This is a genomic window from Demequina lutea (genome assembly GCF_013409005.1).
GTDB lineage: Bacteria > Actinomycetota > Actinomycetes > Actinomycetales > Demequinaceae > Demequina > Demequina lutea.
Genome location: NZ_JACBZO010000001.1, coordinates 2,912,733 through 2,969,575, shown reverse-complemented (window position 1 = coordinate 2,969,575; position 56,843 = coordinate 2,912,733). Strand labels below are relative to the sequence as shown.

Here is a 56,843-nt window from a genome sequence, read left to right as displayed (position 1 = left end):
TGAAAAGGGCCGATTTGGGCTTGCGCCCGCATTGCAGAGGGAGTACTCCTTAGGTATCCGAAACGTACATCGGGGATAGCGGGGGTCGGGGCAACCTGGCCGCCAAGTCGCCGAAGTCGGTGCGGAGTCATCCATGGGATGTCGTTTTCTTCGAGGCCTCTTCGGAGGTTCGAGGGTCGCCGGTGACGCGGTGGTTGCGACGGAGTTGCGGATGGCAGGGTGAGAATGGCTCCGCTTGCGGGGTCGGGGTCGGGATCGTCATCCGGCTCCTCGCGAGGCGCTTGCGCCGGACGGTGTTGTCGAGGTAGCGGCTGTTGTGTAAAAGCAGCGGTTGTGAAGACTGCAACGTTCTCACACAAGCAAGGCCCCCCGGACGCTTACTCCGGGGGGCCTTTGCTGTGTGAGCAAGCGGCCGCCCGCCGCCGCATGATTCGAGGTGAGGCGCTGCTGGAGTCCGCACCGAACTCGGGACGTCAAGCGCCGTCGATGGTCCCGATGAGCGACTTCAACGTGGCGATCTCGTCACGCAGCGCCTGCTTGCCGTCTCGTGTGAGCTGAACCCACGTGCGCGCTCGCTTGCCCTCGTAACCCTTCTCGACCGTAATCAGGCCGGCATCCTCCAACACCGTGAGGTGCTGGCTCAGATTGCCCGCCGTGAGGCCGAGTGCGTCCCGAAGGTACGTGAAGTCCGCGCGGCGCGCCTGGTGGGTGACCGTGAGAATTCCCAGTCGGGCCCTCTGGTGAACGACCTCATTGAGTTCCGTCGTCGGGTGATCGGGTGATCGGGTGATCGGGTGTCGGGTGATCGGTCATGAGGCGCGCCCCTTTGCCAGTCGCCACAGGGCGATCACGGCTGCGCCCACGAGTAGCACTGCGGCCTCGGTAAGCAGGTGCGGCAAGAACACCCAGGGTGATGCCGCGATCGGCAGGGTCGGCGCCTCTCCTGGCGGAAACGAACTGTGGTGCACGGGGCCCCAGATCACTACGCCCATGTAGACCACGGCGACGAGCGCGAGGAGCGCGTCGCGCTCCTTCCATGCGAGAAGGACGAGCGCCAGCCCGATTGCCGCGGCTGGCCCCGCGAGCCTCAAGAGCGGGTATCCCGTGCCCAGGGCAGTCACGTTCAGGGTGTGTGCGATGAATTCGGGGTGCGTGTAGGACTACGCAGCCCATGCGGTGCCGAGCAGGCCGACAAGCACGCCCGCCGCGACATACCCGGCGATGCGGGTGCTTACGCCGATGGCGCGTGAGCGACGTAGGGCGTAGAGGCTGATCGCGGCATACCCGGCGACGAGCGCCACCGGCCAGTACCACAGCGCAAGCGTCGGGTAGACGACGCACAGCGACGTGCTTGCCGTGGGGTTCGCGCAATGTGCTGTGTGAGCGCCGTAGCGCATGAACGGCGTCGCCAACAGGGTGACCACCCCAAACACGACGAGCGTGAACCGGCCCACTCCCTGCGAGCGTGGACGTTGGCGACCAAGTGCCGAGTCTCTGCGAGCAAGGCGCGAGGGTCGGTCGCGTCCGCGTCGGTATCTGAATTCATGCAAATAGGTTTGCATGACAAACCACTCTTGTTAACAGAGTTGGTTGGTCTGTGGTTTGGGTACGTCCGGGGGCGCCGTGGGGACCGCGACTGCTTGTGCCCAACCGTCAGCTCGGGCCGTCGGGCCGATGTCCTCCACAGATTTTGTCCACACCCCCGTGGATAAACTGGTTCTCGAGCGTGAAAACAGGTGGATAACCCTGTACATAAATTGTGTACACAAAAAGGTCGCAATTTCGGCTTGCGCGGCCAATCCAATGCGAGTATTCATGGGATATCGGAATCGCATTCCGGTGATCGAGGAAGTCGGGGCAACCCGACGGACGCGTCGCCAGGGTCGATTCGGAGTCATCCAAAGGATGTCGTTTCCTCAAGGCCTCTTCGGAGGTTCGAGGCGCTACCGGTGACGCGGTGGTTGCGGCGGAGTTGAGGATGGCAGGGTGAGAATGGCCCCGCTTGCGGGGTTGGGGTTCGGGTCGTCGCCTGGCTCCTCGCGAGGCGCTTGCGCCGAACGGTGTTGTAACCGAAGCGACCGTTGTGTCAAAGCAACGGTGGTGAAGGGAGCAACGTTCTCACACAAGCAAGGCCCCCCGGACGCTTACTCCGGGGGGCCTTTGCTGTGTGAGGCAAGCGGACGGGACCGCTCCCTCACCAACAGTTGGCGGCCGTGCCCCACTTTCGCGGAAACGCCACGCCTCGCCAGGTGGCTTGGGCTTCATGTCACTCTCGAGACCACGCGGGGTGCCCCGCTTCGAGGTCTAGTTGGCCCGGCAGTCCTACTTGTCAGACGTTGGCGAGTCTGCGCGGCCGTGAACCGCGAGACAGCTGCTTGAGAACCCCTGACTTCACGATGAGCGATATCCAGGCGAGCCTCGGGCATTGGTGAGGCGCTGCGCGTGCCAGCGACCGACGATCTGTTTGGCCATCCGGACCTCGAGTACGGCAACCGGCTGCGCCCCTTCGCCTTCTAGCCGAAGGACGGTGAGCAGGCCCGCGCGGCCCGGGCTTCGATCGATAGTCGACAGTCGATAGTTGACAGTCCGCAGCGAGCCAACCGCTGGGCGATTCACGTTCGCGCATACGTGCCATTCGCGGGGGCACGGGCCGCACTTCTGGGCCAGCGACGCTGCCGCCTGCGAGTATGCGCGGCGGGGTCGTTGGAGATTGGACCGCCCTCAGACGCCGCCGAAGTTCGAGCGACTAGGGCGTGTGATGCGACTTGGAAGAGAAACGGAATTTGGTGCGCCCGGAGTTGACTCGGGGGCGAAGCGCGAGTTAGGATCCCACTTGTATCCCAGATGCACCTCGTGACCAAAGGTGCGGCAGGGGGTCGTGTAGACCGAAAGGAACTGAGGGCTCACTGAAGCGTCCGTAGCCCCATCGCTCGTCGACGAACCAAACCCGACTCACCGCATGCGGTGATCTAGAAACTTGTAGTGCCGCCGACTATCGCTCGTAGCGTTCACCCCAAAATTAGGAGAATAGCAATGTCGCTTCTCAATAAGCCATTCAAAGAGTCGAGTGTCAAGGGTCGCGCCCTCCGACGCGCGGCCATTGCGGGAGGCATCTCAGCAGTGCTCCTCGCCACGGCTGCGTGTTCGAGCACTACCAGCCCGGCCGCGTCCAGTGCGTCGACAGCAAGTGCCACCACTGGGACCGCAGAAGCCACCATCTGGGGAAGGACGGGTTCGATGCAGACGATCCTCGACCCTTCTCTTGTGGACTGGAACAAGGCGAACCCTAACGAAAAGGTAGTCTCCACCTACTTTGCCAACGATGCGTACAAGACCAAGATCCGTACTGCAATCGGCGCGGGATCGGCGCCAACGATCATCTTCAACTGGACTGGCAGCACGCTCAATTCGTACATCGGCGCGGGCAAAGTGGTTGACCTGACGAGTGCCGCATCCGGCCTCGCGGACAAGTACGTGCCCTCGGTCTGGAGTCAGGGCGTTGTCGACGGCAAGGTCTACGCCGTCCCGATGGACGCGATTAGCCCGATCATTCTGTACTTCAACCAGGATGTTCTCGACAAGGCGGGCGTTTCTGCTCCGAAGACCTGGGACGACGTTCTCGCCGCCGTTCCAGTGCTGAAGGCTGCCGGCGTTGCCCCGTTCTCGGTCGCTGGTGGCAGCAAGTGGCCCCTGATGCTCTGGGAGGAGTACCTTGTCGACCGTGTAGCCGGTCCCGAAGCGTTCGCCGCGATCATGGCGGGCAAGCCCGATGCCTGGTCGAATCCGGGCATCATCAAGGCGAACACCATGATTCAGCAGCTTGTCGATGCAGGTGGCTTTGTTGATGGATTCTCGTCTGTCACCTCTGACAGTGCTGCGGACGTCGCGCTTCTCTACACCGGCAAGGCGGCGATGCTGCTCCAGGGTGCGTGGGTTTACAACACGTTGAGGACGCAGGCTCCTGACTTCGTGAAGAGCGGTCTCGGCTTCACGACGTTCCCGACGGTAAGCGGTGGAGCGGGCGATCCGACGGACCTCGTCGGAATGCCTTCTGGAGGTTTCTACTCGGTGTCCGCTGACGCGACGCCGGAGGAGCAGAAGACGGCGATCGACTACGTCACGAAGGGCGTATTCGACGACGCTTACACCAAGCGCATGATCGAGGCGGGATTGGTCCCGCCGCTCCAGGGCCTCGAAAACACGATTGCAACATCCGGTTCAGCGCACGCCAAGGCGGTATACGCCATGACGACGAAATCGGCCAACTTCCAGTTGCAGTGGGACCAGGCTCTCCCGGCGGCGCAGGCGACAGCCCTTCTGTCCAACCTCGCCGATCTGTTCAACAAGCAGATCACGCCGCAAGAGTTCTCCGACAACATGAACAAGACGATCGGCCAGTAAGAAAGTGAGCAAAACGCACACTGCTAGCGCTGCTAGTACTCACCGTGCGGCCGGCGTGACGGGAAACCGTCACGCCGGCGTGAGCGGGTGGATGGTTGTTCCCGCCGTGGCCTTCTTTTTTGTTTTTGCCATCTTGCCACTCGGAGTCGCCCTCTACCTGAGTTTCACCAAGTGGGATGCGATCAGCAACCCGGTCTGGGTTGGGTTTGCGAACTGGCCGAAGGTCCTCACCGATCCGGGAACAATTAGCGCGCTCGTACTGAGCTTCAAGGTCATTGTCATCACGTGGCTTGTGCAGACGCCACTCAGCCTTCTCCTGGGTGTCTTTACTGCAGGTAAGCAGAAGTACCGTGCGGTGCTGGCGGCGATCTTCTTCCTGCCTCTCATCTTGTCGTCGGCGGCCATAGCCATCGCCTTCAAGGCGATCCTCGATCCGAACTTTGGGTTGGCGCCCTCAACCGGGATCGGCTTCCTTAAGCAGGACTGGCTCGGCAACCCGGACCTCGTGTTACCAGTTGTCATCTTCATCATCGCTTGGCAGTTCGTTCCGTTCCACACCCTGTTGTATCAAGGTGGAGTTCGCCAGATTCCGGTCTCTTTGTACGAGGCGGCCAAGGTGGATGGTGCGACACGCACGCAGCAGTTCTTCTGGATCACGCTTCCACAACTCAAGTACACGATCGCAACGTCTTCGACACTCATGGTGGTGGGCTCACTCACTTACTTTGACGTGATCTTCGTGCTCTCCGGAGGGGTCCCCAGCACCGGCATCGACATTCTGCCGATCCACATGTACGTCACCGGCTTCTCGGCGAATCAGATGGGCGAAGCGAGCGTCATGGCAATGATTCTCGTCGTTGTGGGGTTGCTCCTCGCAGTCGGCCTGACGCGGTTGAGTGGCTTCTCCAAGATGGAAAGCCAGCAGGAGGGTCTGTGATGTCAACGGCTGTAGGTACACCTGAGGACGAGCGCGACGCTCTTGCTCTCTCCCGTCGAAAGACTCCGCGCAGCATGATGAAGGACCCACGGCGTGCGCGCCGACGTAAGAAGGGCTCGGAACGACCGAACGTTCTTGCCGGCCTCGGCGGATTCGTGTGGCTCGCGATCATCATCGTGCCCATCTACTACATTGTCATCACGAGCGTCCGGCCGGAAGCGGGATTCTTCTCGAGCAATCAGCTGGTGCCACCGGTCAATGCGACTCTCTCGCAATATGGACTGGTTCTGCAAAGTAACTTCTTTCTCTACCTGGCCAACAGCGTTATTGTCACGGTTGCCACCGTCGTCGTGACGGTCTTCATCTCGACGATGGCCGGATTCGCCATCGTTCGTTCTAAGACGAGGTTCGTGCGTGCGTCATTCACGCTCTTTCTCCTAGGGTTGGCGATACCTATTCAAGCGACGATCGTTCCCCTCTTTTACATGATCAGCAAGACGGGGCTCTACGATAGTCTCCTTGCTCTGATCATGCCTTCAATCGGATTTGCCATCCCCATTACCGTCCTCATTCTGACGAACTTTATCCGCGATATCCCGATATCGCTCTTTGAGTCCATGCGACTCGATGGCGCGACCAACTGGCGGATGCTGTTTTCGCTCGTCATTCCGCTCGCAAGGCCCGCGATTGTCACCGTCGCGCTCTACGACGCACTCCATGTGTGGAACGGGTTCCTCTTCCCTCTCATCTTGACGCAGAGTCCGGACAAGAGAGTGCTGCCGTTATCGCTATGGACTTTCCAAAACGAATTCAACGTGAACATTCCGGCCACTCTCGCCGCGGTTGTGCTTTCAACGCTTCCGATCTTTGTGCTTTATGTATTCGGACGCAGGCAGCTCATTGCGGGTCTGACCGCAGGATTCACCAAGTGACGTCTTGCACGGACGACGACTGATGTCGAGGAGGTCCGCGTCGAGTGCGAAGTGCGGTTCGATCGACTGCGGCGTGGGCTGGACCGTGAAGAACCGCTCCGAGGAAAGGGCACAGTGAAATGAAGCGCACCATCGGGTTGAGTGACTCCTGGAGGGTGAGGAGCATCGCACCCAACGCGACGCTCGATACGGCTCACCGGGAGGGTGATTTGACCCTGCAGGGGATGGATGGCGCCGACTGGATCGAGACGAGCATGCCTCGCGAGGTGCACGAGATCTTGCTCGAACACGGCGTGATCAAGGACCCGACGCTGCTCGGTGAGGCGGAGGCTTGCCTTTGGGTTGCTGAGAAGGATTGGATTTACACCTGCCAGTTCGCGCTCCCGGTCGAGGATCGCGGTACGGCGGTCTACTTGCACCTCAAGGGTCTCGACACGCTCGTCGACGTTTACCTCAACGGTCAGCACCTTGCCTACCACAACGACATGTACCTGCCGCTGCGATTGGAGGTGACCGGGAGGTTGCGGGACGAGAACGTGCTCGTTTTGCACTTCCACTCGCCTCACGAGTACATCAAAAACTATGAGTTTCCACAGGAGTGGCAAGGAAAAATCAGGCCTCACAGGGTCATCAGGAAGAACGAGACCGACTTCAGCGACTACCTTGGCCCCAAGCCGTACCTGACGCCGATCGGCGTCTACGACGACATCGTCCTCGAAGTCATTGACGACATCGAATTGCTCGATACCAAGATCGACTCGGTCCTCCATGACGGCTATGACGTAGCGGATGTGACCATCGGCGTCAGCGGCATTGGATCGATCCCTGGCGGCGAGTTGAGTTACGTGCTCATAGGCCCGGACAACACCGTTGTCAGCGAAGGCTCAGGCGCGATAGGTCAGACTGCTGGCACATGGTCAGTTACCTTCCTTGCGACAGTGAAGGACCCAGCGCTCTGGTGGCCTCGAGGCTATGGGAAGCAGCCTCTCTATCGTGTGGTGGTGACGGCAAGTGTCGGCGATGACAAGAAGGATGTCATATCCAAGTCCATTGGGCTCCGACGTATAGAGATGGCGGGCCCCTTCGAGTTCACGGTCAACAGCAAGCCCATCACGCTTTGGGGTGCGCAGCCGGTTCAACTGGAAGGCATCACGCACCGATGGAACAACGAGAAGTCCAACCGGATCCTGGATCTCGTCGAGAACAGCAACATGAATGCGCAGCGGATCTGGGGCGCCTGCGATCGATATGACGATGCGTACTATGAGGAGACGGACCGCCGCGGAATTCTTGTGTGGCAGGAGTTCTTCCACGACTACGGCATGTACCCGGATACCGCCGAGTACCGCGACCTCTGCCGACGTGAGGCCGAGTTCCAGGTCACTCGTCTGCGCCACCACCCCTCGCTTCTCATGTGGTGCGGTGGCAATGAGAGCGTGATGGGTGCCGAATACGACCATCCTGGCGCCGAGGTCATCGGAGCTGCGATATTCGAGGAGGACTACCGAGCGGTCTGTGCCGAATTGGATCCTGGCCGCTACTATCATGTGAACTCACCGTCGGGCGGGGCCTTTGCCAACGATCCATTAGCCGGGGACACTCACAGCTACACAAATACCTGGTACGTGCCTGGGGCAGACTATCCGGTGATGATCGCCGAGGAAATTCGGGCATCTCCGCCGTCTGCCAAGAGCATGGTGCGCTATTTCGCAGGAACGGATCCTTACCCACCGGATTACTCGGGCAAGATCACGGCTACCGATGAGTACCCTTGGCCGAGCGTCTGGAACAAACGTGCCTCGACCGAAGCCTGGAAGAAAATTCCTCCGATCGAGCTGTTCTACGACTCGACTGATCTAGCCTCGCACGTCCATAAGTTTGGCGCGGCTCATGGTCAATACTTCAGGGAGATTCTCGAGAACAACAGGCGCGGACGGCCGAGCTCCGATCCCGATGGACGCCGCACGTGCATGGGCCACTTTGTCTGCAGAGGCAATGACATCTGGCCCACCATTTACGGAAGCATTCTTGACTACTACCTCGAGCCCTATATTCCGTACTACGAGGTCGCTCGGGCGTACCGGCCGATTCTCTTGTCTTTCGATGTCGGCAACTTCATCAACCTGTGGATCATCAACGACACCCTCGAACCGGTGAAGGGTACGGTCGTGGTGAAGCTGTTCGATCCGCGCGCGAACGCCTTCGTGCGGCAGTTGCAGCGCGAGGTGAGCGTCGAACCATTCGAGTCCTTGCTCGTCACCGACCTCAATGAGTTCGGACAGTTCTCGCGGACGTACGTGCTCTTTGCCGAACTAGTCGACGCACAGGGCGTGATTCGCGCCCGCAGCAATGACCTCGTGGACATCGAGAAGCATCAGCGCTTTCCCGACGCGAAGCTGGACGTGTCGGTCGCTGGCGACGTGCTCACGATCTCGACCGATAGGTTCGCGCGATACGTCGAGATCTCGGGCAATGCCGCTGGCGATGAGTTCGGCTGGTACTACGACGACAACTTCTTTGACTTGCTACCTGGAGAGGTCAAGAAGGTCCGGATACTCGGCGAGCACCAAAAAGGCCAGATATCGGTCAAGTCCGTCTACTCGAGCTCGGCGACCGTTGTCGACTTCTTGCGGACATGAACGGCGAGGCCGTGATTCGTGCGGCACGGGGTCGGATGATTCGAGTTCGCTGGGTCGTCCACACCATCACAACTTTGTACACCGACTAGAGGAGGTAGCACGTGGCAAGCGAAGAAGACGTTGGAACGGCTGACAGCGTGGTGCTGGCGGATGGCGTGCGGATGCCGTTGGTCGGTTTAGGTATGCTGCATGTCTCGTCTGAGGAGGCGATTGAGCCGGTCAGGTTCGCACTGGAGGCGGGCTATCGCGCCATCGATACTGCAGCGGTGTACGGCAACGAGGCCGGTGTGGGTCAAGCGATTCGCGAGTCGGCGCTGGAGCGTGACGACGTATTCGTGACGACGAAGGTGTGGAACACGGACCATGGCTACGACGAGACCATGCGCGCGTTCGACAAGAGCCTCGGCCGGTTGGGTTTGGACTATGTCGATCTCTATCTCATCCATTGGCCGATGGTCAGCGTGGGGAAGATCGCGGAGACCTGGCGGGCGCTCGAGGAGATCAAGCGCCAGGGACGTACCCGTTCGATTGGAGTCTCCAATTTCATGGTCAAGCACCTTGAACAGTTGGCTCGCGACTCGGACGAGGTGCCAAGCGTGAACCAGATCGAATTACACCCGTGGTTGCAGCAGCGTGAACTCGAGGGGTATCACGCAGCGCACGGTATCCGTACGGAGGCGTGGAGCCCGCTGGGCCAGGGCAAGGTTCTCCAGAACCCCACCGTGATGGCGATTGGGGCGCGCCACAAGAAGTCGGCAGCGCAAGTTATTCTGCGTTGGCACATCGACTGCGGTCGCGTGGTGATTCCGAAGTCGGTCAACGGGGCGAGAATTCGCGAGAACATCGATGTCTTCGACTTTGTTCTTGACTCGGACGAGATGGCGGCCATGGCATCGCTGAACACGGATCGCCGAATAGGGTCGCACCCCGATAGTCCTCCCACCGTCGGCCTGCCCTTCGACGACTAGATCGACCGTTCCACACCGAGGCCATCTACCGCGGCCGTCTTGCGCGGTTGGCCAGAGGACCACATCTGAGTAGTAGCAGAGGATCTTTCATCATGACTCGACTGATCAACGATCATGCCGAATTCGCCGCGCAAGCACTTGCCGGGTTTGCGGCGTCTCAGGTTGACCGCGTGACCGCGGTTCACGGCGGCATCGTGCGTTCGACGACGTGTCCCGACGGGCAGGTGGCGGTGATCATGGGTGGTGGTTCGGGCCATTTCCCCGCGTTCGCGGGATGGGTCGGGCCTGGCTTCGGAAACGGGGCTGCCTGCGGCAACGTTTTCGCGTCGCCGTCAGAGTCTCAGATCGTGTCGGTCGCGCGGGCTTGCGACAACGCAGGAGGGCTGATTTTCGTCCCGATCAACTACTCGGGGGACATCCTCAGCTTCGGCGCTGCGGCCGAGACACTCCGTCGCGAAGGTATCGATGTGCGGATCGTTCCCGTGACGGACGACATTGCTTCCGCCCCAGCGAGTGCATGGTCGACCCGTCGGGGTATAGCAGGCTGCTTCGTCGTTCTCAAGATCGTGGGTGCTGCCGCCGAGCAGGGTCGTTCGCTCGATGAGGTCGAGGGCGTGGCGAGAGCGGCCAACGAAGCCACGCGGTCTTTCGGGGTGGCATTCTCTGGATGCACGCTTCCCGGTGCCGCCGCGCCCCTCTTCGTCGTCCCGCCTGGACGAATGGCCCTGGGCCTTGGAATTCACGGTGAGCCCGGTATCGCTGAGACAGACATGGGAACCGCAGACGATGTCGCCCGACTTCTGGTTGAAGGCCTATTCGACGAGCGTCCCCCGGAGCCGGGACGGCGCGTTGCGGTATTCGTGAACGGTCTTGGCGCGACGAAGTACGACGAATTGTTCCTGGTCTTCGCGCGGGTGCGGGAACTCATCGAGACCAGCGGAATGCGAGTCGTCGCTCCCGTGGTGGGCGAGCAGGTAACCAGTTTCGACATGGCGGGCCTCTCGGTGTCGCTCACATACCTCGACGCCGATCTCGAAGAACTGTGGCTCGCGCCCACCGATACCTCATCATTTGCGCTTGGGGCCGTGGCGCGAGGCGCCCGGCGTGAGTTTGCCGAGCCTGCTGACGGTGACGAGCCCCCCATCCCCGAAGCCTCGCCAGTCTCGCAGTCGGCGGCTCTGTATTTGGCACACGCGTTCGTTTCGGTGCACGGCGCGATTGCGGAAAACGAAGAGCACTTGGGGATGATCGATGCGGTAGCAGGTGATGGCGATCACGGAATGGGAATGATGCGGGGAGTGACCGCCGCCAAGTTGGCTGCGGAGCAAGCCGCCGCGCACGGCGCGGGGGTGGGAACGCTCCTGGCGCGGGCGGGTGCGGCGTGGTCTGAGCAAGGGGGCGGCACGTCGGGGGCGTTGTGGGGTGTAGGTCTGAGCGCTGCGGGGGCTTCCATCGGAGATACCCAGGCTCTGCCGGACGACGCTGGCGCACCCGACCAGCGGCTCCGCCCGGTGGTGGAGGCAACGCGCGCCTTTAGTGACGCCATCCTGGCTACGGGCGGCGCAGAACTGGGCGACAAGACGATGGTCGACGCGATTGTTCCGTTCGTCGACATGCTTGAGCGAGCCATCGAGGCGGGGAGCACTCTCGCCGATGCGTGGGCGAAGGCAGCGACTGCGTCTACTGAGGCAGCAGACCGGACGGCGGATGTCGTATCGCGGCGGGGTCGCTCGCGAATCCATGGCGCGCGATCGCTTGGTGTGCCTGATGCCGGGGCTGTTTCGTTCGCCCTGATCGTCTCAGCAGTTCTCGGCCAAGAGGCGAGATGACCCACGCGGAGGAGCCCTCGCCAACGACGGTCGCAGTGGACCGCAGCGGTTGGCCCCTGAGTAACGGCGCCTCGGTCTGTCGGACCCGCGGGAACCGGTCTAGAAGACATGGCACCGGTATGTTCTTAGTGGTGACGAGTCAGATGGATCATCCCGGCCCGCTTGCTGGCCGGGACGCTATCGACGCCGACGCCCTTGAGGCGTCGGGTAGGGGCACCATGAAATCGCTCGGACAAATGGCCCCAGGTGACTCAATTGCGCTAGGATACAAGTGGGATACAAGGACTTGACGCGCGACAACTGCGGCCTTCGGGCCGCTTGATATGCGTCCGGCGTCCACGAGTGACACGAATGAAGGGACGGTTGGTGGTGGTTGGAAACGGATCGGTGTCGAGTGTGCGGGAGAACTCGCAGGAGAGCGCGGCGCAACATGCCTATCGGTACCTACGGGCCGGGATCATGTCGGGAGAGTTGCCTGTCAACTCCATGCTCAGCGAGAGCGATCTGGCGCACCGCGTCGGGGCGAGTAGGACGCCGGTGCGCGCTGCGCTACTCCGTCTCCAGGACGAGGGATGGATAACGGTGTACCCGCGTCGCGGCGCTCTTGTCCGTGACATGGGGGCGCAGGAGGCGGCCGACATCTCGGGCGCCAGGCTGGTGCTGGAAGTGTCCGGTGTGCGGGGACTCGGCCCGCAGGGGAGGTCTGCGTTTGCCGTAGAGTTCGCCGGCATTCTCGCTGAGCAGGAGGAGGCTGCGAACCGGGGGGACACGTCGGCCTTCGTTGACCTCGATGTCCGTCTACACAGGGGCTTCGTCGAGGGCGCAAGGAATGCGCTCTTGGTCGACCTCTATGACCGGATCCGGGACAGACAGTCGCTCATGGTCGCGAGGAGCCTGGCGGTATCCGACCGTATCGGGGCAATCATTTCGGAGCACCGTGAGCTCGTTGGTCTTGTTGCAGAGGGTGACGTCGCAGGGTTCGAACACCTGCTCAGTGTGCATATTCGCCGAACCCACGAGGGCGTCGTGCGTGAGGCAGGGAACGCGGACACGAGAGTCTGACGGAAGGCCGTGCACGATCTTGGGATCGGTCGCCGCTGAGGCTTGAGACCGCTAGGGCGCTCGTGTTCGCACGGGAACTCTTGCGCGGCGGTGCCATCGGTTGGAACTGGTCGGTCCCCCTGCGGCTCCTCGCGAGGCGCTTGCGCCGAACGGCGTTGTAACCGAAGCGACCGTTGTGTCAAAGCAATGGTGGCGAAGGAAGCAACGTTCTCACACAAGCAAGGCCCCCCGGACGCTTACTCCGGGGGGCCTTTGCTGTGTGAGGCAAGCGGACGGGACCGCTCCTTCACCAAAGACATTACGGTGGCGTCTGGCGATTTGGCCGCAGCGACACGCAATGTTCACGCGGGCATGGCGCGCGTGGGGGCCTACTCTCGAGTGGTGGCCCAGACCGCCGAGCCACGATGAGGGGGGATTTTCGCATGAGCCAAACGCAGCCAGAGCCGCCAGCAGACTCCCCCTTTCCGGCATCGGCCGGGTTCGGCCGCGCCCAACGCGCGTCGCCGCCGCCGCCCTGGGAGACGCTGCCTCCCGCATCGGCGCAGCCAAGCCTCGGGAACCGTCCCACGTATGCCCAATCCGGCAACGCGCAGCCTATTTTGCCGCCGCCGCCCTCGCCGTCTCTGTACGGCCAGAGGGGCTGGTCTGTCGAACTGGCTCCGTTCCTCGAGCGGTTTGTGAACGTTCCGCCTCCTGTGTACAACCAGCCGCCGATGCAGGTCTCGCCGCTCGGCGGCACAGTGGTTCCGCTTCCAATTCAGCAAGTCAGCACGTCCGATTCGCGGAACTTTCTGGGGTGGCTGTCACTCATTGCGCCGTTCGTCGGATTCTCCGCCATAGGCGTCGTGTGTGGTCATCTCGCCCTCAAGGCGGTCAAGAGGGGCGAGGCAAGCAACAGCGGGATTGCGCTTGCCGGGACGATCATCTCGTGGGTGTTCACGGGCTTTGTCACCCTGGCGGTGCTGGGCTTCGTTGCGATCATTGCCTTCGCTCCCCGGCAGGACCCGGCGCAGGATGCCGTGATGAAGTCAAACCTCAAGGCGCTCCAGATGGCGGCCGCTCGTGAGATCGACGACGGGCAGACTCCCACCCTCACCTTGGCCAACCACATGTACTACGTGGGAAACTCGATCGTTGCGGCTGACTCCACCGTGACGGATGCGCGCCTGTACACACGAGGCAACGACTCCTTCTGCATCGAGATCGACTACGGCGACTCCCTTGTGAGATCCATCGACGACGGCGGCTCCTTCGGTTACGGCTGCTAACTGACGTTCGCGGCCGTTGCGCCACGCGAACCGGTGATCACCGACGCGACGCCGCCGCCCGCAGCGGGCTCGCTGTCACGGTGTTCATCATCGCGTCACGTGCCCTTGAGTTCGTCCAGGACACGTCGCGCAGCGCTGGCTGTGGTCTGATGGCTACTGCGAGCGCGCTGCCCGAGCCCCGCCCGCGCGCCGTCGAGCGTGGCGCCTCCCTCCACGAGGACCCCTAGCGCCTGGTTGATCGTGGACTCGTCTTGAAGATATGTGGCAGGAGTCGGATCGGTCGGCACGGGCAGGTGAGCATCAAGTTGCACCTCGCCGGCCATGCCCAGCCAGAGCGCGTCGGCGGCGATGTCGACAAAAGCCCCCGGCGTACGGGCGTAAAGGACGACGCCGATCGTGGCGAATTCATGGGCGCCTGGGTCGGCCTCATAGAGACCAAGGAACAGGGATGCCCGAGCGAGGTCAGGGTCTGCACCAGCAGCAAAAACCCGAAACCCCGTGCCGGGTGCGGAAGGCACGAGCAATGACAACCCGAGGAAGGACTCGACCGCCGAGCGCGCACTTGTTGTAAGCCGGGAAAGCGACTGACTGAGGTCAGCGTTTGGGCGATCAAGCGCGCTCGTGAGCGCGCGCATGTCCTTCTGGAGTGCGCTGGCGATGTGCACGAGAAGCCAACTCCTGTGCGACGTCCCCGGACGCCCATCCTTGGATCCCGGTACCGTGCACCGCGGATCGCGGTGGCGGTGGTGGCGCCGGGTTGGGGTCAGGGTCCCACAACCCGTATGCGCTCATTGCTGGCTGCTCGCATGTCCTTTCTCGAAGTCCAAGAAGGTCACGGTCGTCAATGCGCTTGGCTGACGCGATCAGAGTTTGGTCGCATGGGCCCGTGCGCGACGGACCGCTTCGTCGACCATCCGCTGAGCGACGGTGGTGAGCCGGGTGTTCTCGTGTTGACTCAATATGCGCAGTTTGGCGAATGCCTCGTCGGCGCTACACCCCGACCGGCTGCGGAGAATCCCAATGGCCTGGTCGATAACGGGTCGACTCGACAATGCTGCCTGCAACTGAGTCGTCAGTGCCATTGCCTGCGCGAGGACCTGTGCATTGTGCACCGCGACCGCGGCGGGCGCGGCAAAGAGTTCACCCACGTGCGCGGCATGGTCGTCGAACGCGTCCTTGGCGTGGCCATAAACGTTGATCGCCCCGACCACGCGATCGGGAAGCAGCAACGGGAGGGACAAGACGCTGTGCACACCCAGCCGACCGACCCGGGGTCCGAAGTGCGGCCACCGCTTTTCACCGCCCAGCGACCCTGAACGGACGGTCTGTCCTTCGAGCGCGGCACTGATGCACGGACCTTCGTTCACGACCCGGTACTGGAGCTCGTCGATCTCCGCCACGAAGGGCGCCGATGAGGCGAGGGCTTCGACGTCGTGACCATCACCGTGCGCCCGCAGGAGGGTGACCCCCGCGCCGTCCGCGCCAGGGATCGCGTGGCTGGCATAGGTCGCCACTCGCGACAGCAACTCGCCAAGTCCCATGGTTCCTGTGACGAGTCCCGCCAAGTCCGCGAGGCTCGCGCTCAGGTCGTGCGCTTCAATTTCGGCCACGTCTACACTCTGGCGCACTAACAGGCTGCCGTCGCGGCCAGCCGACCCGCCCGTCAACTCGGTGTCTGCACGGTCCCGCTCACCAGGGGCATCGCCGGGCACGACGGGTCTGGTCTCGGTCATGTGGAAGGCCCGGTTGTCGTGGGCTTGTTTGCAGAACTGGAGGCCGGTTTGGTCTCGGCGATTCGCTGCGAAGCGGCGGTCTCGCGTGCGAGGAATGCACCCAGTTCGGCGATGGTGCTCATGAGCGGTGCGGGGAAGACGACGGTCGTATTCTTGTCCACGCCAATCTCGACGAGGCTCTGAAGATTCCTCAACTGCAGCGCGAGCGGGTGGGCCATCATGGTGTCTGATGCCTCGCCCAGGGCGGCCGCCGCGAGGGCTTCCCCCTCGGCGTTGATGATCTTGGCGCGCTTCTCGCGCTCGGCCTCCGCCTGGCGGGCCATCGCACGCTTCATGCTGTCGGGTAGCTGAATGTCCTTGAGCTCGACGAGGGTCACCTCGACCCCCCAATCGACCGTCGTGACATCGAGGATCGCGCGGATGTCGAGGTTGATCTTGTCCGTCTCCGACAACGTGTCGTCCAGGCTGTGCTGTCCGACGACCTTACGCAGCGTGGTCTGCGCGATTTGGTTGATGGCGGCGGCTACGTTCTCGATAGCGACCACCGACTTGACCGCGTCGACCACCTTGAAGTAGGCCACGGCAGAGACATCGACGCTCACGTTGTCGCGGGTGATAATCCCCTGCGATTGGATCGGCATCGTGACAATCCGCAGAGACACCTTTCGCATGATGTCAATGAAGGGGATGATCATGTGGAATCCCGGCTCGCGTTCGCCGATGACCCGCCCCAGACGGAACACCACGCCGTCCTCGTACTGCAGGACGATTCGAGCCGATGCAAAAAAGAGCAGCAAGGCGATAACAATGATGACGGCGTACACGAGCATCGTGACAGAGCTCCACGCGGCGTGAGCCGCAGTTGAACATTCGTTGGTGGCGACGGACTGAACCTGTTCGCGGGGCTGGCTTCGTCTGTGTCGTTTTAGGCGACGAGAGGTGTTCGGCGGGGAGCCACAAGGGCTCGAGGATTCGGCAGCGGACGGCCGATTCTTTCCGGACTGGCTGAGGTGCCCAGCCATTTCGACATTACACCCGTGTGGTCCCGGATTTATTTCCCGAACTGACCGGTGATCATTCCTAGGCTGGCCGGTCCGCTATGGGCCGAGGCGGCGGACAACGTGTTTGGGATTTGCGGGTTTGACAATCGCATCGCGGCGGCGTTGACTCGGATGTGCCAGGACCCTAGCCGGTCTGGGACCGCCCTCGCCGCGAACATGCCGCGAGTCCGTGAGCAATCTGCTCGCCGCCCAGAGTTTTCCGCAGCCTCGCGAACCCGACCCCGTCGCACTTGCGCCGTCGGCTCTTCAACCCCTCACCAGTGACACGTTGACTCCTGCTCACTCCGCATGGGAGGCGAGCCACTCGTTCACGTCGGTGTGCGCTGGCTGTCTACTTCTACAGCGATTTCACCGCCACAACATCATCGCGATTCCCCTTCGGTAAGGAGCGGCACCATGTCCGACACCATCAGCACCACAGGGACCGCTCCCCCCGCACCCGGCGCGCAACTCGAGGCTCATCGCTCGACCCTCACTCCCGAGCTGCTGCGCTCAATCGATGCGTACTGGCGGGCAGCGAACTACCTGTCTGTCGGGCAGATCTATCTCTATGACAACCCGCTGCTCAAGCGACCGTTGGCGCTGACCGACGTGAAGCCGCTCGTAGTCGGGCACTGGGGAACGACCCCTGGCCAGAACTTCATCTACGTCCACCTCAACCGCGCGATCGTCAAGTACAACCTCGACATGTTCTACATCGCAGGGCCGGGACACGGCGGGCCCGCCTTGGTCGCCAACACCTACCTCGAGGGCACGTACTCCGAGATCTACGCGGCCGTGAGCCAGGATGAGGTGGGCCTCAAGAAACTCTTCACCCAGTTCTCGTTCCCCGGCGGGATCTCCAGTCACGTCGCGCCCACGACGCCCGGCTCGATTCACGAGGGCGGCGAGCTCGGCTATTCGCTCAGCCACGCCTTCGGCGCCGCGTTCAACAACCCCAACCTCATCGTCGCTTGTGTCATCGGCGACGGCGAGGCAGAGACGGGCCCATTGGCCACCGCGTGGCACTCCACGAAGTTCCTGAGCCCCATCTCCGACGGTGCGGTGCTGCCGATATTGCACCTCAACGGCTACAAGATCAGCAATCCCACCGTCCTGGCCCGGATCGAGCCGGAGGAGCTTGACCAGTTCCTGCGTGGATGCGGGTGGGACCCCCACTACGTTCAGGGCGACGACCCCGACACGATGCACGAACTCATGGCCACCGTCGTCGACGAGGCGGTCGAGGCCATTCAGGCCATCCAGGCGATGGCCCGTGGCACTGGCAATGAGACCAGACCAAAGTGGCCCATGATCGTGTTGCGCTCACCCAAGGGATGGACCGGTCCCAAGGTCGTCGACGGCCTGCAAATTGAGGGCACATTCCGCGCCCACCAGGTTCCCCTGCTCGTGGACGAACAGCACCCCGGTCACGTCGAACAACTCGACAGTTGGATGCGTTCCTACCGACCCGAAGAACTCTTCGACGAGACCGGTCGTCTGCTGCCCGAGTTGGCAGCTCTCGCACCGCGAGGACAGCGGCGCATGGGAGCCAATCCGCACACCAACGGGGGGCTGCTCCTACGTGACCTGCGCATGCCCGACTTCCGGGACCACGCGGTCGCCGTGCCCTCACCGGGCTCGGTGAACGCCCAAGACACGCGCGTGCTTGGCGAGTTCCTGCGCGACGTGGTCACGCTTAACGATGACCAACACAACTTCCGCCTCTTCGGGCCCGACGAGACGCTTTCCAACCTTCTCGGCGCGGTCTTTGAGGTCACAGACAGGCAATGGGACGTCGCCACCGTCCCAGGCGACGAGTTCCTCGCTCCACGGGGCAGGGTGCTCGACTCGATGCTCAGCGAGCACCAGTGCGAAGGCTGGCTCGAGGGCTACCTACTCACCGGGCGCCACGGGCTATTCAACTGCTACGAGGCGTTCGTGCACATCGTCGACTCAATGTTTAACCAGCACGCCAAATGGCTGAAAGTCACCAAGGAACTGCCTTGGCGACGCGACATCGCCTCACTGAACTACCTCCTCGCCTCTCACGTGTGGCAGCAGGACCATAACGGCTTCACCCACCAGGACCCCGGCTTCCTTGACCATGTCGTGAACAAGAAGGCCGACATCGTTCGCGTCTACCTCCCCCCGGACGCCAACTGTCTGCTGTCGGTCACGGATCACTGCCTGCGCAGCCGCAACTATGTGAACGTGATCGTGGCAGGCAAGCACCCGATGCCGCAGTGGCTCACGATGGCCGACGCGGAGGTGCACTGCACCGAAGGCGCCGGGATCTGGGACTGGGCGAGCAACGACAGTGGCGAAGAGCCGGACATCGTCATGGCGTGTTGCGGCGATACCCCCACGCTCGAGGTGTTGGGGGCGGTATCGATCCTGCGGGAGCATCTGCCGCACGTGAAAGTGCGTGTCGTCAACGTCGTCGACCTCATGAAGCTGCAATCGGCAAGCGAGCATCCGCACGGACTATCGGAGAGCGACTTCGACGCGTTGTTCACCACCGACAAGCCCATCATCTTCGCATTCCACGGCTACCCGACCCTCATTCACCGCCTCACCTACAGGCGCACCAACCGCAACATTCACGTGCGCGGCTACATCGAGGAAGGCACCATCACGACGGCCTTCGACATGCGGGTTCAGAACCGGCTGGACCGCTTTCACCTCGTGCAGGACGTCATCGACCGGCTCCCACAGCTCGGCACCACAGCCGACTACTTGAGGCAGTCCATGGCCGACGAGCTCGTGCAACACCACCTCTACATCAACAAGCACGGCCAAGACCTGCCCGAGATCCGCAACTGGACCTGGGGCGCACCTCAACCGGACGCGCGATGAGCACGGCGTCGGGAAGGCCCGGTTCGGGCCAGCACCAACTTCGAGTAGGCGGACCACTTCATGAGCACTGACAACACCAAGACGCCCAAGTCCACTCCCACCGAGCCCACGCCGGGCGGCTCCCAGACGTCGCCATCCGACCCGAAGAACGACCTGAAGTCGCTGCCGATGGCTGAGGTTCAAAAGCAGCTCGAGTCTTCTCCGGAGGGGCTGACGCAGGCCGAGGCGACCCAGCGTCTGGCGCAGTACGGACCCAACGAGATCGTCGAGCACAAGACCAATCCGCTGCTGAAGTTCCTGAGCTATTTCTGGGGTCCGATCCCGTGGATGATCGAAGTCGCGGTCATCCTGTCCGGCGCGGTCGGGCACTGGGCGGACTTCTTCATCATCCTGCTGCTGCTGGTCGCGAACGGAGTGGTCGGTTACACCGAAGAACGCCAAGCCGGTAATGCCATCGACGCGCTGAAAGACAAGCTCGCCACCAAGGCCCGCGTCAAGCGCGACGGTCAATGGGTCACTCCAGCGTCGCGCGAACTGGTGCCGGGGGATGTGATCCGGTTGCGGTTGGGTGACATCGTCCCGGCCGATGCCCGGCTGCTGGACGGCGACGAGATCGAGGTCGACCAGTCCGCACTGACCGGGGAGTCGCTTCCGGCCACCATGCAGTCGGGGGATGCGGTGTTCTCGGGTTCGATTATCCGCCGGGGCGAGATCGGCGCCCTGGTGTATGCGACGGGCACCGACACGTACTTTGGCAAGACCGCCGAGCTGGTTCAGGACGCGCATACCGTCAGCCACTTCCAGAAGGCCGTCCTGAAGATCGGCAACTACCTCATCATCCTCGCGGTCGCATTGGTCGCCGTCATCGTGGCCGTCTCCATCCTGCGCGGTGACCCGCTCCTGACGACGTTGCAGTTCGCTCTCGTGCTGACGGTCGCGGCGATTCCCGTGGCGATGCCAACGGTGCTGTCGGTCACGATGGCGGTCGGTGCGCGGTTGCTCGCCAAGAAGCAGGCCATCGTCAGCAAGTTGGTCGCGATCGAGGAGCTCGCGGGCGTCGACGTGTTGTGCGCCGACAAGACGGGCACGTTGACCCAAAACGCCCTGACGCTTGGCGACGTGTTCAGTCTTGAGGGCGTCGCCGCAGAAGACGTCATCCTCGCAGGCGCGCTCGCGTCGCGCGCCGAGAACGATGACCCGATCGACCTCGCGGTGCTGGACGGACTGAGTGACCCGAAGGATCTGCGGGGCTACACCGTGACGCACTTCGAGCCGTTCGACCCGGTGCACAAACGCACCGAGGCAACCGTCACGGACGCGGACGGAACGACATTCAAGGTCAGCAAGGGCGCCCCACAGGTCATGTTGGAACTCGTCAGCAACGGGAAGAAGGTGAACACCGCCGTCGACAAGGCGGTCAACGACTTCGCCGCCCGCGGCTTCCGATCTCTGGGCGTCGCCCGGGCCGAGGGGAAAAACGGCGGGTGGAGATTCCTGGGCGTGCTGCCGCTGTTCGACCCACCCCGCACGGACGCGAAGACGACCATCGCGACCGCGCTAGCAATGGGCGTGACCGTCAAAATGGTCACCGGCGACGCCATCGCGATCGCAAAGGAGACCGCACTCAAAGTCGGGTTGGGCACGAACATCCTCGACGCTGCGGGCCTTGGTGACTCGAAGAAGAAGGAGACGGCGAAGACGGGCGAGGCCATCGAAACAGCCGACGGGTTCGCTCAGGTCTTTCCCGAGCACAAGTACCACATCGTCGACGTGCTGCAGCAGCGCGGACACATCGTCGGAATGACGGGTGACGGTGTCAACGACGCGCCGGCCCTGAAGAAGGCGGACTGCGGCATAGCGGTCTCGGGCGCCACCGATGCCGCGCGCGCGGCGGCAGCGATCGTCCTGCTCACCCCAGGGTTATCGGTGATCATCGATGCGATCAAAGAGAGCCGCAGGATCTTCCAACGGATGAACTCCTACGCGATGTACCGCATCGCCGAGACGCTACGCGTTCTGCTGTTCATGACCGTCGCGATCCTGCTCTTCAACTTCTACCCCGTCACCGCCATCATGATCGTGATGCTCGCGTTGCTCAATGACGGTGCGATCCTGTCGATCGCCTACGACAAGGTCCACTACAGGAACGAGCCCGAGGCCTGGAACATGCGCCTGGTGCTCGGCATCGCGACCGTGCTTGGTGTCGTCGGGCCCATCGCCGCTTTCGGCCTTTTCTACCTCGGCGAGAGGGTCTTCAACCTCGGCCACCCGCAGCTGCAGACGCTGATGTATCTGATGCTTTCCGTCGCCGGGCACCTGACGATCTTCCTGACACGAACTCGCGGGCCGTTCTGGTCGATCAAGCCGGCGCGCATCCTGTGGATGGCCGTTCTGGGCACCCAGGCGGTCGCGACCCTCATCGCCGTGTACGGCCTGTTCATGACTCCCCTCGGGTGGGGTTGGGCCGGATTCGTGTGGGTCTACGCCATCATCTGGGCGCTGCTCAGCGACCGCATCAAACTTCTCGCCTACCGCATCCTCGACCCCGCCAGCAAGCGCAGCCGTAAGCAGTCGACCGCGCATGACTCCACCGCCTTCTACAGCGGCACCGATCCACGTGACCCCGTGTTTCATGACAACACCGAATGCCCCTACGGTCTCGAGATCAAGAACCACCACAACGACCGCCCCGGCACTGGTCACCGCCGCCGATGCGACTGGTGCGCTCAGCACGATCAGCCGTTGGTGGGGTCCAACGCTGACGCTTCGTGAAGATCACCACCATCGTGTGCCGTGCCGACCAGAGGCGCCCTGCGAGGGGCCGTGCGCTCCAGCACGCCTCCCCGCGCAGGCGCGCCGTGCGGACAGTCGCGAGGCAAACATGAGGCTGATCGTCGTCCGCCACGGTGAAACAGACTGGACCCTGGTCGGGCGCTATACCGGCGCCACTGACGTGCCCTTGACGGCGAACGGTCGACGACAAGCCACCTCACTGCCGCAGTTGCTCGACCATGTTCTGGACGGTCAGAGCCCGGTGGTGGTGTCCAGCCCCCGCCGGCGCGCGAGCCAAGAGCTGACCTCGTTCCAGGCCCTGGTCGACGCCAGAACTTCCACCCGCCCGTCCGCGGCCAGGCGCCGGGCACTGATCGACCCACCCATCACGCGGTGCAACAGGACAAAGGCATTGCGGCATCACGAAAGGACAGCCCCCATGGCAACAGAATCGACATCGTTTCGGGTCGAATCCGGAGGCCACGTCGACCTGACCGATCGACCCACCACCACGGAACCGCTGTACAGCTCTCACAAGAACTACAAGAAACAACTGAAGAAGCACGTCAAGAAGTTGAGCTCACTGCAACGGTTGCATTATGCCTCCGACCACTGGTCGTTGCTCTTGATCTTTCAAGGCATGGATGCCGCAGGCAAGGACGGCGCCATCCGCCACGTGATGTCTGGGGTCAACCCGCAAGGCTGCCAGGTGTTCAGCTTCAAACAACCCACCGACCAAGAACTCGAGCACGACTTCCTCTGGCGCACCAGCCGATGCTTACCCGAACGCGGCCGGATCGGCATCTTCAACCGCTCCTACTACGAGGACGTGCTCATCGCTCGCGTCCACCCTGAAATCCTGCACGGACATGGGCTGCCCGATGAGCTGATCGACGAACAGGCGATCTGGGAACAGCGCTACCGCTCCATCAACGACCTCGAGAGGCACCTGCACCGCAACGGCACCCAGATCGTCAAGATCTTCCTGCACATGTCCAAGGACGAGCAGGCCAAGCGCTTCCGGGCCCGCATCGACGCACCGGACAAGAACTGGAAGTCCAGCCTCGCCGACATCCACGAACGGTCCTACTGGGACACCTACATGACCGTCTACGGCGACTGCCTGAGCGCCACCAGCTCCGAACACGCCCCGTGGTACGTCGTGCCCGCCGACGACAAGCACAACGCCCGACTCATCATCTCCCAGATCGTCCTCGACACGCTGTCCGACCTGAAGATGGCCTACCCCGAGACAACAGACAAACGCCATCAGGAACTGGAGTCATTCCGCAGCCAGCTCTAGCCGGAACGCCCTCGGCGTCGTCGACAGCCGCGACCGTCCCGCCGTTCGGGTCTGGCTCAGCGAGCGGTCGCAGGCGTGGCGGGAGCAGATCCTTAATCTCGCCACACGAGACGTGCGAACGACACTCGGGCAGTTCTCACACGCGACCCGAGTTGAGCTGTCACTTCAGCTCGCCCTGCGCGGCCAACGCGCCGGCTTCGGTCGGTTTGCCTTTGAGGATCCATTCGAACCCGACCGCGATCATGCCCCCTAGCAAAGGACCTACGACATAGATCCACGTGGTCGTCAGGTCACCGCGAAGCAGGTCGGGCGCGAACGAACGCACTGGGTTCATCGATGCGCCGCTAATCGGCGCCGCCCAGAGGCCGGCCAACGCGATATAGCCGCCAACCGCAAGAGCAGCATTGGAGCCGATATTGCGGGCACCCGAGGCGGTGCCAAGAATCGTGCTGACCAAACCGGTGGTCAATAGCACTTCCATGACGAGAGCCCTGAGATCGCCTACCCCTGCGCCTGGCGTCGTGGCGCCGAGTAGTCCCAGTGTTCCGAACATCGCTCGGAGAAAGGAGGCCGCGGCTATGCCTCCGACGGTCTGCGCCACGAGATAGCCCGGAACCCGAGACCAAGGAAAATTGCGCCGCGCCGCGAACGCCAAAGTAACCGCCGGATTCAGATGGGCGCCGCTGACAGTGCCCATGAAATAGATGACAGCCATGACCATCATGCCTGGCGCGACTACCTTCATCCCCAGAGAGATGGCTCCGCCACTCTGGGCTCCCACGACATCGGCACCGGCCGCGACGACGACGAGAAGGAACGTGCCCCAGGCTTCCGCGAACATGCGCCGCCATGCCTGAGCCGATTTCAAAAAGCCAAAAGTGGCTGATCCATCCGGCACACGTTGGTGCACTGTCGGGTCGGGTCGTTGAACGTGTGGGAACTCCATGATGTCCTCGCGTAAGAGTTGGATGATCTCAATCCGGTCCGGCGATCTTGCAGGAAATCATGGCCCCGTTTCCCTGAAACGCGAGAGTGGCGACAGCTCTCCGCCCTAGATATTCCTGCGCGATCGCCTTCAACGTGGCTTTCACTCACCCCGAGCAGCGATAACGCAGATGCTACATCTGACCCCCGCTCTGGTAGGTCTGACAGCCGCTTGCTGACCGCCTCTCGCAGATCGCCCTCGGGGGTCAGGAGCCGACGCGTTCGAAGGCGAACATCCACATCATGCTGACTTGAGGATGCCGTGCGACCGAGCTGGTTCGGGGATGTCCAGGTGCTCGCTGACCAGGTCTTTCACAGCGGGACGTCACCCACCAGTTTGCTTTCCGCTGCCGCGCTGCGGCGCTGCCGCTTGTTCGGTCATACGGTCGGTGGGTGGTCAGTCGCGGCGCCGCAGGATGATCGCGGCGAAGAGGAGGAGGATCACGCCGGTTTCGATCAGCGCGAACAGCACGTCCAGTCCGTTAGGACGCATCGGTCACACCTTTCTGGGGTGGGGCAGTTCGGTCAGCGCTGGTCGCAGAGTGAGTGCTGCAGTTGTGGCTGGGATATCGAGTTGGTCCCAGCGGGCGAAGCGCAGGTGGCGGCCGAGCGCGCGCATCACGACGGCCAGCGGCAGCGGGCCGTCGACGTTGCCGTAGGCGTAGCCGGCCCGCGCGAGCGCCCAGCGGTGTCCGATGACGATGCCGTCGATGTTCCAGGCGCCGGGGCGGGGGGTTCCGGGGGTGCGGGTGATGCGGATGTCGAGGACGCGCCCGAGGTAGGTGCCGTCGGGGTCGCGGACCGATCGGCCCAGCAGTTCAGCTGCGCGCATGTCCGCTGCCGGGCAGGGGGCCGATGACGTTGTCGCGCAACCACACTTCGAGGGCGGGTTCGAGGTTCAATTCGGCGATGCCAGCGCGCAGTTGTATCACGTAGCTGAGTTCGGCGACGTCCGACCAGGGCACCGCGCGGGCACCATCGCGAGGCTCGGTGAGCATGCGACGAGCGGTGCCGGCCATCATCCGACCGAGGAGTCCGCCCAGGCGCTCGCCGAGCGCCTGGGCACCGGAGAGCAACGCCGATAGTCGCGGCGCCCCGGGGCCATCGGCGACGAAGTCGACGTCGTCGACTTTGCCGACCGGGTGCAGCTCGTCGTCGATGATCTGACGGTCCAGCAGGTCCAGCATGACCCACAGGCTCTCGTACTGCACGGCGCGCTTGTGCTGGCGATCGTGTTCCCTGTCGTGGGTCTTGTCGTATCGGCTCATCCCATTCCTGCTTTCGTTGCGACCAGAAGGGGTAACGCGAGCAGCGCGGCCGGGATGACGACGAGCATCGACAGTGATCCGACGGTATTGGCGAGCTTGCCGTTGACCAGCGTCGAGCCCATGACGCGCCTGTCGTTGCCGACGATGAGCAGCGGCAGGAAGGTGACGGGCAGGGTGACCGAGGACAGCACCACGGCGTAGATCGTGACCTTGATCGGATCGATGGTGGTCAGCGCGAACAGGACCGCGCCGACGAGCACGGCGATGATCAGCGCGTAGAACCGCGACGAGCGGAACTGGCGACCGATGACGCCCCAGGACCAGCCGAAGAAGTGCGCGGTGATGAAGGCGGTGCTCATCAGCGTCTCCATGGTGGCGCCGAAGGTGACGGCGAAGACGGCAAGGATCGCGACCGCGAGCCCGAGCTTGCCCAAGGAGTACGCGATCGGTGACACAGAGTCGGAAAGGTGCTGCACGCTGATCCCTCGCGGGGCCAGCACGAGCATCGATGCTGTCTGGATGGCGATCGCCAGCAGGCCGCCGAGCGGGAATCCCATGAGCACGTTCGCGCGCATGTCCGGCAGGCTCTTCTTCGACGTCCAGCCCTGCTCGACGGCGCCGGAGGAGAAGAAGAACGTCTCATACGGGGTGGCCTGTGCCCCGAGCAGGCTGATCGCGAAAAACAGCATCGTCGGCAGCCCTTCGCCATGCGGCAGGGACGGATGGGTGGCGCCATGCAGAAGCGACCCCCAGTCCGGTGCCAGGTGGGTGATGGCCACCAGCCACACCAGCGTCGCGAGCCCCAGCACCCCGAACAAAATCTCGAGCGGCTCGAACGGCAGCTTCCAGACGATCAGGAAGGCGACAACTGCAAGCACGGGGATGAACAGCAGATGGTTGACGCTGGTCGCCAGTTCCAGGGCGAGCGCGACGCCGGATAGCTCGGCCATCACCAGCATCGCGGTCACGGTGAACGAGGCGGCCAGACCGGCCAGCCCGGCCTTCGGGCCGAGGCGCTCGCGCACGACGTCGAACGCGGCGCGGCGGGTGGCTATCGCGATGCGGGCCGACATCTCCGCGAAGCACATGATGATGACCACGGCCACTACGGTCACGAAGGCCAGCGAGAGTCCGAAGCGGGCACCGACCTGGGCATCGGCGACCAGATCGCCGATGTCTATGAAGCCGCCGAAGGCGGTCACGATGCCGAGGAACAGGCCGAAGACGCGTTTCATGCCAGCGGCTCGAACAGTTTCAGCCGAACGCTCATCGCGCGTAGTTGCGGGATCAGCGGCACCAACTCGGCCTCGCGACCCTGGCCTGCGCGGACCCGCATCTCCAGCAGCAGCGTCACGGCCGCAGACAGGGCCGAATCGAGGCGTTGCTGCAGGGCCACGTCGGACCGATGGGGTGGCAGTACCGCGTCGAAGCCGGACAGCGTGCTGCTGGCATCGGAATAGGCCTGCTGCAGTGAAACCTGCAGGTCGGTGGTGAGTGTCTTGTGGTCGCGGACAAGTTCGGCGTCGAGCTCAGCGATGTTGACTGTGGAATCGGCGGCGCGCGCAGCGTTGGCGACCTTGGAGGCGTAGTCGCCGCTGGAGCCGGAGGCTCCGGTGCAGCCGGCCGTCAGTGCACACAGCACTGCGGCAACCAGGATCCCGGCCGCTCGCGTCCTCGCTCGGCCCCACCACCAGCCCGGCCCCACGGGGACGCCGGGGTTTGCGGTTCTCCGCGCATTGGTGTTCCTTAACCGCGGCTGATGCGCAGCGTGGGGCCCCTGGACCAGGTGGTGAGCCGCAGGGGGCCACGAGTCGGGGCTCACAGCTTCACGATCTTGACGGGGATGTCGGTGTTTTCATCTGTGTAATGGGACGCGCAGACACGGTGCTCGCCGTCTGCGATAGGGGCTTCGCGCCCTTTGCGTGCGTTGCCGCGGATCATCAGGCACGGTGAGAGGGGATTGCCCGCACGGATCTGGGCGAGGTCTTTGGCGACGTGGATGTCGTCTGCTGGGAGCAAAGCCAGACCCGCCGCCCGCAGGATGTCTTTGGCCTTGTAGTGCACGACCGGTGCGTCCTCGAGCGCGGGCCAGGGGTCGAGCCGCGGGCGTCGTGGCCGTGCCGGCCGGCCCTGTGTGCTGGTTGCCGGGATCGGCCCCGCCTGTGTGAGCGTGGACGTGGCCGCGGCGCGTGTAGTCACAGCTTGTCCGTTCCGCGGTGTACGCGGACCGTCGAGGCATCTTGTGCGGCTCGACCGGTCGCGGTCGGCGCGAATTCTGTGACTTCCGTCGGGGGATCGTGAGTCCTGGGCGGCCGCGACCACGGTCAGGGCGGCGTCCAAGACCGTTGCGTCTTGGTCCCAGGAGATCTGCAGCAGTGCGCGCGAGGCTTGTGTCGCGTCGCAACCGAGGCTGGCCATGAGTAGTCCCGTTGCTTGCTCGATCATCATCCGGTTGCCGATCGCGGCACCGGGGCCGGGTTGCACAACTGCAACCAGCCTCCGAGCTTGGCGTGAGCCCCTGGCGACGGGGCCAGGCCCGAGCAGTCCATGAAGGTGACCGCAGTAAACTCCACGACGAACTCGTGCACGGGGTCGGCGCCAGCACTTCTCAAGGCGGTCCGAGGCGGCGGGGCTGTGGCGAGGTCCCGCTCTCCGGTGAGTCGCACGATCGAATGGTGTGGGGAAGGGTGAAAACGACTGATTGTGCTCGCCATGGAGGCCGCCTTCCGCGCATATCGTTAATCGACGTGCTGTACCGGGTCTGGGGTAGCCACTGAGCGGTCGCGCCCGAAGAGCGAGATCATGCCTGCTTCGCAGGCTACGCCCGCACGTCGCCCGAAGGCAATGGGTGACCATCCCTGCCCGGGAGAACTCGCCGACCTCATCCTCGCCGACGTCATCGCTGCGAGGCCGCGTTGTAGCGGGACCCCATGATGTGTCAGTGCGGGTTCAGCGGACCTGCCATTGGGAGCATGGCCAGGCCGGACGGATACATGTATCCCCCGCCCCAGTACGGTGCGTATCCGTAATGGTTGTAGATGCTCGTGTGATGCGGCCGGTCATCGACGAGATCTGGGGTGTAGCCCGGCGCCGCTGCAACCCGCTCGCGTGACTGATCAACGGCCACGTCGTCCTCGGTGATCTTGGTGATGGCGTCGACAGGTATCAACGACTTCGTTTCGCCGAAGCCCAGAAATCCGCCGTGTTCGACCAGCAGAAAGCGAACCTTCTCCTCTCGGTCATCGACAAGGAGGTCAGCGACCTTACCGATGCCGTCGCCGTTCTTGTCCTTGACCTCCCGCCCACGGACATCGTTGGCTGATCCATCGACCGTCTGACCGTGATCGCCCAGGGTGTAAAGAGCGGCGTTATCGTTCTGTGTCATCGGAAATCGTCTCCTTGGGGTAGTGGGCGCCGGCATCTTCGTCGAATCGTCGGTCGCGGCCCATTGGCGACCGGTATGAGTTCTCAGGCTGTCGCCTGCCGTGGAGGTTGCGAGGAGTTCAAGCACGCCGTACTTGGTGGCGACCGATTGAACCTGTTCGCAAGGCTGGCCTCGTCTGTGTCGTTTTAGGCGACGAGAGGTGTTCGGCGGGGAGCCACAAGGGCTCGAGGATTCGGCAGCGGACGGCCGATTCTTTCCGGACTGGCTGAGGTGCCCAGCAATTTCAACATTACACCCGCGTGGCCCCGGATTTAATTCCCGAACTGACCGGTGATCATTCCTAGGGTGGCCGGTCCGCTATGGGCCGAGGCGGCGGACAACGTGCTTGGGATTTGCGGGTTTGACAATCGCATCGCGGCGGCGTTGACTCAGATCTGCCAGGACCGTAGCCGGTCTGGGATCGCCCTCGCCGCGAATGTGCCGCGAGTCCGTGAGCAATCTGCTCGCCGCCCAGAGTTTTCCGCAGCCTCGCGAACCCGATCCCGTCGCACTTGCGCCGTCGGCTCGTCGACGCCTCACCAGCCACGCGTTTACGTCGGCGTGCACTAACCGTCTGCGTCCACAGCGCTTTCACTGCCACAACACCATCGAGATTTCTCATCTGCAAGGAGCGGCACCATGTCTGGCACCATCAGCACCAACGGAACCGCTCCCCCCGCACCCGGTGCACCACTCGAGGCCCATAGCCCGACCTGGGGCGCCTCGAAATGACCGCGATCACCAGACCCGCCATGTCCGCCGAACTTGTGGTCGTCAAGGTCGCGTGCGTCGCGCTCGTGGTCTTCAAGAAGCTGTCCGCAGAGCCCTCGCCTGATCGACGCTTCCTGGCAACTGGCGCGAGTGCCAGCACTCCCTTACCCACCGCAATAGCCGAAAGTGAAGGCGCGCCTCATGGCGATCTCTGAGTCCAATCCCGCCGCCAATCCCGCCGCCAAACCCGCGACATCGGGCGACAAGCCGATGTCTCCGCGCAACGCCAGCAAGGCCAACCTCCTGGGGCTGACCTCGGCGACGGGCCTGGTCATCGGCAGCATCGTGGGCACGGGAGTGTTTACGATGCCCGCAGTCCTGGCGGGAGCGGGCACGATGTCGATTCTCGTCCTGGCCGTCATCGCCTGCGGCGCCTTGCTTCTGGCAGTGCTGTTCGGTCAGCTCTCCAAGCGAGTCCCGAACAGCGACGGCGGTCTCTACGCGTACGCCCGCCACGAGTTCGGGGATTTCGCCGGCTACCTCGTGGGCTGGTGCTACTGGATTCAGACGTGGGCGGGTAACGCCGCGATCGTCGCTTCCTGGGTGTTTTACGTCGACTCCCTCCTCGGTCTCAAAAACCCAAGTGGAATGACGAACTGGGGCATCGCGCTGGTCGGCCTGTGGGTGCCCGCCGCGATCAACCTCGCGGGTGTTCGCCAGATGTCGTGGTTTCAGAATGTCACCGTCGTCCTGAAGTTCGTACCGCTGCTCTTCGTTGGCGTCGTCGGCTGGTTCTTCGTGAAGGCCGCGAACTTCGGCGCGTTCAACGCATCGGGCGGGAGCCTCCACACCGCCATCGGCATCGCCGCTGGAGTGGCCCTATTCTCCTTCATCGGCGTGGAGGCCGCCGCGATGACCGCCAAGCGGGTGGAGGACCCCGTCAAGAACGTGGGGCGCGCCTCGCTCATCGGCACCGCGCTCAGCGCCGTTCTCTACGTGCTGGTGACGGCGGCGGTCATGGGCCTCGTGGCCCACCCCGCCCTGGTCAAGACGGGCGCACCGTTCGTCGACGCCTTCCAGACGATGTTCCCCGGACAGGCGTGGGCTCCCAAGTTCATCGCGGCCGTTGCCGTCGTGTCGGGCATCGGGGCACTCAACGGTTGGACCCTGATAGTCACCGAGACGTCGCGCGCGATCGCCCAGGATGACCTCTTCCCCAAACCCTTCGCTTGGGTCAACCGCAACGGCACGGCCTGGTTCGGCATCGTGGTGGGAACGATCCTGCCTTCCCTGCTGATGCTGTGGCGTTACACGTCCAGCTCGGGCCTGACCATCTTCACATACCTGGTCGACCTCACTGTGGTGACGGTGGCCATCCCGTACTTCATGTCGGCGATCGCCCAGCTCTCATTCCTGGTTTCACGCCGCCGTCGCGTCAACGGCTGGGCCCTGGCTCGGGACCTGGCGGTGGCTGGCACGAGCGTGCTGTTCTCGATGTGGGTGACCTTCGCCTCGGGCTATCAGGTGGTCTACCAGGCACTGGTGGTGATCCTGGCAGGTCTCGTCTTGTACGCCTTCCTGAAGGCACGCCGCGAGCGCCTTGGCGAAGTGGCCGAGCCAGTCGACAATCCGGAGCCAGCCGACAAGCCGGTGCCCGTGAGGGCCGACGCGTCATGACCGGCCACAAGTCTTCCATTGTCACCACTCCCCAGAAAGGAACGACCATGACATTCAACGTGGGATCGGAGGTCGGCCAGCTTCGCCAGGCGATCATTCACCGCCCCGGCCTGGAGTTATCGCGGCTCACCCCCGACAACATCGAGTCGCTCCTCTTCGACGACGTGGTGTGGGCGTCAAGGGCGAAGGAAGAGCACGACGCCTTCGCCCAGGCGCTGCGCGACAAGGGAGTGGCCGTCCACTACTACGAGCAACTTCTGGCCGAAACGCTCGACCTCCCCGAGGGACGCTCGTTCGTGCTCGACAGGTTGTGCACCCCGCAAATTCTCGGTCCGTCGCTCGTGGGCACCGTGCGCCAACTGTTTGACGACAAGGACGGCGCCTCCCTGGCCTCGCTCCTCATCGGGGGGATTCTCAAGGCCGACCTGCACCCCGTGAACGCCCACAGCCTGAAGTGGAACATGCTCAAGGCCGACGACTTCATCCTGTCGCCGCTGCCCAATCACCTCTTCCAGCGCGACAACTCGTGTTGGATCTACGGCGGCGTCACGATCAACCCGATGGCCATGCCCGCCCGGCAACGCGAATCGCTGCACACCAGGGCCATCTACCAGTTCCACCCCATGTTTGCCGACGGTGACTTTGTCACCTATTACGGCGGCGAGGACAAGACCTACCAGCCGGCGACGATCGAGGGCGGCGACGTCCACGTCATCGGCCACGACGCCGTGCTCATTGGGATGGGTGAACGCACCACGCCGATGGCCATCGAGTCCGTTGCACTCGCGCTGTTCGCGGCGGGCCAGGCCACCACGGTCGTGGCCATCGAGCTGCCGCATAGCCACGCGTTCATGCACCTCGACACCGTCATGTCGATGGTCGACGTGGCGACGTTCATTCTCTACCCGTACTTCGACCGCAACCTGCGGAGCTGGACCATCACCGCAGGCGAGGAGCCCGGCAAGCTCGCGATCTCCCGCAACAAGAGTCTGTGGGAAACCCTCGCCGAGATCCTCGAGGTGCCCGAGATCACGGTGCTCAGCACCGACGAGGATGAACGGGCCGCGGAGCGCGAGCAGTGGGACGACGGCACCAACTTCCTCGCGGTCGCGCCCGGTGTGGTCATGGGCTACGAGCGAAACGTCGCGACCAACACCATGCTGCGCAAGCACGGCATCGAGGTGGTCGGCATCGGCGGCAGCGAACTTGGACGTGGGCGAGGCGGCCCGCGATGCATGACCTGTCCGATCGAAAGGGATCCCGCATGACTACCGAACGGAGCGTCAACTGATGGCCGTCAATCTGCACGGACGCAGCTTTGTCAAGGAACTCGACTTCACGCGCGATGAGATGCGCCTGCTGCTCGACATTTCCCACGACCTCAAGCGGGCGAAATATGCCGGCACCGAACGCCCGCGACTTTCGGGCAAGAACATCGCGTTGATCTTCGAGAAGCCATCGACGCGCACACGGTCCAGCTTCGAAGTTGCCGCGCATGATCAGGGAGCGCACGTCACGTATCTCGGACCCGAGGGATCTCACATGGGCAAGACGGAGTCGATGAAGGACACCGCGCGCGTTCTTGGGAGGCTCTTCGATGGCATCGAGTACCGCGGGTTCGCGCAGTCGACCGTGGAGACTCTCGCTGCCCAGGCGGGCGTGCCGGTGTGGAACGGCCTCACCGACAAGTTCCATCCCACCCAAACGCTTTGCGACGTGTTCACCATGGAGGAGCTCAGCCGCAAGCCTGCCGAACAGATCACGCTCGCCTACGTCGGGGACGCCCACCAAAACATGGGTAACTCGCTCATGGTGATGGGTGCTCTGATGGGCCTCGACCTCCGACTTGGCGCGCCCCGCCAACTGTGGCCGGAGGATGACCTCATCAAGACGGCGCGCGGCCTCGCCGAGGCCAGCGGCGGCAGCGTCACCATCACCGAGGACCCTGCCGCCGCGGTCAAGGGTGCCGACTTCGTCTACACCGATGTGTGGCTGTCGATGGGTGAGGAGGAGTCCGCATGGCAGGAGCGCATCGAGCAACTGCAGCCCTATCAAGTCAACGCCAAACTAATGAAGGCCACCGGCAACGACCACGCGCGGTTCCTCCACTGCCTTCCTTCGTTTCACAACCGCGACACCACCGTCGGAGAGCACCTCCATGAGAAATTCAGCGTTGACGCGCTCGAGGTGACCGACGAGGTCTTCGAATCCGCGGCGTCGGCCGTCTTCATTCAGGCCGAGAACCGCATGCACACGATCAAGGCGGTTCTCGTCGCCACGCTAGGGAGCTGATTCGGATGCGCTTGGTAATTGCGCTCGGCGGCAATGCGTTGCTCCAGCGCGGAGAGAAGCCCGACGCCCCCATCCAGTTGGGGCACGTCCAGGCCGCGGCCAGGGCACTCGCACCGCTCGCCCGCGATCATGAACTGATCATCTGCCACGGCGACGGACCTCAGGTCGGGATGCTCGCGGCAGAGAGCGAGGACGACGCCGCCCTCAGCGGCTCCTACCCGCTCGATGTGCTCGTCGCCGAGACGCAGGGAATGATCGGCTACTGGATAGCCCAAAGCCTGCGCAACGCAGGGGTGACCAAGCCGATCCTCAGCATCGTCACCCAGACGATCATCAACAAGGATGACCCGGCGTTCGCCAAGCCGACCAAGTTCGTGGGAGCAAACTACGACCGCGCCCGGGCGGAGCAGCTTGCGGACGAACACGGGTGGGCCATCGCCGCCGACGGACCGCGTTGGCGGCGAGTCGTCGCCTCGCCCCAGCCGCAACGGCTCGTCGAGCAGCCCTCGATCGACCACCTGCTGTTGGGCGACACGGTCCTCATCTGTGGGGGCGGCGGGGGAGCCCCGGTCTACGAGGACGAGCGCGGGCAGTTGAGCGGCGCACAGGCAGTGGTCGACAAGGACTATGTGGCGGCGCTACTGGCCGTCACCGTCCACGCGGACCGGCTCATCGTTCTCACCGACGTCCCGGCCGTCATGTCGAACTTCGGCACCCCCCAAGCGGCCCCGCTCAGTCATCTCACGCTCGACGAACTGGCCGCCATGGAGTTTCCCGCCGGGTCAATGGCCCCCAAGATCGAGGCCTGTCGCCGATTCGTGGCCGCCTCCACGGGCGGCTCGGCGGCCATCGGCTCCCTGGACGACGCGGCGGCCCTGCTCGACGGTAGAGCGGGCACCACCATCAGCAGGACGAACGGAACGCTTGACCACTAAACACGCCTCGGCACCTACGGAGGGCGGCGAGGACGGCCAGTCCAAGGCCGCCAAGGACTTCAAGACCATGGAGATGGCCGAGCTCTACAGGAGGCTCGACACCTCGGACGACGGCCTGAGCAAGGGCGAGACCGCGCGTCGACTGGAGAAGTACGGACCCAACGAGATCACCGAGCACAAGACCAATCCGCTGCTGTAGTTCCTGAGCTATTTCTGGGGTCCCATCCCCTGGATGATCGAGGTCGCCGTCATCCTGTCGGGAGTCGTGGGTCACTGGCCCGACTTCTTCATCATCCTGGTATTGCTCGTGGCCAACGCCGTCGTCGGCTACAGCGAGGAACGCCAAGCCGGCAACGCGATCGACGCCCTCAAGGCCAAACTCGCCGTCACCTCTCGCGTGAAGCGCGACGGCGACTGGGCGACCCCACCTGCGAGCGAGTTGGTCCCTGGGGACATCATTCGCTTGCGCCTAGGAGACATCGTTCCCGCCGATGCGCGCCTCCTCGACGGCGACGAGATCGAGGTCGATCAGTCGGCGCTCACGGGCGAATCGCTGCCCGCCACGTGCGGGCCCGGCGACGCGATCTATTCGGTGTCGGTGGTCAGGAGAGGTGAGATCGGGGCTCTGGTGTACGCCACGGGCACCGACACGTACTTTGGCAAGACGGCCGAGCTGGTTCAAGATGCGCATACGGCCAGCCATTTCCAAAAGGCGGTGCTCAAGATTGGCAACTACCTCATCGTGCTGGCCGTCGCGCTGGTCACCCTCATCATGGTCGTCTCGCTGCTGCGCGGCGACGCCTTCCTCACCACCGCGCAGTTCGCTCTGGTGCTCACGGTGGCGGCGATCCCCGTGGCGATGCCCACGGTGCTGTCGGTGACCATGGCGGTTGGTGCGCGGTTGGTGCGCGGTTGGTGCGCGGTTGCTCGCCAAGAAGCAGGCCATCGTCAGCAAGCTCGTGGCGATCGAGGAGCTCGCTGGCGTCGACGTGTTGTGCGCCGACAAGACGGGCACGTTGACCCAGAACGCGCTGACGCTCGGTGACCCCTTCTGCCTTGAGGGGGTGAAGCCTGAGGACGTCGTCCTCGCAGGGGCGTTGGCCTCGCGTGAGGAGAACGACGACCCCATCGACCTCGCGGTGCTGGATGGACTGAGTGACCCGAAGGATCTGCACGGCTACACGGTGACGCACTTCGAGCCGTTCGACCCGGTGCACAAACGCACCGAGGCCAGCGTGACATCGGGCGCCAAGAACGCCGCGGCCTTCAAGGTCAGCAAGGGTGCGCCGCAGGTCATGTTGGAACTCGTCAGCAACGGGAAGACGGTGAAGAACGCCGTCGACACCGCGGTGAACGACTTCGCCGCCCGCGGCTTCCGGTCGCTCGGGGTGGCCCGTGCCGACGGCGACGGCAAGTGGCGGTTCCTCGGGGTGCTCCCGTTGTTCAATCCTCCTCGCGACGACGCCGCCGAAACCATCTCCATGGCCAGGGACATGGGCGTGACCGTGAAGATGGTTACCGGCGATGCGCTCGCGATCGCAAAGGAGACCGCGGACAAGGTGGGCTTAGGTACCGGCATTCTCGACGCTGCGGGCCTTGGTGACTCGAAGAAGAAGGAGACGGCGAAGACGGGCGAGGCCATCGAAACAGCCGACGGGTTCGCTCAGGTCTTCCCCGAGCACAAGTACCACATCGTCGACGTGCTGCAGAAGCGCGGCCACATCGTCGGGATGACGGGCGATGGCGTGAACGACGCGCCGGCCCTGAAGAAGGCGGACTGCGGCATCGCGGTCTCGGGCGCCACCGATGCCGCGCGCGCAGCGGCAGCGATCGTCCTGCTCACCCCCGGCTTGTCGGTGATCATCGATGCGATCAAGGAGAGTCGCAGGATCTTCCAACGGATGAACTCCTACGACAAGGTCCACTACAGGAACGAGCCCGAGGCCTGGAACATGCGCCTGGTGCTCGGCATCGCGACCGTGCTTGGTGTCGTCGGCCCCATCGCCGCTTTCGGCCTGTTCTACCTCGGCGACCGGGTCTTCAACCTAGGCCACCCGCAGCTGCAGACGCTGATGTATCTGATGCTTTCCGTCGCCGGGCACCTGACGATCTTCCTGACACGAACTCGCGGGCCGTTCTGGTCGATCCGCCCCGCCAAGATTCTGTGGATGGCCGTTCTGGGCACCCAGGCGGTCGCGACCCTCATCGCCGTGTACGGGCTGTTCATGACCCCACTCGGATGGGGATGGGCCGGATTCGTGTGGATCTACGCCATCATCTGGGCGCTACTCAGCGACCGCATCAAACTTCTCGCCTACAGGATTCTGGATCCGATCAAGAAGGTCGCTCCGGTCACGGCTCCCGAGGCGGCGATCGCTTAGGCGGACCAGCCGGTGTCGGTTGGGTGCCCGCCCCAAACAACGGGCGAAGGCTCATGTGCGGCGGTCGTTGGGATGCCGAGCGACCCAGAAGAAAGTAGGGTTCAAATACGGGCCCCGGCGGCCGATGGGACCCCTAAGTTGCAAGCCGAGGAGGTGGCGCGTGGGCGAGACCAAGGGCGACGGCGACCTTTCTGAGGCCGAGGCCGTGGCGGCGCGCCTGGAGCGGCTCGAAGCCATCCTCGAGCTCGCGCCGGTTGGCATTGGACTTGTCGACTTCGAAGGTCGCACGACCATGACCAACAGCGCCTTGCGCCGCATGCTTGGCTACTCGCCCGAGGAGTTCGCGGCGATGTCGTGGACGGAGTTCACGCACCCCGACGACATCGAGCCGAACGCGGTCCTTTCCCGCCAGCTGTCGGCCGGGGACATCGATCACTTCACGATGGAGAAGCGGTTCCTCCGTAAGGACGGCGGGTACCTTTGGACCGCGTTGACCGTTTCGCTCATGAGGGACGCCGACGGAAACCCGGATTACGAGATCGGCATGACGCTGGACATCACCAAGCGCAAGAGGCTCGAGAGCGACCTGCGCGCCGCCGAGGAGCGGTCGCGGCTCCTCGTAGAGCGGGTTCCCGCGGTCGTCTACGTCGCCGAACCCGGCACCCGGGGCCGTTGGCTTTACGTCGGCCCGCAGATCGAACGGATGCTCGGATTCACCGCCCAAGAATGGATGGCGGATCCCGGCCTGTGGCTGCGCCAACTCCACCCGTCCGACCGCGACGAGGCGTTGGCGGACAAGCAACACATGATCATTGCCGGAACCATGGCGGAGCCGCACTCGGACACCTACCGCCTCCACCGCCGCGACGGGACGCCGGTGTGGGTGCGCGACGACGCCATGGTGCTCCACGACCAGGACGGCACCCCGACCGTCCAAGGTGTGCTGGTCGACGTCACCCAGGAAAAGGAACTTGAGGGACGCCTCGCGCATCAGGCCTTCCACGACTCGCTCACCGGCCTGCCGAACCGACGGCTCTTTGGCGACCGCGTCGATCGCGCGCTCGCGAATCCGGCTTGGGCGGGTGGCGGCGGTGGCGTCACCGTTGTCTTCATCGACCTCGACAATTTCAAGACGGTGAATGACAGCTTCGGCCACGCCTGTGGCGACGAGGTCATCGTCGAAGCCGCACGTCGAATCAAGGCGTGCGCGCGCGACAGGGACACCGCCGCGCGTCTCGGCGGCGACGAGTTCGCGCTGCTACTCGAGAACGTGACCATTGGTCAGGCGAGGGCGCTCGCCGATAGGATCCTGGCCACGCTGCACGACACACCCGTCGAGTTCAGCGTCGGGACTGTCATCGTCGGGGCCAGCGTCGGCATCGCTGTCGCCGAGCCCGACGAGACCACCGAGACCCTGCTGCGCAATGCCGATCTGGCGATGTACCAGGCGAAGCTGCGCGGGCGCGGCCGGTACGCCGTGTACGAGTCGGGCATGCACCAGGGTGCGGTCGCGCAGTTTAGGCTCGCGGCGGCGTTGCAGACGGCCGTGGCAGCGGAGGCGATCACGCTCGCCTACCAGCCAATTGCCGACCTGCACACGGGGGTCGTCGTTGGACTCGAGGCCTTGGCGCGATGGTCGGACCCGGAGCTCGGCGATGTGCCGCCGTCGGCGTTCATCCCCGTGGCCGAGCAGACCGGCCTCATCCAGGAGCTCGGCGGGCAAGTGATCGTGCGGGCGTGCGGCGACGCGGCGCGCTGGAGGGTCGCGACGGGCAGCGACGCGTACGTCAGCGTCAACGTGTCACCGCTGCAGCTCGACGACGACGAGTTCCCTGGCTTCGTCGTCGCAGCCTTGCGCATCCATGACCTCGACCCCACGAGCCTTGTGCTCGAGGTCACCGAGGGGTTGCTCCTGCAAGAGCGCAGCCTCGAGACGCTGCGTGATATTCGTGCGCACGGGGTACGGGTCGCCATCGACGACTTCGGCACAGGGTACTCGTCGCTCAGCCGGCTCCGCGAGCTGCCCGTGGACATGGTCAAAGTCGATCAGGCGTTCGTCAGTTCCGTCGAGTCCACTGGCGCCGATCCCTCGTTCCTACAGGCGATCATCCGGCTCGCCGAGACAATGCACCTGGTGACCATTGCGGAGGGTATCGAGACCACGACCCAGCTTGGCGAACTGCAGGCAACGGCATGCGCGTACGGCCAGGGCTACCTCCTCGCGCGACCGGGCCCGATCGATGGCATTCCCGCTGCCCTCACCGCGATCAGCGACGCGCCTCCGCACGACCGCTGAGGTCCGCGTTCACGGCGTCGTCAGCCACAATCCCAGGCCCGCGGCGGCAAGGCTGAGCACAAGCATCCCTGTGGCATGAGCGAAAGCAAGCGCGAGGGAGCGGGTGCCCGCGGCGAGGCGGACGGCCTCGACGCTCGCGGTGCTGAAGGTGGTGTACCCGCCGAGGAACCCCGTCCCGAGGATCAGCTTCACTTCGCTGGAACCACCGTGGGCGAGGACCGCCCCGGTCAGCAGGCCAAGGAGTAACGAGCCCGAGACGTTGATGACGAGCGTGCCCAGAGGGAACCGGAAGGGATTGCGGTGGGCGACAGCGCCGTCGACGACAAACCGGGAGGCGGCGCCGAGGCCCCCGGCAAGCGCGATGAGCAGCGGCGTCACCGTGCGCTCCCCGCCTTGGGCCGCGGCTGTCGAAGCGTCCTGGCCAGCGCTATGCCGGCCATGGCGGCCACGACGCCGACGATGATACTTACCGCCGCGTATGCGGCCCCAACCCATAGATGGCCGGTCGAGACGAGCCGATCGGTCTCCACGATGAAGGTGCTGTACGTAGTGAATCCGCCGAGGAAGCCGGTGCCGACCCCCACTCGTATCCCACGGCGCCAACCGGCGTCGGGGCCGCTACGGAGCGTCGTCTCGAGCAGCAGGCCCAGCAGCAGCGATCCGACGATGTTGATCGCGAAGGTAGCCCACGGCCAGTGCTCGGGCTTCGAGGCGAAGGCCGCGCTCACTTGCCAACGCGCCGTGGCGCCGGCCGCCCCCCCGAGCATCACGAAGGCAAGCAGTTGAGGTTGCAGGTACGGCGCCCGCCTGGGCACGGTCGCGTGGTCGCTCACCCCCACAGCGGCGTCTCCCAGTCGACGACGCTCAGGGGGACGACCAGCACGGGCCGGTGTTGGTGATGAGACAGGCGAATCGCCACGGACCCTTCGACGACTTCGAGGAGCCGTGAGCCTGGGCCGGGCGCACGGGTGCCGACGATGATCCCGGCGGCGTCTACAGCCCGCGCCAGGTGGGTGAGGGCGCGGTCAGGGCGACCGGCCAGGTAGCGGAATTCCCACGGGACGCCGGAAGGCGCCAGCAAGGCGGTCAACGACTGCTCGATTTCCTCTTGCAGTACCTTCCACGAGTCGTCGACGCTGTCGGGGTCGATTTCCGAATGGCGCACGGTGCCGTCGGGGAACTCCTCGACGGTGAATCGCCGGGGATCCACGTAGGCGAAGTAGAGCGGGATGCCGCCGGCGGCCTGGGACCACGACGCGGCCGTGAGGGCGACCATCTCGGGCTGGTGTGGTTCGATCGCCACCACCATCGGGTGGTTGCCGAAGGGGGTAAGCCTCGACGGACTCGGCTGCGGTGCCTCGCGGGTGTTCATCGTTCGGGCCCTTCTGTGTTGTCGTGCGGACTCGCGGAGAGCCGGAGGATTCGCCCCGTTAGGCGAGCCCGTACGGCATGGTGTTGTGTGCCGCGATCTCGAGCAGGCGGTTGTACTTCGCGACCCGCTCGCCGCGGGCGGGTGCCCCCGACTTGAGCTGCCCGCAGCCCGTCGCGACCGTCAGGTCCGCGATGAAGCTGTCGGCCGTCTCGCCGGACCGGTGGGAGACCATCTGGGTGTAGCCGGCCTCGCGACACAGCCTCATCGCCTCGAGAGTTTCGGTCACGGTGCCGATCTGGTTGAGCTTGATCAGAGCCGAGTTCCCGACCTTACGTTCGATCGCCTCGGCAATGATGGCGGGGTTGGTCACGAAGAGATCATCCCCCATGATCTGCGTCGTTCCGGCGAGCCTCTCCGTGAGCACGGCCCACCCGTCCCAGTCGCCCTCGGCGAGCCCGTCCTCGATCGACCACACGGGGTAGTCGGCGACGATCGCCGCATACCGTTCGATCATGTCGGCGCTCGTCAGGGTCTCTCCGGCCACGTGGTACGTCCCGTCGGAGTAGAACTCGCTCGCCGCCGGGTCCAGCGCGATCGCGATGCCCGTGCGGCCCGCGGTGTAGCCGGCCCCCTCGATCGCCTTCACGAGAAGCGCCAGCACGTCCTCAGGGCGGGTAATGTCCGGGGCAAAGCCGCCCTCGTCACCCAGCCCGGTGGCGAAACCCGCCTCCTGAAGCAGGCTGCGCAGCTTCGCGTACACCGCCGCTCCGGCCCGTACGGCCTCGGGAAAAGATGGCGCACCGATCGGCGCGATCATGAACTCCTGGAAGTCGAGCGAGTTTGGTGCGTGCACGCCGCCGTTGAGCACGTTGAAGTGCGGCACGGGCAGGCGCGGGGAGACGCCGGCCGGGCCCAGATACTCGAACAGCTCGCCGCCCGTGGAAAGCGCCCGGGCCACCGCCATCGACACCCCCACCGTCGCGTTCGCACCGAGCCGGGCCTTGTTGGCTGTTCCGTCGGCGGTGATCATCGCGTCGTCGACCTGCGCGAGCGACTCCCAGCTTCGCGCCCCGAGCAGTTCACGCAGTTCGCCGTTGACGTTCGCGGCCGCCTTGGTCACTCCCTTGCCGCCGAAGCGGGTTTTGTCGCCGTCGCGCAACTCGACCGCCTCGCGGCTACCTGTCGACGCCCCAGATGGCACTCCCGCCCGCCCGGTCGCGCCCGAGCCGAGTGTCACGTCGACCTGTAGCGTCGGATTCCCGCGCGAGTCCAGAATCTCCAGTGCGGACAATTCGGTGACGGTGAACGATGTGGCTGCGGTACTCATCGGGTGCTCCTCTCGAAACCGCCGCCCGCTCTGGACGGCGGCAATGACGTGAGGAAACCGGGGCGACCCGGCCCGTGGAGGTTGTCGTCTGAAACGCGGCAGTCTCCGCCCTCGCGGCAAGACCAGGGACCGTTGGCGGCAACCTCGCCGCAGTTAAGGGTGGGCCCCACCACCATGATGAATTCAGTCTATCAACCAGGGAAAAGCCCATATCGACCTACGTCACGGCCTTGCGTCCGAGGGTTTTGGTGGTTATCTCGTATCCGGAATTGGTGATGAGTTTGAGCCGGTCCGGGGCTCCCCGTCTGACCTGCGGTCACGATCCGCATACCAGATCTGGCGCGGTCGCCAGTAGTGACGGCGCCCACCGACGGCGAGTTCCCTGGCTTCGTCGTCGTAGCCTTGCGCGTCCACGGCCTCGACCCCGCGAGCTGCCCGTGGACATGGTCAAAATCGATCAGGCGTTCGTCAACTCGGTCGAGTCCACTGGCGCCGACCCGTCGTTCCTGCAGGCGATCATCCGGCTCACCCGCGCGACCGGTGAGCTTCGCGTGCGCGAGCCGCCCCTTTGACCCGAGTGCCGACAGGGGACCGGGTCAACGATAGGGAGTCGGATTGCGGCGTACGCGCGTTGCGCCTCAGTCCGTCACCCGCCGCCATGCCGCCTCGGCAAGCCCGTAGACGCCAAAGACGAAGAGGCCCGCTCCGAGCAAGACGACGAGCGAGGTTCCGAACGGTTGCCGCAATAGAGTGCTGAACGCCTGGTCGATACCTCCGGCTTTCGCGGGGTCAGCCGTCCAGGCGGCGACGATGGCGAGCAGCCCGGTGACCGCGAACACGATGCCTCTCGCGATCGTGCCCACACGTCCTAGCCCCACGACAACCGTGCGCCGCCTTGCTGGGAGGTGCTCAAATTGGCGGACGAATGTGGCCTTCCATCCCTCGCGCACCAGCACCAGACCGACCACCACCACGACGAGGCCAACGATTCCGACGATCCAGCGGCCGCCCTGGTGCTGCATGACGGTGGCCGCGAGGGCGCCCTGTTGTCCGGCCTGCGTCGCTTGTGCCCCGTGCAGGAGCGACTGCGCGCTGAAGGCCATGACGATATAGGCGATCCCGCGTGCGAGGGACCTCAGGCGAGGCCCCGCCTTCTTGCCTTCTCCCGTGGCGCCGAAGGCGGCCTCGGACAAACGCCAGAGGGCGTAGGCGGCGAATCCGATCGTGAGGAGCCAGACCATCGGGGCGCCATAGGGCTGGGCGAGTACCTCGGTGAGGGCGCCGCGTTGGTCGACGTTTGCGCTACCGCCGAGCCCGACGAGGACCGCGAGCCATCCGAGCACGATGTACACAAGTGCACGTGCTGTCAGTCCTGTCCGCGCGAGCCAGCCCATGGGTTTGCTGTTGGCCGCGGAGTCGGCGCGCTTGCCGGCCTGGGACGCGCTCATCGGGTCCCCTCCACACCGGCGGAGGCTAGTGCGGGAACGCACACTGTTATGGACTTCGGCTTGACTTTGATGCGCAGCTGCTTTGTGGCCTTACGCAGGTCACCGTCAAGCTCGTATGGGGTGGGTTTGCTGAAGATCACCTTCATTCGCTTTCCGCGAGTCGTGAAGACAAAAGGCGAGTCGTCCGAACGGCCCAGCACGACCGTGCTGACCGTGCTGACCCACTGTTTAAGGCTCTTGGCGGTGACGACTCCGAACTCGAGCAGCCCGTCGTCTGGCGTTGCGTCGTCGAACACCGCGACCTTGCCATAGACGTCTTTGACGTTGCCCGCCAGCACGCAAGAGATCTTTCCCTTGTGGAATCTGCGGCCGTCGACGTCGACCTTCGCCATCACGGGGCTGGTCGAGAGGTTCTTGGCGGCCGTCCAGAGGTAGGCCGCTCGCCCGAAGTGGTCCTTCAACCCATCATCGGCGTCCCTGATCATCAGCGCATCCATGCCCGCGCCCGCCATGACGGCGAAGTGCTCGCCGTTCACGATGCCGGTGTCGAGAATCCGCCGGTCTCCGTGGAGGCCGATTTCGACAGCTTTGGCGATGTCTTGGGGTATGTCGAGGTTGGTGGCGAAGAGGTTCGCCGTGCCCGCGGGCAGGATCGCTATGACGGCCTTGGATCCTGCGACCGCGTCGATGCAATGCTGGACCGTGCCGTCGCCACCCCACACAAAGAGCACGTCTGCACCCTTTGTCATTGCTCGCCGTGAGTACTTGCCCACCTGACGGCTCTTGGTGACGTCGTACCAGAGGGGATCTGGGAACCCCGCGTCGTCGAGGACGCGGCGAAGTTCATCCAGGCCCCCGCCAAAGGTCTTCCCCGCGCGAGCGATGACGGCGACGGTGGTCATGAGCGGTCCTCTCTCACGCCACGAGGGCGGAGGTCGTGCGAAGGGATGGAAGGTCATCGGCGGCGCGCACTGCGGGCGCCTTCGAGGTAAGGATGGATGAGGTGCAAACGTGCGGTGGGTCTCGGCGTGTGCCGGACCACCGCACGTCGCACTGTGACTTCAGATGACCGGCGTCCCCGAGACGTCCTCGGTGGTCACCGTCGACGATGCCACACCGGGCGAGACGACGCGGGCCCTGTTGGTCTCGGTCACCGCCAGGCGACGTCGCGGAGCGAATACGGCGAGCGTGAGAATGAGGCCGACGGCGCCGGCAATCATGAGGATGACTCCGACCACCTTGATGTTCAATCCGGCGACCGTCGCGTTGACGGCAAACGTGAGAATTGCTCCAACTGCCATCAGGAAACTATTGATTCCGATACCCATGATGTTCCTTTCGCTGGGGAGTTGAACTCCCGCTGGTACGTGCATGTGTGGATCAATTGCGTCGATCAAGGGAGCCATGTATCGCTCCCCTTCGCGGACCGTCGACCGGATCAGGCGCGGTCACCAGTAGTGGCGGCGACCACCGATTGCGCGTCCGGTTCCGCCGAGGATCGCGAGGATGACCCCAACGACAAGGAGGATCACGCCGATGGTTTCGAGGATGGGGATCGCTGCGACAAGCCCAATGATGATCAGGATGATGCCGAGAATGATCATGACGACTCCTTAGTGATGGTTGCGCGGAAGTGATTCCGGTGTGGTGAAGGCGTTACGCGATGGCGAAGTGCACGCCGAACAGGACCAGTGGCCACAGAACGATCGCGAGCAGAGCCGAGAGAATGGCTCCCGCCGACTTAAGTGAGGTGAGGTACCCGCCATTGCCAGCTACCACAAGCCCGATGACCAGATAGATCACTGGAAGGATTCGCCGAATCATGGTGTGGTCTCCTTCCGCTGCGTGAACAGCCCTCCATGGATCCCCCGGCCGTTGTCGAGCCGTGGGGTACTGAAGCATCGTAGAACTACGGTGTAGCCCTCAGTAGACTCCATGGATCGGCTTGTGTCAACACGTAGCGCTACACCGACGGTATACGGTGTAGTGATAGCCTGCAGTAGCAGACCATTCCTGGGAGCGGAGGCGCACCACATGACGCAGCACGGCGTTCGAAAGACCCGCGACTCCTCGGGCCCGAGCCGCGAGGCGACGTTGCGTGCGGCCCTTGAAATCATCGACCAGGACGGGGTCGAAGGCCTGTCCATGCGCAGGCTCGGGCGCGCACTTGGCCGTGACCCGATGTCCCTTTACCGCCACGCCGCAAACAAGGCCGCCCTTCTCGCCGCTGTCGCCGAAGCGGTTGTCGGGGAACTCTCCGTGGACACGACCGATGACGATTGGGCGGGCCAGCTCCGCACCGTCGCCCGCCAGTTCCGCGGTCTGGCGATCGCCCACCCGAATGTGGTTCCACTTCTGGTGACTCAGCCATTGGCGATCCCGATCGCCTTGCGACCGCTGGGCACGCTGCGACCGCTTGAAGCGGTCTTGGAGTTACTCATCCGCGCCGGATTCTCTGAGGTTGACGCTTTGCATATCTATCGAGCGTTCTACGGTTTCATCCAGGGCCACGTTCTGAACGAGCTCCAGGAGGTCGTGGAGAATCACGATGAGACGGACGACCTGCTCCGCCTGGGGCTGCACCGGCTGCCGCTCCGCGAGTTCCCACGAATTCGTAACCTTGCGCCCGTCCTGGCGTCCTACGACGGTGCCGAGGAGCTCGAACGAGGCATGGACATCTTGCTGACGGGCCTCCATGTTCACCCGCACCCCACCGGCTCACTCCCGGCCTGAACGAACACCACGGTGAGCGTGTAGAGCGCTGAACCGGGATGGGTGGAAGTTGGCGGGCTTGGTAGGCGGCGTCGACGGGTGACGATCGGGTTAGTCACGCCCCAGCAGCGCGACCTGGATGCCCTCGACCTGGTCATTTCGCGGCGTACCTTTGCCCCGCAGATCATTATGGTGTAGATATGACTACAGTGATGTGACGTTCTCTACGGATGCGATGGGTCAGGGTGAGTGTGGTGACGCATGTCGATGGTGGTCGAGGTCCAGGCCGAGGTCCAGGGCCCGACCGGCCCGCCTCGATCGAGCTGGAGCTCGGATTCCGCATGGGGCAGACCCACAAGGTTCTCAAGGAGACGTGGGAGCGGCAGATCGCGGACCTCGGCCTGAGCGCGCCGCTCGCGGCCATGCTGCGCACGATCTGCGAGCAGCCAGGCTCTGGCTTGAGGGAACTGGCGCGCAGGCTGCGCACGGACCCGATGAACGCGAAACGCCTCGTCGACCACCTCGAGCACGAGGGGCTGGTGACCTCGAGCGAAGCCAACTCCCATGCTCAGCGGCGCGAGGTCAGCCCGACCTCCGACGGCCTGGCGCGCGTCGCGGGACTCGTCGAACGATCTGCGGTGTTGCGTCGGCAACTCGGAGAGCTGCTCGGGGAGAGCGAGCTCGAGTACCTGCAGGAGTTGCTCGTCCGCCTCGAGGACGCCCTCGTCGACGATCCGGCTAGTGCCCGGCCGCGGGGCGATCACGCGTCGGCAAGCGACGCGAAACCCGACACGACGAGGCCGAGGCGTGAAGATCGCGGCATGAAGACAAGGAACGGCGAGCATGAGTTCTGAGACCCCCATCGGCACTGCGGCAACCCAAGCGCCCGGGGAAGCGCCGAGTGTCCCCGTGCGCAAGCATCTCCTCGGCCTCACCTGGGCACACCTGCTCAACGACGGTGCGGCCAACTACCTGCCCGGGGTTCTGCCTGCGGTGCTGATCGCGGTGCACCAACCCGTCCGGATGGCCGGCGTCCTCATCGCGGCGCTCACCATCGGCCAGGCGCTGCAGCCCGCGATCGGATGGGTCGCGGACCGGGTTGGAGGTCGGTGGCTGGTAGTCACCGGCCTGCTCCTCAGCTCGCTGGGCGGGGCCCTACTTGGCGTGACCCACAGCCTGGGCATGCTCATCGTCCTGCTGCTGATGATCGGCTTGGGAAGTGCCCTCTTCCACCCCCAGGCCCTGGCCGGCGTGCGAAGCCTGTTGCAGGGCAGGCGGGGCCTGCTCACCTCGGTCTTCCTGGTCGGAGGCGAGCTCGGCAGGGGCATCTGGCCCACGGCCGCGAGCCTCGTCGCCGCTCACCTGGGGCTGGAGTACCTGTGGATCATCGCGATCCCTGGGCTCGTGACCGTTGGGATGCTGTTCCGCTGGGCTCCGAACCTGCCGGCCCGGCCCCGGACGGTGGGCGCAATTCGGTGGAAGGAGCACCGTCGCCCGCTCGCCCTCCTTCTCAGCTATCGCGGAACTCGAGCGCTGACGACCTTCGGCCTGGTCACCTTCCTGCCGATCCTGTGGCACGTGCGCGGCGCCAGCCTCGTCACCGGCGCCTCGCTCATCACGACCGTCATCGTGGTGGGAGTGATCGGCAACCTCGCGGGCGGCCACCTGGCCGACCGGTTCGGCCGCAGGCCGGTGCTGGTCATCTCGGCGCTCGCGACCGCGCTACTGATCCTGCCCGTGGCCTATCTGCAGGGTCCCGCAGTGTGGTTCGCCGCGGCCCTCCTGGGGCCCGCGATGTTCCTCACCGCGTCCCCGACCGTGCTCATCGGTCAGGACATCTTCCCCGAGAATCGCTCGATGGGATCCGGAATTGCCCTCGGGCTGGCTAACGGGATCGGCGCCCTGCTGGTCTTGGCCCTGGGTCTGCTCATCAGCGAAGGCACCGTGATTCACGTCTTCTGGGTGCTCTCGGCCTGCAGTGCTGCGTCAGTGCTAGCGGCTCTCGCATTCCCTCGTTCGCTGATGCGCTGATGCGCTGATGCGCTGATGCGCTGATGCACTGATCGCGCCCGACGAGCGGGAGGGCGTTTTGCGCGCGGCGCGGTCAGTAGGGCGGCATCTGGCCTACGACCTTGACCGCCATGTCGACGATCGCCCTACACAGTGGCAGGTCGGCCTTGACGTCGTCGGCGGTCGCCGGGAGCTCGTCGAGGTAGTCGCCCGCATTCCGGGCTCGCCGGATCCGCGTGTAGGGCGCGAGCGTCTGGCCGAGCGGCGGATGGAGCTGGGCGCGCACCGCCTCGAAGACGCCCGTGTGGCCAGCGTCGCGCGTGGGTCGCAGCCCCTGGACAACGAGGACCGCAGTCAGGGCCTTGCGGTTGGCGGCGTGGAGTGCGTCGTAGGCAAGCTCGACATCCGACGCGGCCAATGTCGCTGCGGAAAGCAGGTGCGTGCTCGCCCTGTCGAGGAGAGCGTCGGCCGCCTCGCGATTGGGCGGAACGCGCTCGAGTTGTCCGGACGCGAGCATCTGGTCGACGGTGGTTCGGCCTTGCCCCCAAGCATTCATGGAGTCAGCATTGCGGGACCGTCAGACATCTCAAGCGGCACGAGGGGGCGTGAGCGCACGGTGCCGATGAACGCGTCGTCGGCGCTTCGCCACCGCTCCTCACTGACGTACGTGACGTTGACCTCCCGGCCGAGTTCGGTTTCGAGGCCAGCCAGCGCGGCGTCCACCGCGCGGCGATCGGGTTGGCCAACGACGAGGACATCGATGTCACCGGGTGGGCCGCCGACCTCGCCGTGGAAGCGGGCCGCCCACGAGCCGTGGATGTAGGCCTCGTCGATCCCGGCGAGTCCGGCGAGCGCCCGCCCGATGAGGAGGTGTGGTCCGTAGGTCACCACGAGGAGCTGGCGCAGTGGCGCGGTGGCCGGGTTGTCCTCGGCCGGTTTCAGAACCAGGGCGCGCCCGATGCGCTCCCCACGCAGCAGACCGGCGTCCAGGAGACGGCGTGTCTCGCGGAAGACCGTCGGCTCGGGCTCCTCGAGATCGCGGGCCAGATCAGCTGCGGTAAGCCCCTCGCCACTGGTGAGCACCCGCAGTAGCAGGCGCGCCTGGAGAGCCGATCGGAAGATCGGCAAGAGAGCGGGCGCTTGAGTTCTCATATAACGCATGATAACACTCGCTAAATGAGAGTCAATGAGAACGGCCGCTCGTCAAGCACTACGGCACGTCGCAGCGAATCTGGACCGACCGGGTGTCACCTGACTGCACGGTCGTGGCTGGTGAGGCGTCCTCGGTCGGTCCGCAATAGGTCGAGAAGATCACGTAGGCGCCCGGGGCGAGGTGAAGCTGGGCCACTCCCAGCTCATCGGTGGTGCCGTCAACGGTCTTGCCCTGGGTGTCGCGTGCGGTGACATTCACGCCGGGAGCGGGTTGCCCCTCCAAGGCCATGCCGCCAGTGGGTTGAGCTGGGCCGCCCCAGAGTCCGACGGTCACGTTGACCGTGGCGTCGACCACTGGCCCCTTGGACGCCACGGGTACACCCGTCTGCTCGGCGGGTGCCAGGACCGGTGCGGACCTCAGGAGGCCCTGCACGCTCACGGCTGCGACAGCCACAGCAGCGATGGCCACCACGCCCCCGAGCGCCATCCCCACGGTTCGGCGACGGGCCGATCGCCGGCCACGGGCCAGCACCGCGGCGGGTTTGAGGCCCGAGTGCAGGCCCTCGAGGTCAAGGCTCGTTCGCAGCTCGACGGCGAACATCTCCAGGTCAGTGCTCATGATCGTGTCTCCTTCGCCGCGCCGACGGTCTCACGCAGCCGAGCCAGGGCCCGCGACCCCGTTGACTTGACCGTGCCGATCGGGATGCCGAGCTCGGCAGCGACCTCGGCCTCGCTGAGCTCGAGCAGGTGACGCAGCACCACCACTCGCCGCTGCGCGACCGGCAGGGTCAGGAGCACGCGGACCACCGCATCGCGGCCGTCGACCGTTTGCTCACCGCGCGCACCGTCGACGATCTGAGGGTCGGTACCGGTCAGCACCTCGCGGCGGGTCCGACGCCACGTGTCGATGCGCAAGTTCGCCAGGATCCTTCGAGACCACACCAGTGGATCCCCGTTGCGCGCCGAGCGCCACGACCGCCACGTCCGCTCGAACGTCTGCTGGACCAGGTCCTCGGCCCTGTACCGGTCCCCACACAGCAGGTAGGCCATCCGGAACAGCGGGTCCTTCGCCGACCGCACGTACGCCTCGAACTCCTGCTCGTGGCTACGCGCGGGATCCAGGACCACGTACACGCCCTCGCCGCCCACCCCTGGCGGCGGCCCCTGGCGTTCAACAACCCCCTGCTCAGGCACGTCCATACAAAGAACACGCACCAACACGGCCCAAGGTTCCACCAACCACCGATCAACTTGACTTGGTCGTCCCTGCTGACTCTCTGACGATGGGGGCTTGGGGGAGAAGAGGCAGTTGACCTGCGATCTCACGTGGGGCGGGTGACGGGAATCGAACCCGCGCTATCAGCTTGGGAAGTAGAAATCGCTGGATGCCGTTGCGGGCCAAGTCGACCATATACCAGGCACAATAAGCATTCGGTGTTCTATGCATGGGGCGGATCGGGACCTTTTCGGGACCCCATCCGGTTCTGTGCGCAGGGGTCAGTAGCGCGGCATCTGGTCGACGACCTTGACCGCCATGTCGACGATCGCCCGATACGGTGGCAGGTCGGCCGTGACATCGTCGGCGGTCGCCGGGAGCTTGTCGAGGTAGTCGCCCGCATTCAGGGCTTTTCGGATCCGGGTGTACGGCGCGAGCGTCGGCCGCCGGGCGATTGGGTGGTACGCGCTCCAACCGTCCCGACGTGAGCACTGGAAGCGTTCACCCGCACGACGGTGTGACCATCCGTGCTGGACAACGAGAACAGCGAGCCGACGGCGCCCCTCGGGCGTCAACGGGGCATTAGCGTGAGTCACGAAGACCTCCGGTTGCGACAGTGAGTGTGGTAACCCACATCGTGCCGGAGGCCCTCGCTAACTCAAACGATCACAACGTCCTGGGGAACTACGCCTAGACGCTGGCTTTGGGGGTGCGTCCGGTGAGTGCGGCCACGGCCGCGACGATCTCGGCGGGCTCGGCACGGTGCGTGTAGCTCGGGTCCACGAAGGCATAGGCCACGGTGCCGTCCGTGCCGATCACGTAGGTGGCCGGGATGGGGAGCACCTCGGTCTTGATGCCCCGGGCGCGGGCGTCCTTTGCGTCGGGCTCGCTCAGCACGGCTCGTGTCACCGAGTCGACGGTGAAGTTCAGGCCGAAGGCGGTGATCGCGGTAGCGCTCGTGTCCGACAGAACGGCGAACTCGAGGCTTTGCTTCTCCGCAGTGGAAAGCGACGCGTCGGGCGCATCCGGCGAGATAGCCACGAGAGTGCCGCCGGCCGCGGTCAATGCGGGAAGAGCCGCCTGGAGGGCGTGCAGTTCGAGGTTGCAGTAGGGGCACCAACCGCCGCGGTAGAACGAGACGACGACGGGGCCTGTGGTCAGGAGGTCGGAGAGGCGCACCGGCGCACCGGTCACGTCGGGGAGTACGAATTCAGGGGCGTGATCGCCCACCGTGATGGCGGTGCGCGCGAGGCCGAGGGCGACGACCGCGTCGACCGAGGCGCGACGTCCCGCGTTGACCTCTGGCGTCGCCGCAGCGGCGGACCGCTCTGCCTGCGCCTGTAGGTCGTCCGTGAGGCTCAATGTCATCCCTTTCGCAAGGTCGAGACTGTGCGTCTTGACTCGTCGCCAGGGTACCCGGCATGGGATGTACGGGTCTGCGCCTAGACCAGGCACCGTTAGCGGCCGCTTCGCCAGAGACAAAGATGAGCCCCGCCACCATGATGAATCTCACCTGGCAACGACAGAGGAACCCATCTCGACGCACGTCACGGCCTCCCCGCCGAGGTCAGTGGCGACCTGGGCAATGGCCCGCTTTTGAGCCGGCCGCGATCCGCCCGAATGTTCCATACGTTTCACGGTGTCGCATCGTGCTACGTGGCGACTAGGCAAAAATTACTCATGGACAGACGTGCTTGAAGGGGCCACCATGTGGGGATCTGACATGAGTGGAGGGGTCCATGATGCAGGCTGCGGTCCAACGACAATTCCTACTTGTTCTTGCTGTGAGTGCCGCCTTCGTGGCGGTTCCGGTTGACTCCGCTCACGCCCTCCCGGTCTTCGAGTTCAGCAGCACGACGACGCTTGCGTTCCCCGACACTGTCGTGGGTGAAACGTCGGCCGGGATGGATGTGGTGGTGACGAATGTGTCGTCGTCGCCGCAGACGTTGTCGTCGGTGGCGGGTGGGGCCTCGGGGGATCTGAATTTTCCTGCGTCGCAGAACTGTGCGGGGTGACGTTGGCTGCGGGTGCGTCGTGCGTGTTCACGTATCAGTTTGTGCCGCAGGCCTTGGGTGCGCATTCGGCGACGACGAGCTTCTCGATTAACGGGCAGAGCTCGGGGACGATTTCCCTGTCGGGCACCGGGACGGCGACGTCCGGTCCCGGTTCAACCACCGGTTATACGGAATCCGGAGGAGCCCTCGCGGCCACCGGTCTTGCGTTGTCCCCGTGAGCCTGGGGCGGCGCGGCACTGGCCATCGTGCTGGGGCTGTCGCTGCTGCGACTCGGGCGGCGCTCGGGCGCATAACTGCGGGCGAGCGACAGAGAAGGGTGCGACCGCGCGACGCATCCGGGGGGTTTGGTGGTGCGGCGGCGCGAGCGCCAGCCTCCTGCATACACGTGGAGCGGGTGACGGGAATCGAACCCGCACTATCAGCTTGGGAAGCTGAAGTTCTGCCATTGAACTACACCCGCGCACGCCATCGGCGCGTCCCCCATCTTAGGCCACGAGCATCGGCCGATGCCTACGCGATGGGTTGTGCCACAAGCGTGAAGCTGCTCGACCGAGTCTCGCCAGGCTGAACCAAGAACACGCCTGTGCCCTGGCTTCCTGCGGCCTGGAGATTGAAGCCATCGTTCGCGTTGGTCACCGGCTCGACCGCGAAGTACGGCACGTCCACTGGCAGGTACACGACCGTGTGCTCGAGGAGCGCGCCGGCCTCGATGTCGACCGTCAAGGCGCCCGGGTAGTCGATCGTCGCCAGGGTCGACGATGTGCGCGCCGTGAAGCAGCCGTCCATGAACTCGGGGCCCAACGGCTTCATGTCCCTGAAGTCGAGGCGACCGGAGACCGGCTCCGGCGCGCCCGTGGGCAGGCATTCCACCACCGGGTACGACTGCGCGCAGTTGAGTTGCAGGCGGGCCTCGGGGCTCAGAGTGCCACCGTCGGCGCCCGTCAGGGCACGCATGAAATAGGGGTGGTGGCCGATGCCCGCGGGGAACGTCTCATGGGCATCGTTGGTGATGTCCATGTGCCACTCGAAGCGTTCGCCGTCGAGCTCGTAGCCGAACCGAGCGGTGAAGGGCCACGGGAAGTTCACGCCGAAGACGTCGCGTGACACAAACTCGAGAACGACCGACGTCGGGGTCGACTCGACCACCTGCCACGGAAACTCCAATCCGGTTCCGTGGATCGCCGTCCCGTCGGTGAAGTTGACGCGCAGCTGGTACTCGCGACCGGCCCACGCGAAGCGGCCGTGAGCGATGCGGTTCGACCACGGGACGAGGGGGAAGGACGCGGTGTGGCCCCACTCGCCGAGCTTGTCCTCCGGAGTGGGGCGCAACACGTCTACCCACTCGCCTGCGATGCGCACGCGCCCGAACGCGACGGAGCCGCCCGTGGCGGGGACAAGTCCTACTTGCCAGTGCTCGTTCTCAAGGGTGACGATGTCGGTCATGAGGACATTGTGGCTGATGTGACGCACATCTCGTCCGACCTAGTGCCCAAGGCTGTCGTGTCGGTTCTGTCGGTGGCCACCGCCACGCAACGGCCTAACGGTTCTGGAGCGCGTCCATCGCGACGGCAACCGCCTGGAGCACCCTGGTGTCGTACTCGGGCGCATCGACCGTGCACCGGTACGTGTCCCGCAGCCCAAACTTGCGGGTGATGTCGAGCGCTTGGCGGCCGTCCGGGGTCTTGTAGTCGAAGTTGTAGGGGATGAATCCAAAGTCGGTGAAGCGGCGGATGATCGCGTAGACCATCGAGCGTTCGGTGCCCTTGAGAGTGGGACGTCCGGGCTGCTCGAGGTACCAGGTCGAACTGAGGAGCGATGCCGCCCAGTCCTTGCGGAACGTGCCGATGATCTGGCCGGGGCCGTCGAAGACGTCGACGATGGACTTGATATCGAGGATGTTGCGCGCCTTGAAGCGGAACAGCACGTGGGTCTTGGTGTCGTCCGTGAAGAACACGATCTCCTCACGCAGCTTCATGCGCTTCTGCTCGGCAAAGCCAAGCAGCGTGGTCTGGTTCCACTCGGCATCAACCTTCCAGATCTCGTAGCGGTTGATGATCGCGGTGAAGCGCTGACGGACCAGGAAGTTGTTTTCGCTCATGGCCACGACGCTAGTGGAATGCGGTCCGTACCAGGGCCAGGCGCCCCGGGGCGAGCCCGGCCGCTGGCGGCTTAACCCTCGGGGTAGTGAATCTCCGCGACGGTCGTGAGCTTGAAGAAAGGCCGCCGGGGGGAGAAGGCCACATCGAGTCGACCCCGCGCGACCGCCCGCAACAGCACCGCGGCCACGACGGCGAGCGAAGCTATCGCGCCGATGCCCACGGCGAACCGCGGTCCAAGTTGCTGCCCGATCCAGCCGACGAGGGGCGACCCGATCGGGGTGGCGCCCATGAGCACCATCATGTAGAGCGCCATGACCCGCCCGCGCATGATCGGCGGGGTGGTCGTCTGCACCGTCGCGTTGGCCGAGGTCATCATCGTCAGCGCGGCGAATCCCACGGGTATGCCCGCAAACGCGTAGGTCCAATACGAGGGCATGAGGGCCATGGCTGCCTCGGCGACGCCAAAGCCCGCAGCGGCCATCAGCACGAGTCGCACCGACGGTTCCTTGCGGCGCGCCGCCATCACGGCACCGGCGAGCGAACCGATCGCGAGGATCGACCCCAGGATTCCGTAGTCCGCTGGCCCCCTTCCGAACTCGACGCGCGCCATCAGGGCGCTCGTGAGCTGGAAGTTCAGACCAAAGGTCGACACGACGCTCACGGTCACGAAAATGACGAGCAGGTCCCTGCGCTTGCGCACGTAGCGGATGCCGTCGATGATCTGGCCGGGTGAGCGGGAGGCGCGTTCCTGCGCGTGAAACTCGTTGGAGCGCATCAATAGCAGCGCGATGATCGTCGCGCCGAAGGTCACCCCGTTGAGGATGAATACCCACCCGGTGCCGATAGCGGCGATGAGCAGTCCAGCTAGACCGGGACCGATGAGCCTGGCCGCGTTGAACGAAGCCGAGTTGAGGCCCACCGCGTTGGAGAGTTTGGCGCGCGGGACAAGGTCACCGACGAAGATCTGTCGTGCGGGAGCGTCGAAGACGCTGACCACCCCGAGCGCGAAGGCGAAGCCGTAGACCTGGAAGAGCTGCGCGTGTCCCGAAAGCACGAGAGCACCGAGCCCCACGCCGAGGACTCCTGCGCTCGCCTGCGTGAGGATCAGGAGCTTGCGGTGGTCGACGCGGTCGGCGATCACCCCGGTGTAGGGGCCCAGCAGCAGGAAGGGCAGGAACTGGAGACCGGTCGTGATGCCCACGGCCACGCCCGACTCGTGGGTGAGGACCGTGAGGACCAGCCAGTCTTGGGCGACGCGTTGCATCCAGGTGCCAACGTTCGACACCATGGCGCCCATGAACCACAGGCGATAGTTGAAGATGGCGAGGGAGCTGAAGGTGTTTCTCATACGTAGAAAGAAACGTTACGCCTGCGTGGGAATGTTCCTTGCCGCGCGAGTCCCGGTGTGATGGCACGCGCGGCGCGATGTCAACAATTCTTTACACGCGGGGCTCTTCTAGACGACGAGTCCCGGCCCCCGACGTAGCCTCACGACGCGCGCCTTGAAAAACTCGACCTCCGCGGGGTCGTGAGTAATGAGTACCGCTGTGCGCCCTGCGATCCGCTCGCGGACGTACGCCATCACGGCCGGCTTGGTCTCGGCATCGAGCCCCGTGAACGGCTCGTCGAGCACCACCAGATCCGAGGGCGCCGCCATTGCGCGCGCAATTGCCACTCGCCGACGCTGGCCACCGGACAGGTCGCGCACGGGCTTGGACGCGTCTTCCCCCTCGAGCCCGACCCGCGCGAGCTCGTCCTCCGCCGTCGCACGGGCCGTGGAA

General features: G+C 64.5%; 57 protein-coding genes, 1 tRNA gene and 1 pseudogene (1 of these 59 only partly in view). 25 read left to right on the top strand and 34 right to left on the bottom strand.

The genetic code is table 11. The features are described from left to right. Positions 1-473: 473 nt before the first annotated feature. From BKA03_RS14315 to BKA03_RS14305, 3 genes are all read right to left on the bottom strand, one after another. Complete coding sequence (locus BKA03_RS14315; protein ID WP_218856205.1) at positions 474-728, bottom strand: transcriptional regulator; 255 nt, start codon at positions 726-728, stop codon at positions 474-476. An 81-nt stretch (positions 729-809) separates the two neighbouring features. Continuing rightward, positions 810-1,121 carry a hypothetical protein gene (locus BKA03_RS14310; RefSeq protein ID WP_062075215.1) on the bottom strand — a complete coding sequence of 104 codons (312 nt, stop codon included), beginning with the start codon at positions 1,119-1,121 and terminating at the stop codon, positions 810-812. Between the two features lie 39 nt (positions 1,122-1,160). Beyond that, the gene (locus tag BKA03_RS14305) at positions 1,161-1,454 is read right to left on the bottom strand and encodes a hypothetical protein (RefSeq protein ID WP_062075214.1); all 294 of its coding nucleotides are present in this window, start codon (positions 1,452-1,454) and stop codon (positions 1,161-1,163) included. Between the two features lie 1,579 nt (positions 1,455-3,033). On the opposite strand from BKA03_RS14305, the gene BKA03_RS14300 reads away from it, so the two are divergent. The 8 genes from BKA03_RS14300 to BKA03_RS14265 all read left to right on the top strand — a co-directional run bounded on the left by BKA03_RS14300 (position 3,034) and on the right by BKA03_RS14265 (position 14,036). Beyond that, positions 3,034-4,401: an extracellular solute-binding protein gene (locus BKA03_RS14300; RefSeq protein ID WP_062075213.1), complete on the top strand. Its 1,368-nt coding sequence runs from the start codon at positions 3,034-3,036 to the stop codon at positions 4,399-4,401. 55 nt (positions 4,402-4,456) lie between these two features. Beyond that, complete coding sequence (locus BKA03_RS14295) at positions 4,457-5,338, top strand: carbohydrate ABC transporter permease (protein WP_373366737.1); 882 nt, start codon at positions 4,457-4,459, stop codon at positions 5,336-5,338. Between the two features lie 74 nt (positions 5,339-5,412). Next, a complete protein-coding gene (locus BKA03_RS14290; protein WP_062075251.1) occupies positions 5,413-6,270 on the top strand; it encodes a carbohydrate ABC transporter permease in 858 nt (285 codons plus the stop codon). Positions 6,271-6,389: 119 nt separating this feature from the next. Continuing rightward, positions 6,390-8,909 carry a beta-mannosidase gene (locus BKA03_RS14285; protein ID WP_062075211.1) on the top strand — a complete coding sequence of 840 codons (2,520 nt, stop codon included), beginning with the start codon at positions 6,390-6,392 and terminating at the stop codon, positions 8,907-8,909. A gap of 101 nt (positions 8,910-9,010) precedes the next feature. Further along, positions 9,011-9,877, top strand: a complete 867-nt coding sequence (locus tag BKA03_RS14280) for an aldo/keto reductase (protein ID WP_308477980.1) — start codon at positions 9,011-9,013, stop codon at positions 9,875-9,877. 92 nt (positions 9,878-9,969) lie between these two features. Beyond that, positions 9,970-11,706 carry a dihydroxyacetone kinase family protein gene (locus BKA03_RS14275; protein WP_062075210.1) on the top strand — a complete coding sequence of 579 codons (1,737 nt, stop codon included), beginning with the start codon at positions 9,970-9,972 and terminating at the stop codon, positions 11,704-11,706. Between the two features lie 351 nt (positions 11,707-12,057). Beyond that, on the top strand, positions 12,058-12,768 hold the full coding sequence (locus BKA03_RS14270; RefSeq protein ID WP_083971631.1) for a GntR family transcriptional regulator: 711 nt from the start codon (positions 12,058-12,060) through the stop codon (positions 12,766-12,768). Positions 12,769-13,190: 422 nt separating this feature from the next. Then, entirely contained in the window at positions 13,191-14,036 is an 846-nt protein-coding gene (locus BKA03_RS14265) for a DUF4190 domain-containing protein (RefSeq protein ID WP_179398115.1), read from the top strand. A gap of 95 nt (positions 14,037-14,131) precedes the next feature. On the opposite strand, the gene BKA03_RS14260 is transcribed toward BKA03_RS14265, so the two are convergent. The 3 genes from BKA03_RS14260 to BKA03_RS14250 form a co-directional block, all read right to left on the bottom strand. After that, on the bottom strand, positions 14,132-14,701 hold the full coding sequence (locus BKA03_RS14260) for a hypothetical protein (RefSeq protein ID WP_062075207.1): 570 nt from the start codon (positions 14,699-14,701) through the stop codon (positions 14,132-14,134). A gap of 198 nt (positions 14,702-14,899) precedes the next feature. Further along, the gene (locus BKA03_RS14255; RefSeq protein WP_083971629.1) at positions 14,900-15,769 is read right to left on the bottom strand and encodes a GAF and ANTAR domain-containing protein; all 870 of its coding nucleotides are present in this window, start codon (positions 15,767-15,769) and stop codon (positions 14,900-14,902) included. Continuing rightward, positions 15,766-16,599: a slipin family protein gene (locus BKA03_RS14250; protein ID WP_062075206.1), complete on the bottom strand. Its 834-nt coding sequence runs from the start codon at positions 16,597-16,599 to the stop codon at positions 15,766-15,768. The genes BKA03_RS14255 and BKA03_RS14250 overlap by 4 nt, the downstream gene beginning before the upstream one ends. Positions 16,600-17,226: 627 nt before the next feature. On the opposite strand from BKA03_RS14250, the gene BKA03_RS14245 reads away from it, so the two are divergent. From BKA03_RS14245 to BKA03_RS14235, 3 genes are all read left to right on the top strand, one after another. Next, positions 17,227-19,668 (top strand): phosphoketolase family protein, encoded by a 2,442-nt coding sequence (locus BKA03_RS14245; RefSeq protein ID WP_083971627.1) that lies wholly within the window; start codon positions 17,227-17,229, stop codon positions 19,666-19,668. 60 nt (positions 19,669-19,728) lie between these two features. Then, positions 19,729-22,440 carry a plasma-membrane proton-efflux P-type ATPase gene (locus tag BKA03_RS14240; RefSeq protein WP_083971624.1) on the top strand — a complete coding sequence of 904 codons (2,712 nt, stop codon included), beginning with the start codon at positions 19,729-19,731 and terminating at the stop codon, positions 22,438-22,440. 109 nt (positions 22,441-22,549) lie between these two features. Beyond that, positions 22,550-23,743, top strand: a complete 1,194-nt coding sequence (locus BKA03_RS14235) for an ADP-polyphosphate phosphotransferase (RefSeq protein ID WP_179398114.1) — start codon at positions 22,550-22,552, stop codon at positions 23,741-23,743. Between the two features lie 160 nt (positions 23,744-23,903). On the opposite strand, the gene BKA03_RS14230 is transcribed toward BKA03_RS14235, so the two are convergent. The 8 genes from BKA03_RS14230 to BKA03_RS14195 form a co-directional block, all read right to left on the bottom strand. Then, on the bottom strand, positions 23,904-24,689 hold the full coding sequence (locus tag BKA03_RS14230; RefSeq protein WP_083971618.1) for an MIP/aquaporin family protein: 786 nt from the start codon (positions 24,687-24,689) through the stop codon (positions 23,904-23,906). A 534-nt stretch (positions 24,690-25,223) separates the two neighbouring features. After that, the gene (locus BKA03_RS14225; protein ID WP_062075203.1) at positions 25,224-25,559 is read right to left on the bottom strand and encodes a PRC-barrel domain-containing protein; all 336 of its coding nucleotides are present in this window, start codon (positions 25,557-25,559) and stop codon (positions 25,224-25,226) included. Continuing rightward, entirely contained in the window at positions 25,546-25,995 is a 450-nt protein-coding gene (locus BKA03_RS14220) for a hypothetical protein (RefSeq protein WP_062075202.1), read from the bottom strand. Before BKA03_RS14220 ends, BKA03_RS14225 begins: the two co-directional genes overlap by 14 nt. Then, entirely contained in the window at positions 25,992-27,230 is a 1,239-nt protein-coding gene (locus BKA03_RS14215; protein ID WP_062075201.1) for an Nramp family divalent metal transporter, read from the bottom strand. Before BKA03_RS14215 ends, BKA03_RS14220 begins: the two co-directional genes overlap by 4 nt. Then, on the bottom strand, positions 27,227-27,637 hold the full coding sequence (locus tag BKA03_RS14210; protein ID WP_062075200.1) for a hypothetical protein: 411 nt from the start codon (positions 27,635-27,637) through the stop codon (positions 27,227-27,229). The genes BKA03_RS14215 and BKA03_RS14210 overlap by 4 nt, the downstream gene beginning before the upstream one ends. Positions 27,638-27,813: 176 nt before the next feature. Beyond that, on the bottom strand, positions 27,814-28,479 hold the full coding sequence (locus BKA03_RS15910; RefSeq protein ID WP_062075199.1) for an ANTAR domain-containing protein: 666 nt from the start codon (positions 28,477-28,479) through the stop codon (positions 27,814-27,816). Then, on the bottom strand, positions 28,440-28,709 hold the full coding sequence (locus BKA03_RS15880; protein WP_369345563.1) for an STAS domain-containing protein: 270 nt from the start codon (positions 28,707-28,709) through the stop codon (positions 28,440-28,442). The genes BKA03_RS15910 and BKA03_RS15880 overlap by 40 nt, the downstream gene beginning before the upstream one ends. 224 nt (positions 28,710-28,933) lie before the next feature. Beyond that, positions 28,934-29,380: a PRC-barrel domain-containing protein gene (locus tag BKA03_RS14195; RefSeq protein ID WP_062075198.1), complete on the bottom strand. Its 447-nt coding sequence runs from the start codon at positions 29,378-29,380 to the stop codon at positions 28,934-28,936. Positions 29,381-30,147: 767 nt separating this feature from the next. Here BKA03_RS14195 and BKA03_RS14190 point away from each other — a divergent pair. The 9 genes from BKA03_RS14190 to BKA03_RS14160 all read left to right on the top strand — a co-directional run bounded on the left by BKA03_RS14190 (position 30,148) and on the right by BKA03_RS14160 (position 39,711). After that, complete coding sequence (locus BKA03_RS14190; RefSeq protein WP_062075197.1) at positions 30,148-30,345, top strand: hypothetical protein; 198 nt, start codon at positions 30,148-30,150, stop codon at positions 30,343-30,345. Further along, entirely contained in the window at positions 30,332-31,807 is a 1,476-nt protein-coding gene (locus BKA03_RS14185) for an APC family permease (RefSeq protein WP_202965735.1), read from the top strand. The genes BKA03_RS14190 and BKA03_RS14185 overlap by 14 nt, the downstream gene beginning before the upstream one ends. Positions 31,808-31,854: 47 nt before the next feature. Next, entirely contained in the window at positions 31,855-33,075 is a 1,221-nt protein-coding gene (locus tag BKA03_RS14180; protein WP_062075196.1) for an arginine deiminase, read from the top strand. Positions 33,076-33,097: 22 nt separating this feature from the next. After that, on the top strand, positions 33,098-34,099 hold the full coding sequence (gene argF / locus BKA03_RS14175; RefSeq protein ID WP_062075195.1) for an ornithine carbamoyltransferase: 1,002 nt from the start codon (positions 33,098-33,100) through the stop codon (positions 34,097-34,099). 5 nt (positions 34,100-34,104) lie between these two features. Next, positions 34,105-35,034 (top strand): carbamate kinase, encoded by a 930-nt coding sequence (locus BKA03_RS14170; protein WP_062075194.1) that lies wholly within the window; start codon positions 34,105-34,107, stop codon positions 35,032-35,034. After that, the gene (locus BKA03_RS15030; RefSeq protein WP_202965734.1) at positions 35,024-35,233 is read left to right on the top strand and encodes a cation-transporting P-type ATPase; all 210 of its coding nucleotides are present in this window, start codon (positions 35,024-35,026) and stop codon (positions 35,231-35,233) included. The genes BKA03_RS14170 and BKA03_RS15030 overlap by 11 nt, the downstream gene beginning before the upstream one ends. A gap of 33 nt (positions 35,234-35,266) precedes the next feature. Beyond that, positions 35,267-36,079 carry an HAD-IC family P-type ATPase gene (locus BKA03_RS15450; RefSeq protein ID WP_257020141.1) on the top strand — a complete coding sequence of 271 codons (813 nt, stop codon included), beginning with the start codon at positions 35,267-35,269 and terminating at the stop codon, positions 36,077-36,079. Beyond that, positions 35,994-37,415 carry an HAD-IC family P-type ATPase gene (locus BKA03_RS15025; protein WP_308477983.1) on the top strand — a complete coding sequence of 474 codons (1,422 nt, stop codon included), beginning with the start codon at positions 35,994-35,996 and terminating at the stop codon, positions 37,413-37,415. Before BKA03_RS15450 ends, BKA03_RS15025 begins: the two co-directional genes overlap by 86 nt. 160 nt (positions 37,416-37,575) lie before the next feature. Then, the gene (locus BKA03_RS14160; RefSeq protein ID WP_062075193.1) at positions 37,576-39,711 is read left to right on the top strand and encodes a putative bifunctional diguanylate cyclase/phosphodiesterase; all 2,136 of its coding nucleotides are present in this window, start codon (positions 37,576-37,578) and stop codon (positions 39,709-39,711) included. Between the two features lie 9 nt (positions 39,712-39,720). Here the strand turns inward: BKA03_RS14160 and BKA03_RS14155 are convergent, their stop codons facing one another. From BKA03_RS14155 to eno, 4 genes are read right to left on the bottom strand one after another with little or no spacing between them, the layout of a single operon-like run. After that, entirely contained in the window at positions 39,721-40,089 is a 369-nt protein-coding gene (locus BKA03_RS14155; protein ID WP_062075192.1) for a fluoride efflux transporter FluC, read from the bottom strand. Next, a complete protein-coding gene (locus BKA03_RS14150) occupies positions 40,086-40,544 on the bottom strand; it encodes a fluoride efflux transporter FluC (RefSeq protein WP_238579421.1) in 459 nt (152 codons plus the stop codon). Before BKA03_RS14150 ends, BKA03_RS14155 begins: the two co-directional genes overlap by 4 nt. Next, positions 40,541-41,083 carry a universal stress protein gene (locus BKA03_RS14145; protein ID WP_062075191.1) on the bottom strand — a complete coding sequence of 181 codons (543 nt, stop codon included), beginning with the start codon at positions 41,081-41,083 and terminating at the stop codon, positions 40,541-40,543. Before BKA03_RS14145 ends, BKA03_RS14150 begins: the two co-directional genes overlap by 4 nt. Before the next feature lie 58 nt (positions 41,084-41,141). Then, entirely contained in the window at positions 41,142-42,410 is a 1,269-nt protein-coding gene (eno, locus tag BKA03_RS14140) for a phosphopyruvate hydratase (protein ID WP_062075190.1), read from the bottom strand. A gap of 437 nt (positions 42,411-42,847) precedes the next feature. Between eno and BKA03_RS15445 the strand changes: the two genes are divergently transcribed. Continuing rightward, positions 42,848-42,982: a hypothetical protein gene (locus BKA03_RS15445; RefSeq protein ID WP_257020140.1), complete on the top strand. Its 135-nt coding sequence runs from the start codon at positions 42,848-42,850 to the stop codon at positions 42,980-42,982. A gap of 66 nt (positions 42,983-43,048) precedes the next feature. Here BKA03_RS15445 and BKA03_RS14135 read toward each other — a convergent pair whose 3' ends face one another. The 5 genes from BKA03_RS14135 to BKA03_RS14115 form a co-directional block, all read right to left on the bottom strand. After that, positions 43,049-43,858: a DUF1206 domain-containing protein gene (locus BKA03_RS14135; protein WP_062075189.1), complete on the bottom strand. Its 810-nt coding sequence runs from the start codon at positions 43,856-43,858 to the stop codon at positions 43,049-43,051. Continuing rightward, a complete protein-coding gene (locus tag BKA03_RS14130; protein ID WP_062075188.1) occupies positions 43,855-44,760 on the bottom strand; it encodes a diacylglycerol/lipid kinase family protein in 906 nt (301 codons plus the stop codon). Before BKA03_RS14130 ends, BKA03_RS14135 begins: the two co-directional genes overlap by 4 nt. Positions 44,761-44,919: 159 nt before the next feature. Beyond that, positions 44,920-45,186 carry a DUF6458 family protein gene (locus BKA03_RS14125; RefSeq protein ID WP_062075187.1) on the bottom strand — a complete coding sequence of 89 codons (267 nt, stop codon included), beginning with the start codon at positions 45,184-45,186 and terminating at the stop codon, positions 44,920-44,922. Positions 45,187-45,306: 120 nt separating this feature from the next. After that, positions 45,307-45,462, bottom strand: coding sequence for a DUF6131 family protein (locus BKA03_RS14120; protein WP_179398111.1), 156 nt, complete (start codon positions 45,460-45,462; stop codon positions 45,307-45,309). Between the two features lie 52 nt (positions 45,463-45,514). Continuing rightward, a complete protein-coding gene (locus BKA03_RS14115; protein WP_179398110.1) occupies positions 45,515-45,682 on the bottom strand; it encodes a hypothetical protein in 168 nt (55 codons plus the stop codon). A 210-nt stretch (positions 45,683-45,892) separates the two neighbouring features. On the opposite strand from BKA03_RS14115, the gene BKA03_RS14110 reads away from it, so the two are divergent. The 3 genes from BKA03_RS14110 to BKA03_RS14100 all read left to right on the top strand — a co-directional run bounded on the left by BKA03_RS14110 (position 45,893) and on the right by BKA03_RS14100 (position 48,601). Further along, a complete protein-coding gene (locus BKA03_RS14110) occupies positions 45,893-46,591 on the top strand; it encodes a TetR/AcrR family transcriptional regulator C-terminal domain-containing protein (protein ID WP_062075186.1) in 699 nt (232 codons plus the stop codon). A gap of 320 nt (positions 46,592-46,911) precedes the next feature. Continuing rightward, positions 46,912-47,424 (top strand): MarR family winged helix-turn-helix transcriptional regulator, encoded by a 513-nt coding sequence (locus BKA03_RS14105; RefSeq protein WP_062075185.1) that lies wholly within the window; start codon positions 46,912-46,914, stop codon positions 47,422-47,424. Continuing rightward, the gene (locus tag BKA03_RS14100; RefSeq protein WP_062075184.1) at positions 47,414-48,601 is read left to right on the top strand and encodes an MFS transporter; all 1,188 of its coding nucleotides are present in this window, start codon (positions 47,414-47,416) and stop codon (positions 48,599-48,601) included. The genes BKA03_RS14105 and BKA03_RS14100 overlap by 11 nt, the downstream gene beginning before the upstream one ends. A gap of 73 nt (positions 48,602-48,674) precedes the next feature. Here BKA03_RS14100 and BKA03_RS14095 read toward each other — a convergent pair whose 3' ends face one another. From BKA03_RS14095 to BKA03_RS14070, 6 genes and pseudogenes are all read right to left on the bottom strand, one after another. Further along, a complete protein-coding gene (locus BKA03_RS14095; RefSeq protein ID WP_062075183.1) occupies positions 48,675-49,136 on the bottom strand; it encodes a hypothetical protein in 462 nt (153 codons plus the stop codon). After that, a complete protein-coding gene (locus tag BKA03_RS14090; RefSeq protein WP_062075182.1) occupies positions 49,133-49,732 on the bottom strand; it encodes a hypothetical protein in 600 nt (199 codons plus the stop codon). The genes BKA03_RS14095 and BKA03_RS14090 overlap by 4 nt, the downstream gene beginning before the upstream one ends. A 58-nt stretch (positions 49,733-49,790) precedes the next feature. Further along, a complete protein-coding gene (locus BKA03_RS14085; protein WP_062075181.1) occupies positions 49,791-50,351 on the bottom strand; it encodes a carboxypeptidase-like regulatory domain-containing protein in 561 nt (186 codons plus the stop codon). Next, positions 50,348-50,926 (bottom strand): SigE family RNA polymerase sigma factor, encoded by a 579-nt coding sequence (locus tag BKA03_RS14080; protein WP_238579420.1) that lies wholly within the window; start codon positions 50,924-50,926, stop codon positions 50,348-50,350. Before BKA03_RS14080 ends, BKA03_RS14085 begins: the two co-directional genes overlap by 4 nt. Before the next feature lie 507 nt (positions 50,927-51,433). After that, positions 51,434-51,544 (bottom strand): annotated as a pseudogene (locus tag BKA03_RS15765) (IS481 family transposase); the annotation flags it as partial. A gap of 94 nt (positions 51,545-51,638) precedes the next feature. Beyond that, on the bottom strand, positions 51,639-52,310 hold the full coding sequence (locus BKA03_RS14070) for a peroxiredoxin-like family protein (RefSeq protein ID WP_062075245.1): 672 nt from the start codon (positions 52,308-52,310) through the stop codon (positions 51,639-51,641). A 377-nt stretch (positions 52,311-52,687) separates the two neighbouring features. Here BKA03_RS14070 and BKA03_RS14065 point away from each other — a divergent pair, with 377 nt between their 5' ends. Continuing rightward, entirely contained in the window at positions 52,688-52,963 is a 276-nt protein-coding gene (locus BKA03_RS14065) for a hypothetical protein (protein ID WP_062075179.1), read from the top strand. Between the two features lie 386 nt (positions 52,964-53,349). On the opposite strand, the gene BKA03_RS14060 is transcribed toward BKA03_RS14065, so the two are convergent. The 5 genes from BKA03_RS14060 to BKA03_RS14040 form a co-directional block, all read right to left on the bottom strand. Then, positions 53,350-53,423, bottom strand: a tRNA-Gly gene (locus BKA03_RS14060). 50 nt (positions 53,424-53,473) lie between these two features. Further along, a complete protein-coding gene (locus BKA03_RS14055; RefSeq protein ID WP_152649546.1) occupies positions 53,474-54,406 on the bottom strand; it encodes an aldose epimerase family protein in 933 nt (310 codons plus the stop codon). Positions 54,407-54,500: 94 nt separating this feature from the next. Next, positions 54,501-55,061 (bottom strand): LURP-one-related/scramblase family protein, encoded by a 561-nt coding sequence (locus BKA03_RS14050; protein ID WP_062075177.1) that lies wholly within the window; start codon positions 55,059-55,061, stop codon positions 54,501-54,503. Between the two features lie 71 nt (positions 55,062-55,132). Further along, complete coding sequence (locus tag BKA03_RS14045; protein ID WP_062075176.1) at positions 55,133-56,410, bottom strand: MFS transporter; 1,278 nt, start codon at positions 56,408-56,410, stop codon at positions 55,133-55,135. 108 nt (positions 56,411-56,518) lie between these two features. Next, positions 56,519-56,843: the 3' portion of an ATP-binding cassette domain-containing protein gene (locus tag BKA03_RS14040; RefSeq protein ID WP_062075175.1), read on the bottom strand. The gene runs 308 nt beyond the window's last position; the window shows 325 of its 633 coding nt (coding positions 309-633); its start codon lies beyond the right edge, outside the window; the stop codon is at positions 56,519-56,521.

Coding starts and splice junctions, on each gene's coding strand:
- BKA03_RS14220 (WP_062075202.1), bottom strand. CDS start 25,995: ATGAGCCGATACGACAAGACCCACGACAGGGAACACGATCGCCAGCAC.
- BKA03_RS14050 (WP_062075177.1), bottom strand. CDS start 55,061: ATGAGCGAAAACAACTTCCTGGTCCGTCAGCGCTTCACCGCGATCATC.
- BKA03_RS14090 (WP_062075182.1), bottom strand. CDS start 49,732: ATGAGAACTCAAGCGCCCGCTCTCTTGCCGATCTTCCGATCGGCTCTC.
- BKA03_RS14120 (WP_179398111.1), bottom strand. CDS start 45,462: ATGATCATTCTCGGCATCATCCTGATCATCATTGGGCTTGTCGCAGCG.
- BKA03_RS14145 (WP_062075191.1), bottom strand. CDS start 41,083: ATGAACACCCGCGAGGCACCGCAGCCGAGTCCGTCGAGGCTTACCCCC.
- BKA03_RS14180 (WP_062075196.1), top strand. CDS start 31,855: ATGACATTCAACGTGGGATCGGAGGTCGGCCAGCTTCGCCAGGCGATC.
- BKA03_RS14105 (WP_062075185.1), top strand. CDS start 46,912: ATGGGGCAGACCCACAAGGTTCTCAAGGAGACGTGGGAGCGGCAGATC.
- BKA03_RS14245 (WP_083971627.1), top strand. CDS start 17,227: ATGTCCGACACCATCAGCACCACAGGGACCGCTCCCCCCGCACCCGGC.
- BKA03_RS15880 (WP_369345563.1), bottom strand. CDS start 28,709: ATGGCGAGCACAATCAGTCGTTTTCACCCTTCCCCACACCATTCGATC.
- BKA03_RS14110 (WP_062075186.1), top strand. CDS start 45,893: ATGACGCAGCACGGCGTTCGAAAGACCCGCGACTCCTCGGGCCCGAGC.
- BKA03_RS14265 (WP_179398115.1), top strand. CDS start 13,191: ATGAGCCAAACGCAGCCAGAGCCGCCAGCAGACTCCCCCTTTCCGGCA.
- argF (WP_062075195.1), top strand. CDS start 33,098: ATGGCCGTCAATCTGCACGGACGCAGCTTTGTCAAGGAACTCGACTTC.
- BKA03_RS14170 (WP_062075194.1), top strand. CDS start 34,105: ATGCGCTTGGTAATTGCGCTCGGCGGCAATGCGTTGCTCCAGCGCGGA.
- BKA03_RS14225 (WP_062075203.1), bottom strand. CDS start 25,559: ATGCGCGCAGCTGAACTGCTGGGCCGATCGGTCCGCGACCCCGACGGC.
- eno (WP_062075190.1), bottom strand. CDS start 42,410: ATGAGTACCGCAGCCACATCGTTCACCGTCACCGAATTGTCCGCACTG.
- BKA03_RS14235 (WP_179398114.1), top strand. CDS start 22,550: ATGAGGCTGATCGTCGTCCGCCACGGTGAAACAGACTGGACCCTGGTC.
- BKA03_RS14085 (WP_062075181.1), bottom strand. CDS start 50,351: ATGAGCACTGACCTGGAGATGTTCGCCGTCGAGCTGCGAACGAGCCTT.
- BKA03_RS14215 (WP_062075201.1), bottom strand. CDS start 27,230: ATGAAACGCGTCTTCGGCCTGTTCCTCGGCATCGTGACCGCCTTCGGC.
- BKA03_RS14255 (WP_083971629.1), bottom strand. CDS start 15,769: ATGACCGAGACCAGACCCGTCGTGCCCGGCGATGCCCCTGGTGAGCGG.
- BKA03_RS14290 (WP_062075251.1), top strand. CDS start 5,413: ATGATGAAGGACCCACGGCGTGCGCGCCGACGTAAGAAGGGCTCGGAA.
- BKA03_RS14240 (WP_083971624.1), top strand. CDS start 19,729: ATGAGCACTGACAACACCAAGACGCCCAAGTCCACTCCCACCGAGCCC.
- BKA03_RS14250 (WP_062075206.1), bottom strand. CDS start 16,599: ATGCTCGTGTACGCCGTCATCATTGTTATCGCCTTGCTGCTCTTTTTT.
- BKA03_RS14230 (WP_083971618.1), bottom strand. CDS start 24,689: ATGGAGTTCCCACACGTTCAACGACCCGACCCGACAGTGCACCAACGT.
- BKA03_RS14275 (WP_062075210.1), top strand. CDS start 9,970: ATGACTCGACTGATCAACGATCATGCCGAATTCGCCGCGCAAGCACTT.
- BKA03_RS14095 (WP_062075183.1), bottom strand. CDS start 49,136: ATGAATGCTTGGGGGCAAGGCCGAACCACCGTCGACCAGATGCTCGCG.
- BKA03_RS15450 (WP_257020141.1), top strand. CDS start 35,267: ATGATCGAGGTCGCCGTCATCCTGTCGGGAGTCGTGGGTCACTGGCCC.
- BKA03_RS14130 (WP_062075188.1), bottom strand. CDS start 44,760: ATGACCACCGTCGCCGTCATCGCTCGCGCGGGGAAGACCTTTGGCGGG.
- BKA03_RS14125 (WP_062075187.1), bottom strand. CDS start 45,186: ATGGGTATCGGAATCAATAGTTTCCTGATGGCAGTTGGAGCAATTCTC.
- BKA03_RS14065 (WP_062075179.1), top strand. CDS start 52,688: ATGATGCAGGCTGCGGTCCAACGACAATTCCTACTTGTTCTTGCTGTG.
- BKA03_RS14185 (WP_202965735.1), top strand. CDS start 30,332: ATGGCGATCTCTGAGTCCAATCCCGCCGCCAATCCCGCCGCCAAACCC.
- BKA03_RS14195 (WP_062075198.1), bottom strand. CDS start 29,380: ATGACACAGAACGATAACGCCGCTCTTTACACCCTGGGCGATCACGGT.
- BKA03_RS14135 (WP_062075189.1), bottom strand. CDS start 43,858: ATGAGCGCGTCCCAGGCCGGCAAGCGCGCCGACTCCGCGGCCAACAGC.
- BKA03_RS14055 (WP_152649546.1), bottom strand. CDS start 54,406: ATGACCGACATCGTCACCCTTGAGAACGAGCACTGGCAAGTAGGACTT.
- BKA03_RS14285 (WP_062075211.1), top strand. CDS start 6,390: ATGAAGCGCACCATCGGGTTGAGTGACTCCTGGAGGGTGAGGAGCATC.
- BKA03_RS14115 (WP_179398110.1), bottom strand. CDS start 45,682: ATGATTCGGCGAATCCTTCCAGTGATCTATCTGGTCATCGGGCTTGTG.
- BKA03_RS14100 (WP_062075184.1), top strand. CDS start 47,414: ATGAGTTCTGAGACCCCCATCGGCACTGCGGCAACCCAAGCGCCCGGG.
- BKA03_RS14045 (WP_062075176.1), bottom strand. CDS start 56,410: ATGAGAAACACCTTCAGCTCCCTCGCCATCTTCAACTATCGCCTGTGG.
- BKA03_RS14300 (WP_062075213.1), top strand. CDS start 3,034: ATGTCGCTTCTCAATAAGCCATTCAAAGAGTCGAGTGTCAAGGGTCGC.
- BKA03_RS14190 (WP_062075197.1), top strand. CDS start 30,148: ATGACCGCGATCACCAGACCCGCCATGTCCGCCGAACTTGTGGTCGTC.
- BKA03_RS14270 (WP_083971631.1), top strand. CDS start 12,058: ATGAAGGGACGGTTGGTGGTGGTTGGAAACGGATCGGTGTCGAGTGTG.